We start from the raw sequence: 50,101 nt of genomic DNA on the forward strand, positions 1-50,101 counted from the left end.
TTAGGATGAGGGATAAGAGCCGGCTCTGGAAATTCTTCAACGTTGTTCCAGATGGCCTGGGCCATCTGGAAATTCAACGAAAAAGAACTTCTATGACCATGATACGAGGAGGATATATGATGTCCAAAGAGAACCATTGCGTCATGTGTGGACGACCAATTGAGGATAAGAATAATCTCATCGTATCCATGAAACCCTTGCATAATGACTTTTATGCAGCGGCTGCACGAGGAAAAGAAGTTTTTTTGATGGGCAGGATGTGGTCAACAGCCTCGGATTCAATGTGCTCTGCATAGTGATCATAATGATCTGGCTTTTGTTTGAGTCTTTCTACATTTTATCGTCAATTATGTTAATCCCGATTATTTTACGCATAGTCTCATGGTTTCTGTATGAGAAACAATACCGCGTATGAATTCTTGAGACACCTTCTGATGGTGATGATAATACCGCCAAGGAAGGCGTAAATGTTGTTTTCACATGTACTGTCATCAAAGCGTTCGAGTAATTAACCGACTCCGCCAACAACATACATGATACTCGAACAAAACTAGTTAACATAATATATATTATCGGACGTTTTGGCGCTGATTGACACCACCGTGAAGCTTAAACTGGCCTTTACCTAAACCCGGGCGGTCAGGTCAACTAGACGTAATTAACAAAATTTACGCATCCGGTGCCTCTGCTAAAGCGATACTCAGCCTACGCCGGCCCGGAAGTCGCCGAGTTGTGGTCCCCCAGATCCGAGCAGAAATTCAACTCCGTTAACCCGGGCACGGTACCGATCTGGCATGTTAGTCTGTACCGGGGCTACACATTAGGATTGCCCAATCCTCACGTGAAATGTGTCTGAGCGGTCCGGATAGAATTCACCCAATTAGGCCTCCAACTGCTGGAGCCCCCATGAGCAAACCTAGTGCCTGCGGGTTCCCCCCGAGGGTGCATCGTGTTGGAACGGGTGCCGTGGGTGTCCCGAGGACAGTGACACTAAAGTCGGCAGGGAATGCCCCTGTAGCAAACCTGTTGCCGAAAATAAAACGTACTGAATCTCATGAAGGCCATGTTGATCGTTGCGCCGGCTCGCATCTGTTCCCTGGGTAGCAGTCTGGGCATAAAGGTCCGACGTGCTGAAACGTTAAGCGAGCTGAGCAGGGACTGCACGATGAGGAGGCTGTATAACAGCCAGACCTACCCCAGACCACAGAATGCCTGTGCTACGAACGTCCCGGACATTACGGTCTGACCATTAGTGGCCAGCAGAATAATTTTGCGCCGATCAACAGAGTCTCCTATAGTAGTCCCGCCGATAAGTACAAATCCAATCGACGGTAACAATTGAGAATAAACTTTGATTTTAGATGGTTTTTCTGACTGAATCAGATTTAGGGCTTTTGTGTCGTCCGACACCTCATTCAAGATGGACGTATGCATCGATACACCTCTGGCCCCGGACCTGGCTGCTCCGATCTCATCCAATCATATTATCATATCACATCATATCATCATATCACAAATATATCACAATCGATTGCGAAGCTTGTGCCGACAAAGCGGCAAATGGCTTGGTTACTTTGTCCCGTTCACATACAAGCCCAACCCAATACCGTGTACCGAATGGCGGAGGCGCGTTGGGGATTGCTGTCTGGGTGTCACTAGAACGGGATCATGGTGACATGCCCACCGCATGCACGCCCACCCTCTGCAGTCAAAAACACGATGAAGGGACGGTGGAAACCATGGGGTGGATGCATGCGTTTATCGTAGCGAATCTCATTGGTATCGGGGCCAACTTGGATAATTGTGGTGTCGGGATTGCTTACGGAAGCAAGAAGATCAGGTTCCCACACTGGGTCAATGCCATCGTCAATGCGATTGGATTTGTCACGGCCCTTCTTGGCGCTTACGTCGGAGAAGTGATTTCTTGGTATATCTCTCCGGACGTCGCTGCTTGGGCTGCATGCATCGCTTTGTGTATAATTGGTCTATTCTTCTGGTATTCAGCCTATGTACACCCACGTATTTCCACAAACAAGTGGCAAATGAAGATCGAGAGGCCCGGATGGAAACAAGGAGTCATGCTGGGTTGGACTTTGTCCCTCACAAACGTTGCCAGTGGATTTGGTGTAACGATATCCAATACAAATAGCACTATGCTGTGGATAGCGGCCCTGACCATTGCTCTCTGGGGATACATTGCGATTTGGATTGGAAATATTGTTGGGATTGGCGTTCTGTCCAAAATTCTAGGCAAATACTCTTCCCTGATAGCGGGGCTCTTGCTCATCGTGGTCGGCATTCATCAAGTCTTGTCCTCATGGTGATTCATGTTGAAAGACCCACTTCCCCATTGGATTGGATTCATCGTTGGACTCACATTTATTGGTTGGGGCTTAGTCCTGATTTTTCACTCAATTTTTAACTAGTTGGGGAAAAGACTTGCGAATGCGGAAACAATACCGTTATTCAGGAAGGCAACTTGCGCATGTTATAATCAATTCCCTTTATCGCTTCTCGGAGGCTGTTCAGGTCATACATGTCCCATCTATCACATAGACATACATTGTCGAAACCAAGATTATAGGCGATGGGGCTCGCCGGCACTGTTCGATTGGGACTGATGGCTCCTACCGAGCTGACGAAGCCAGCGCGGTAGGAGCCCTCTGATGTTTGGAGGGGAACCGATGTCAAATCAACTTGCATTAGGGCTCATCAGTCTTATCGTTGCCATCGACAATGCATTGTTTGCAGGCATGGTTCTATCCTGGACCTCTGGGAAGCATAAGAAAGAAACCATGATCGTGGTCGGCAGTGCCCTCAGTATTTATCAGATTTTGGCAACCATTGGAGTGGGCCAACTTCTCTCGAACGTGACCTTTCGCATCCTTGTCATCTTGGTGCTGATATGGATGTCCATCCGTGCACTGATGATACCGTCGACAAGTCGTTCCAACAGCAACATCAGCGTGATATGGAAGGTGTTCATGTATACAGCACTTGGAAACTTAGACAATGTGATCTGGCTAGGTTCGGAACTAAAAGGACAATACTTTTGGTTTATTTCTTTTTCACTGATAACCATTCCCCTCTTCATCATTACCTCTCTCTTCCTGTCGGACCAATTTGAAAGACATCATTGGATACGCATACTTGGTTCGGGAATGATGGCATGGGCGGCCGGCGGATTGATTCTTGAGACACCTGGATGGAAAATCACGAGTAACAATACCATCTTTCCATTTCCGCAGCTCATAATCACCCTATTCATAGTCATGATGGCATTCTTTGTAAACCTGCTCGTGATCCGACGCCAGTCTCATCAACGACACCTGTAAATGTCTGCCTCAGACAAAATTCATGAGATAGAATTCATGAAATGTCCTCATACAATCATGCCATATTCCATCATACGTGCTCATACGTGCTCACGGGGTCTCATCCCTTGCCCGCTGGGGACGCAACGAGGTTGCCACTCAACAAGATCGCCGGACCGGACGCTGCCTGGATGAAAGGCTTTAGTGTCTCCAATGTCTGGTGAACCTTGGATGCGGAAAGAACTGCCTCTAGAACGACCGGTGAATGGTTCGCAAACTGAAACATTTTGGTCTTACGAATCACGTGATCTTGGCCAAACCCTTCTAGAGCACGAATCACATTCACCCACTGGATATCAAGCTTCTGTAATTCCCGCACAAATGCGTGGTACAACGGAGTGCCGTTGTATTCGTCCTCCTCTTTCATAAAAACCTTGAGAAGGGAATCATTCTGCATTTCGGGGTTCTCTCCTCTCCAGTCCTCTTGTTTGACATTCCACGCTTCCGGCACCATGAAGGCTTGTCCACGAGCGTCCTGAATTTCTTTATGAAGGTGTTCCATGATATCTTGAAGCTCCTCTTGGTTAGCAAAGACTTCGACCTTAATGGGGAGTTGCTCCGACATGTATTCGGAATGCATATTCTGAATGTGACCCTGCTTGTCCAGGCCTTCTTCACTACGGTAAACGGTAACGCCTGGAGCTCCAGACCGCCAGAGGTATCGAACTACATCTTCAAATATCAGTCGGCCAAATAATCCCTTTCTGTCACTCTCATGAAGTAGAATCTGCAACAATCCCTCTCGCTTCAACGCATTCACCTCACATGTTGAATCTGTTGAATCGACCAAACGAGCAACAATCCACCCAAGAAAAAGCTGCCTAATTCGATTTACTGCGCTCTTTGTGCACCTGACAGTGTTGGACAATCGCCGTGTCATCAGGAACATCTCGTACCGCTGCCCGCAGTGCCTTGTTCCCGTCAATCACGACCAGGATTCCGTCGTTGGTCTTCAGGCCACGTTCCACGAGGTCGGACAGGAATACCTTGCACACCGCGGCGTTCTCGGTGGCTCCGCGCCACACGCCTCGTACCTGCTTCTTGCCCTAACCCGTTATACCAAACAGGGTCAGGAGACCGCCACTTTCAAATTTCCACGAAATTCGGGATCACGCCCGGAAATGTTGCCATGATACCACTCCAAAATATCTTTGCCATCTGTACGTGAAGTGAATGCAGCCGCTACAGACATGGCCCTTCATTGCTCCGCTCTGGATTCGGTTCAGCGCCGTCTCTCCCCCACCATTGTTCGCAGGTATCCGCCGGCATCGTCCAGCAGGGCGTTTTCGGCTATTCTGGCCAGAACCGTATACACACAGGGCTGTGCACTGTCAGGATGTCCCCGGTGGGCCGTGGAATCCCTCGCTCATCAAGCGCAAACACCCTCAGGTCATCACTGTCCTGGTTCGCGACCATCAAATAATCGCCTCTCGGTGAGATCGCAAAGTGGCGTGGCGTACGACCGTGCGTGGGGACGTGGCAGAGGTATTGGAGATGACCGGCCGCATCAACCCCGTAACATGCCAACGTGTCGTGCCCGCGATTGGAGGCGTAAAGAAACCGCCCGTCGGGCGTAATGTGCACGTCGGCAGCCGTGCTGGGGGCTGAGAAGTTCCGCGGCAGCAGCGGGTATGTCGCGTGGGTCGACAAGCGACCGCTGCTTGGGTCCCAATCGTAGGCCACCAGCGTCGAGTCAAGTTCACAACACACATAGACCATCGGCAAGAACGGGTGAAACACGAGGTGCCGCGGACCTGTGCCAGCGGGTGTGGAGGCTGTGCTGTGCGCACACAGTTGGCCAGTCGATGCATCCAGATGGTACACCACAACCGTATCCAACCCCAAATCCGGCACCAACACCCAGTTTGAGGCCGCATCCGGCACCGCGCTGTGCGGATGCGGGCCTGCCTGTCGATCCGACCGCGTCCCGTGTCCTTGATGGCGCACGAACGCGCTTCGCTCACCGATGGCTCTTCTGTCTTGCAACGGAAATATGCAGATGCTGCCTCCTTCGTAATTGGCTACCGTCATAAAGCGAGCGTCTGCGGTCAACTGGATGTAACAAGGGGCCGCCCCACCGGTGGACACGCGCCCCAGCTGGCACAGCCGGCGATGGGAGCGGTCCACCTGCACGACGACAGCTTGGCCGTGTTGGGTTTCGCTCACGCAGTACAGCGTACCTCCGCTCGGGTGCACAGCCAAGAAGGACGGATTCTCAATGCCCGCGAGCGAATCCACGATGGTGAGTTCTCCTGTCGCAAGATTCCACTCGATCCAGTGCACGCCCGGATCGTCAGCGGCCGAATAGGACCCAACGAACACGTCCAGTCGCTGAGCCGAATGCTTGGAACCCATCACGCGCAAAATCTAACCCCTCTCTCTTTTGGAATTTCCCAATCCGAGTATGTATCCATTCCATAGCGGGCCATGATGTAGATGGGCGCGCATCCAGATGTGAAATCCTATCAGACCGCGCGTCCATGGGAGGACCGGCATGGACATGGAGAAAGCCGTGCTGCTGACCACTATCATGCCTGCGACGGATCGGATTTGCGACCACGGTTGTCGCGATGTGGTGGAAGTGACCAACGTATGCGACGGAACGACATGGCGCTGTTGCCTGCTCTCGTTCGAACGGTTTCTGGAGCGCAGCTTGGCCACTATTGACGACTATTCGCGCGGGCACTCACCAGACTCAACAGCAGATACAGGATGAAGGCGTAGGCGCCCGAGGCCGCCAAAATGCCACCCAAAGCAGACAAGAGCGTTGAGGCCGCAGGAGACGACAGGGCCGATGCCACGTTTGGAGACAGGGAGAAAACCAGCAACAAGGTGCCGACGAGGGAGGCCATGACCTGCGCGTACGCCCATCCTCGGTTGGCCTGGCAAATCCCCAACAGCAGCGGAAACAGGGTATATCCCACCGCGTACACCAAGGTCGTCGCCCAGCCGAGAAACAACAGATGCATGGCGGCCGCCGAGTCCACGTCTTGCCCGAAGAGCAGCCACAATCCCAAGGCGAGCGCGTACAGTGCCGCCCCCCACCACGCCCAGCGCGCCGCACCGGTGAGGCGATTGCCAGCGTCCGCCGCCCGCCACAGCCCTCCGACCTGCAGTAGGGACTGAATCGCCACCGCCGCGCCAAAGAACGCGCTGGCCGCCCGGAGCGCCTGCGTGCCCCACACGACCCCGGCCACAGCCGCCAGCAGCGACAGGCCCCAGAGCACCTGCACGGTTTTTGCAACCGCGACCGGAGCCGCCCTTGCGGTCAGGCGCGGGAATAAATGCAAAGACACCGCCATGAGTGTTCCTCCCACCCATCCCTGCACCAACAAATGAGCCGGGATTGGCCACTCGAGCCACACGCGATGCCCATGGCGCAGGCTTTGCGCAGCTATCCATACGGTGGCCGCGATGAGCGCCATCAGCGCGAGATCTGTACCTCGCTGGGCGACGCCATCAGACTGGCGCCAACGCGGGGAGCGGCCGAGAAACTGTACGGTTGTGGGCAGAACGTCCGCACCGGGCCTGTTCGCCGGACCGCGGCGGGCGGCCATCACCGCGCTGAGGATGTTCAGCAGAAAAACCACTGGAGCGGCTGCTTGCAACACATCACCGAAGACGGAAAGCGCATTTTGATGGCCAAGACTGCCGAACAGTATTGCGAGAACGCCGGCTTCGGCGACAACCAGGTGTATCCACCCCAGCACCCGCCACGGTGGCTGCAGGCCGGCGGACACGCGGAGCACCGCGTAGGTCATGCCATACATCATCATGGTCAACCAGCCAAAAGGGTTGATCTCCGCATGCACCGCCAGAACATCCGCCGCCTCGGCATGGGCGGCCATCACCGCCCCCAGAACTGAACCCACCAAAAAATGCACCCCGGCCAAGGCGATGAACGCCTTCGCCACGGGTGGAACCACCACCGTCTTCACCTGCATCCGCTCCCATCATGCCGCCATGCCGCCCGGTCCGCCACGTCCACCGTGCCAGCTCGTTGTGTGTCACAGGCAGCCGAATAGGCACGCCACCTTCCGCTGCTTGGCCGTGTTCTTCGGCAAAGTGACGAATCCACATGAAACGCCGCGATCTCGTGGGGACCCGCGTTGACAAACGTGATGGTCAAAGGCTCCCCGACCTTGCCGTATAAAGGATGGCTGACGCTGGAACGCCCGCCCATGGAACGTAACGCAAGACGGTTATCCATTTTTCATCTTATCGTAACGGCGAAACTCGCGCAGAGGCCAGTACGGATGCGCGCAATCGAGCGTAGTTCTTTTAGACCATATCGACCCGTCCACAAGGGCTGGTTGTCCGTGGTCGATGGCGCGCATGCAAACCTACCCGTTTTCGTCTCCACTTGTCTCTGCGTTCGGGTAGACTGTAGACAGATGCAGAACCGGACTGGGGGCAGTATCTGTGCAAACATCGACAAAAAAGCACCTTTCCGCCACCGTCACCTACCTTCTCGCCGGGCTGTTTATCGCCGTTACCTGCCTGGCCGCGACCGGGTGGGCCATGCCGGAGTGGGTCGGCGGCCAGTGGTGGGGATGGGCAACGGTAAGTGTGCTGCACGGCGTCTTGCTCGGATTCATGCTCACGGTGGCTTATGGGGTGTTGTATCAGGTCGTTCCCATCGCGTTTCAGGCACCGCCGATGCCGCGCCATATTCTCTACTGGCACCTCCCCCTGCACCTTGCCTCCACGGCCGGATTGTTGCTGGGCTTTGTCGCGCACTGGAGGTGGCTGACCACCTTGGGTGGCCTTGGGGTGTTGGCTGGTTTGCTCGCGTTTCTCCATTTTCTGTATCACAGAAGCTACAAACACGCACGCAACCGTACGCCGGTTCACCGTATGTTGGGCATTCCCATTCTCGGGCTTGTCTTCACCATCCTTTTTGGACTGGACCAGGCGGCCCGGCCTACGGGCGTCGACAGCCACCTCCTGCTCACCCATGCGGTTCTGGGCGGGCTTGTGTTTTGGGGCGGACTGGTCATGGTCATCTCCTACAAGTTTGTCCCGATGTTCGTACTCAGTCACGGCTACCGCGCATCGCTGACCCGGGCCGGGGTGTTCTATTTCGTAGGCTGTGGCCTTCTGGCCGGATGCCATTTTTTCCAGCACCTGCAGCCTACCTTGTCCGCATCCGGCGCCTTCTGGATGCGAGCCGTGGAGTTCCTTTGCGCGCTGGCCGTTGTCGTCGGCTTGGGCCTGTTCAGCCTGGATATGGGACGCATCGTGACGGCCCGCAAACGAAAGCGCATAGTGTTTCCGTTGCGGGTAGCGTTGGCAGCCCTTTGTGTGACGCTTGTCAGCGAAGCCCTGCTGGCGGTCTGTGCGGCTGCCCCCAACCTGCGCTTGCTGGTGCTGGCGGCGTACCTATTTTTGTTTGCCGGTCTGGTCCCACTGGTCTTCGCCTATGCGCAAAAAATCGTACCCTTTCTTTGGTTTGAGTACCGCTTCAGCAAGCGGCCCGAGCGCAAGTCCGCTCCGCTCATCGACGACATGGTGCCGCCGGGCCGCGCACGCGCCGCTCTGACTCTGTACGCCCTGGGTACACTATGCGGTGGCATGCTAGTCTGCGGATTTGTGCCCCTTCCATGGCTGCAGGCCGGAGCCTGCGTCAGCGCGACACTGACCACCGCGGGCGCACTCATCCTGTTCACGGCGCTGTGCCACGTACTGACCATCGGCGGCCCAAGACCGGTTGAAGACCCGACCGCTGATCGATGAAAACGGGCGCTATGGTCCGTTCGGACTAGGCAATGACTAGTTCCCATGGAACTGGAGTGAAAGTTTTGAAAGCTGTACAATACTGTAGAATGAGGTGGGTTTCCGCCCAACACGCTTGGTCCACCATCTGGTGGCGCCGCAACAACCTCATGGAAAGCCCGGTGATTTCCGTCGTGAAATGGTCCGATAGGTGGCATCGACCCCGCCACGCGTTCGCACGCATGGACGCCTGGCTGATTGATTTCCTGCAGAGACGCTTCAACCTGTTGATGGCTCTCGTCCTCGTCGGTCTGTGCGTGTGGGGATTGGTGTCCGGGTTCGCGTGGTTTGTCCTGGGCATGGCGGCCGTCGGTGCTCTGAGTTATTTCATGGGTCTGACCGTTTCTCTGCTCTGCGGCATCGCGTGTACCGGCGCGGACATCGGACTCGGCGTGGGATTGGGGACGAATTGGAGTGTGTCGCCGGTTTTGCTGCAATGCGTGGGGTACGGCTGCAGCGCATGGCTCGGCTTTCGCCACAAGCAACAGCAGGAACAGGCGAAACAACGGTTGTTAACCAGCTACGACGGCCATGAACCCCAGATTCTGCCCTGGGCCGTTGTCAACGAAATCCGCACATCTCTGGCCGCTGTGCGCTTCCTGCTCTTTCCACTGCACGAGGAACACACCAGTCAGGAACTCAAGAAAGCCACGGACGAACTGTCCCGCTTGGAGGCGCTCTTTACAGAAATTGAACAAGAAGAGATGCAGAGAAAGCGGCGCTAGCTCTGCGATGCGTCATCCCCTTGACCGGGAATCGTATATCCCTCCCGAACCGCATAGGCGGCCGCCTGTGCCCGGTTGTTCAAGTGCAGCTTGTCCAGGATATTGCGTACATGGTTGCGCACCGTGTTTTCGCTGATGAACAGAGCGCGAGCGATGTCGCGGTTGCTGGCCCCGACGCTCAAGTGCCGCAACACTTCGACCTCACGGTCGGTCAGCTTTTCGACTCCTTCGGCTTGACTGGCGGGCTGTGGGTTGTTGAGCTCGGTAATGATGCGCATGGCCAAGTTACCAGGGATGACAGGTTCCCCGGCGTGCACCCGACGGACGGCTTCCATCACTTCGGTGGGCCCCGCGTTTTTCAAAATGTATCCGGCAGCACCGTTCTTCACGGCTTCGAACAGCGTCTCTTCGGCATCCGACACGGTAAGAATAAGTATGGAAACATCCGGGAACTGCCGCTTGATCAGCAGTGTGGCTTCCAACCCGTTGCACACCGGCATGTTGATGTCCATCAAGACGACATCCGGACGGAGTTCAGCACATTGTCGCAGAGCTTCCTGGCCGTTTGCCGCCTCCCCCACCACCGCGATGTCCTCCGCGCGTTCCAGAATCGCCCGCACGCCTTGCCGAAACAGCTCGTGGTCATCGACCACCAACACGCCAATGGCGGCTTTTGATTCGCCAAGATCCATACCTACCGCCTCCACTTCAAACCTCTCGGCAAGATCCATGATAGCGCTTCGGCGCTTCCGGTGCACGCCCGCCGCGCGTGTCGGACTGTGTCGGAACCGTGACAACGTATGGGAGCCCCTGGCTACCGCCGTGCACGATTCATTACAATGGAATTACGGGAATTACGAGAAGGGAATTCGCTGGTGTGTCTTGCACACCCATCGGGGAACGGAGTGGATATGGGGTGGAAGAGGTCGTCCGAGCCGGAAAGTCACAAACGGCCCGTCGAAACAAGCTGAGTGAATCGGCCCGGCGGAGGCTGGAGCTTCATTATACACTACAGGAACGTCATCGCTTGGCGCGTGATTTGCACGATGGTATCTCACAGGATCTCGCCTACGCTAGTTCGTTGGCCAAGCGCTTGGTGGCGGACAGCGAGTCGGGCCGTCCCATCCCAGTGGAGGATGTGAGAGCCATCAGCCGTATTCTGGATCAAAGCCTGGTGGAACTGCGTCAGGCCATCTACGACCTCGCGGTCGATCCGGACGAAGACCTGCTGCGTCACATTCGGCGCTATGCAGCCGACTTTCAGTCGCGCTACGGCATTACGATAGAAGTTGACGTTGAGGGTTCCATCCCAATGTTGGACGCGTACATCACCAGCCAAATTCTGCGTGTCGTGCAAGAAGCCCTGGCCAACGTATGCAAACACGCTCATGCCCAACGCGTGCAGATCCGGGTCCGGCGAACGGGTACCTCGACCACTTCGGACTTGGCCGGACATGAAGGAGTCGATTGGGATGGGATTGCAGTCAGCATAAGCGACGATGGACGGGGGTTCACCCCGTCCATCCCCGCCTCCCCCGGACACTATGGGCTTCAGACCATGCGTGAACGCTGTCAACTGATTGGCGGCAAGTGCCAGGTCAACTCCGAGATCGGCCGGGGAACAGTGGTAACACTTGAGGTTCCCCTCCGTGGGCCGGAACCATAATCCGATAGTTTGCGCCCAGAGCGGTCAGGGCGCACAGGTCCGCGAACAACAGCGAAGAGAAGGAGACGTGCGTGAGAAAAGCGGGTAAGCTCAGATGGGAAAAAATCAGCCAAGCCCCGCTGAATGCCTGTAGACAAATCAGAGCGACCGAAAGAACGGTGAAGCAGCAAATCCCCCGACTGACCGTGCGGAATCGATACCCCAGGATGGCCAGTCGGATGGTGACCAGGAGCAGACCCAGGGCGAGACCGCGATGCATCACGTCGATGACAAATACATGGGGCATCGTGTGGTACGACTCCATAGGCAACGGCCAGCCCCGAAAACTCGCTCCGTCGCCCGTGCTGGCGACATAGGATCCGACGTAAATCGCGACGTAGGAGAACGCAAGCGCAAACCATGACCAAAGATACAGCGTTCTCCCCAAGCTCGCGTCGTCACGGCCATGTGCAACCTTGTGCGCTAGCTCAGGGCGCCACCCCTGTCCCCGCTCGGTTCGCCAGCTTCCCACTGTCATAACCGTTACACCACCCAGCGCCAAAAGGGCGATTCCCATATGCGTAGCCATCAGCGCAGGTGGATTGATGGCGAACACGGCCAGCGCCCCGAGTATGGACTCCAAAACCACGCCCAGCACCATCCAGGCAATCGAGATGCGCACCCAACGATGTCTGCCGTACCAGCGCCAGGCGCAGATGATGGTCACCAGCAGCAAGATCTCCATCGTGAACACACTAACGCGATGGGCATACTCGATGGCAGTGTGTTCCGACCAAACGGACGGGATGAGTTGTCCCTTGCAGAGTGGCCAATCGTGTCCACACCCATAGACCGATCCGGTCGCTGTATCGGTAAACCCAATCACATTAGCGACAAACAGGACAATCAGGGTGGTCAGCGACAACCCGAACAGCCGACCCTGCCGCGGCTTAGCTGCCCCGTCCGACGTGGGTTTAATGGCCTGCATACTCATCTGCGGCAACCTCCTGTATTTCGAGCGCTCGTGTCCCCGTGGGCCTTGCGCCGACTGGGCTCCTCATTGCGGACAAGGTCAGCCGCGTTTCCATCATACCAGGCTCGCCACCACAAGCAGCGTGAACAATGCTGGCAAATCCAGCAGCGACCATAAAAACGTCCGCTTGGCCCAGACGGTGGTCTCGTCGGCCTCGCGCCACATGCGCAGGTTGGCCAGCAAAAAGACCACGCCCACGGCCGCTGCGGCAACGACGTACCAGGCATGGACAGTACCGGTGAGCCAGGGTACGAGTGAAACCAGCAACAGGAGCACGGCGTACCCCACGCATTGGCGCTTGGTGGTCCGTGCGCCGCGGACCGCTGGCATCATCGGAATTCCGGCCCGTACGTAATCGGCATTCTTATACAGCGCCAACGCCCAAAAATGTGGCGGCGTCCAAAAGAACACAATGGCAAACAGCGCCCAAGCAGTCACGCTCAGGTGCCCGGTGACGGCGGCCCAACCTACCAGTGGCGGAAACGCGCCCGCGCCACCACCAATGACGATGTTTTGCGGTGTGGTACGCTTGAGCCACATGGTATAAATCACGGCGTAGTAGACAAATCCGGCTGCGGACAACAGCGCCGACAGCGGATTCGCAAACACCCAGAGGACGACCACCGACAACACGCCCAACGTGATTCCGTACGCGAGGGTCGCCCGTGAAGACACCCGGCCCATTGGCAAGGGACGCCTTGCCGTCCGCGACATGACCGCATCGATGTCCCGGTCATACCACATGTTCACGGCCGCCGCCCCGCCTGTCGACAGAGCCAGACCCAGCAGCAACGCGAGGCTTTGTCCAAGGCTGGGTATGCCCCCTCGCGCGACGATGGCCGCGGCGTAGGCGGTGAATAACAGCAGCACCATGATTCGCGGCTTTGTCAGCTCAATGAACACCTTGACGGTGTCCAGCCAACCGCGCGGCACTTGCACAACGTCCGCATCCGATTTCGCCCGTCCGACTGACATCGTCGCCATGGACGATTCTCCTTTCTCATCAAGGGGCTTGGTCAGAGACTGGGTGAGTTACCCAGCCTCTTCCCAGTGTGCGACCCTTGGGACGGTAAAATGCACCAGACCCGTCAATACGACTGATAATGGAAGGTCATAATCCAGATGGACATCAGACAGATGGCAAACGTGAAGATCAGACCTATCAACAACGTCACCGAGTGGTACGGAGGACCGTCACCTTCCGTAACGTGCATGAAGAAGAACAGCTGTACCAAGATCTGCAATCCGGCCAGAATCATCAAGATCCACATCGTCGGCCCGAGGGACATGGCGTGCGTCAGCGCCAACACGAAAGAGATGGCGGTCAGCACCAAGGACAACACGTAACCCACAATGTATAGGGTCGGCGAATGGTGGCCGTGCTGAGTTGTTTGCGCTCCCCGCTCCATTTTACATCACCACCCCGGACAAGTAGACAACCGTGAAGATGAACACCCACACGACATCGAGGAAGTGCCAGTACAGGTTGACGATAAACACCTTGCGCGCGGTGACCGCGGTGATGCCGCGCCGCGCCACCTGCAGCAACGTGATGAACATCCAGCCAATGCCGAGCGACACGTGACTGCCGTGCGTGCCCACCAGAGTGAAAAACGCCGACAGGAACGCGCTCCTCTGCATCGTCGCCCCTTCCGCCACGTCTGCCACGAACTCTTGGATTTCCAGGCCCACGAATCCGAGTCCGAGCAGCATGGTGACGATAAGCCACGCCATCAGCTGCTTCTTATGCCCGTTGCGCATGGCCAAGGTCGCCAATCCGCCGGTAAAACTGCTGGTCAACAGCAAGAACGTCTCGATGGTGAAGCCAGGCACGTCAAAAATTTCGTGCGGCGTCGGACCGCCATCCGTATGCGTCCGCACCACCAGATAGGTGGCAAACAGACACGCGAACAGCAGCATGTCCGTCGAGAGAAATAACCAGAACCCCATAATGCGGACGGACTGGTGCGGGTCTCGGTACTCTATGGACGAGGCCCGCGCAGATCCGCCGGGTGTGACGTGTTTTTCTGCGAGCGCCATGCTTACAACCTCCCCAGCGCCGACTCGGTCTCAACGACCTCGTGGGGCGGAATGTGATACTCGTCGTCGTACTCAAACGCACGCAGGATGAGACAGATGACCACACCGAGCAATCCCAGCGCCGCCAACCAGAACCATTCGAACACGAAACCAAATCCAGCCACGAAGAAGCAGGCACTGAGAATGAAGGGACGCCCCGAATTCTTCGGCATGTGAATCGGCGCAATCTCATCGGCGGACGGTCGCAACGCCTGGATTTGACCCGTTTGCTTCATCTCCCACCAAGCGTCACGCGAGGTGACCGTGGGAATGACCGCAAAGTTATAATGCGGGACCGGCGACGGCAACGACCATTCCAGCGTGCGTCCATCCCAGATGTCGCCCGTCACGTCGCGCTCACCGTACTTGATGCTGTACAGGACCTGCGCCACGATGAACAAGAAGCCGATGCCCATCAGATACGCGCCGATGGTCGAGACCAGGTTCAGCGTGTTCCAACCCATGTCGGCCGGGTAGACGTACATACGCCGCTGCATGCCCATAAAGCCCAGTGCATACTGCGGCATGAAGCACACATAGAAACCGATGTTAAAGAACCAGAAGGCGTAGCGGCCCAGCCTATCGTCCAGCTTGAAGCCGAACATTTTCGGCCACCAATAGTACATCCCAGCCAGCATGCCAAAGACCACGCCGCCAATCAGCACCTGGTGGAAGTGAGCAATCAAGAAGTAGCTGTTGTGGTACTGATAATCAGCCGGCGCAGCCGCCAGCATGACGCCGGTGGCGCCACCGATGGCGAAGCACGGTACAAACGCGATGGTCCACAACATCGGCAGCTCCAGACGGATGCGGCCGCGAAACATCGTGAACAACCAGTTGAAGATCTTCACACCGGTCGGGATGGCCACAGCCATTGACGCCACGGCAAAGAAGGTGTTGACATCGGCGCCCGCGCCCATCGTGAAGAAGTGGTGCGCCCACACAAAGTAGCTGATGACGCTGATGAGCAGCAAGGACGCAACCATCGAAGTGTATCCGAAGACGCGCTTGCGCGAGAACGTCGCCACAACCTCGGAGAACACCCCGAAAGCCGGCATGATGACGATGTACACCTCCGGGTGACCCCAGATCCAGAACAGGTTGATGTACATCATCGGATCGCCGCCGTGCGCCATGGTGAAAAAGTGCGTACCGACTATCCGATCCAGCAGCAACAGCGCCAGCGCCACCGTCAATGCTGGAAAGGCGAAGATGATGACCAACGACGTCGCCACAACTGACCATGTGAACAACGGCATCCGCATCAGAGTCATCCCAGGCGCCCGCATTTTCAGGATGGTTGCCAGGAAGTTGATGCCTGTACCGATGCTGCCGATACCCGAAATCTGCAGCGCGAGCAAATAGAAGTTCTCACCGGGCCCCTTGTCAAACTCCGGTCCGGCCAATGGCGGATAGCTGACCCAGCCCGCGTCCGGGGAACCGCCAAATACGAAGGAGATGTTAAACAACAGCGCCCCGAAGAAAAACAGCCAAAAACTGATGGCATTCAAGTACGGGAACGCCACGTCGCGAGCGCCAATCTGCAGCGGCACCGCGATGTTGAACAAGGCGAAGATGAACGGCATGGCCATGAACAGAATCATGATAGTGCCGTGCGTCGTGAAGATCTGATCATAGTGTTCGGCGTCCAGAAAGTGATTGTTGGGCACCGCCAGCTGCGTGCGCAAGAGCAGCGCGTCCACGCCGCCGCGAAACATCATCAGCAGTGACGCTATCAGGTACATGATGCCAATCTTCTTGTGGTCAACGGTGGTCAACCACTCGCGCCACAACCATCCCCACTTTTTAAAATAGGTGAGGACGAACACAATCCCAAAACCTGTAAGCAAAATCAGGACGTCCGAAATCCAAATCAGCGGACCCTCGTTCCACATCAGGTACTGGTCCCCAAACGTATGGAGCCATTGTGGCATCGACCGTTCACTCCTTTCGCCAGTACGCCATCAGGAATGCGTGTTCGAGTCCTTGGAAGTCTGCGAACCCATACCGCTCATGCCGGGCATGTTCGCATCCAAACCTTGGTCCATCATCATGTCGGGCATGTAGCGGCCGCCGTTCTTCCACACAATCTTGTCAAAGAGGTTCTTTGGATACGACGAGTAGCTCGCCGTGCCCATGGTCCCCGGCTGTTTCAGCTTGTTGTACCCAGCCATGGTCAGGGCTGGCGAGGACGACTTCACTTGTTGCACCCACTGATTGAATTCGCTGTCCGACTTCGCCACCACTTGGAAGTGCATGTGGGCAAATCCCTTGCCGGTGAAGTTGGCGCCCGTGCCGAAGTAGCTGCCCGGCTTATCCGCCTGCAACCACAGCCGCATCGCCATACCGGGCATGGTGTATTCCTGCCCGCCCAGCTGTGGAACCCAGAACGAGTTCATGGGAGCGTCAGAAGTGAGTACAAACTGCACCGGTACCCCCGTGGGAATCTCGCAGTAATTGACCGTGGCCACTTTCTGATCGGGATACTGGAATAACCACTTCCAGTCGAGGGACGTGACCTGAATCGTGATGGGTTTCACGTCCTTTTCCGGGGGCTGAACCAGAGAGAATGTACTCTTGCCGGTGTAGTACCCGAGCAGCCCCACGATGACAATCGGGATGCCCCACCACACCACCTCCAGCCACTTGCTCTCCGACCACTCCGGTGTATACCCAGCCTTGTTTCCGGGACGATCCCGGTAGCGTATGACAATAAATGCCAACAACGCCAATACGGGTACGATGACAATGAGCACAAGAATCGTGGATAACTCAATGAGGTGCAACTCCTCGCGACCGACAGGTCCTGCCGGGTTGAGCACTATGTATTCAGGTCCACATCCGGTGGCCAGAAACAGCAGAGCCAACGCCGTCAGACCCATCGCTCCCATACGTCTTGGTGTCCGACTCCTCAAGGCCCCATCTCTCCTTTCTGTCTTCGATGTTCTGACACTCATGCCAAGGGTAGCCCGGCGCCCTTCTGCTGCCTGTGCGCCCGATCACACCGGTACGGCGCCTGACAGGTTCGGTCACATTTCGTTCGATCCGACCGTGGATCGCACGGAACCCATGTCAACCATACTTCCTTCAAAACACCAGAGTAAGACGCACTCGGCCTGTTTATGAAATAGTCCTTTCGTGCTACAGGCATAGTCCGTATTAGTGCCTGGACAGCAGAAAGGGGGCGCCCACTCAAGTAGGGCTCCCCCATCAGGCTTGCGCCTCATGCAAGGCGGCGGTCTGGCCGAAAACGGTCTTCTTTTAGAGAACTTTGCTTAAAAAGACACGGGTTCGCTCCTCCTGGGGATGCGCAAACAATGCGTCGGGTTGGCCCTCCTCGACGATGCAGCCGTCATCCATGAACAACACCCTATCCGCGACCTCGCGAGCAAATCCCATCTCATGGGTCACGATGACCATCGTCATCCCTTCCCGCGCCAGGTCCTTCATCACCTGCAAGACTTCACCGACCATTTCCGGATCCAGCGCGGACGTGGGCTCGTCAAACAGCATGACCTGCGGCCGCATCGCCAACGCCCGCGCAATCGCAACGCGCTGTTGCTGACCGCCCGACAACTGGTCTGGGTAGCTGTTCTCTTTGCCGCTCAGCCCGACCTTGGCCAGCAGAGAACGCGCCAAGGATTCCGCCTCATCGGCCGGCATGCGGAGTACCTGGCGTGGGCCAATCGTGATATTGTCGAGCGCGGTGAGGTGATGAAACAGGTTGAACCGCTGAAATACCATGCCCACCTGCTTGCGCACGTTGACGATGTTGGTCTTGGGGTTTGTAATCTCCTGCCCGACGACCACAATTCGACCGGAGGTCGGACGTTCCAATCCGTTCAGGCAGCGCAGAAAGGTGCTTTTGCCACCTCCTGAGGGTCCAATGACCACCACCACTTCCTGCGGCTGCACCCGTGTCGTTATGCCCCGCAACACCTGATGGTCGCCAAACTGTTTGTGCAGGTCCTCAACGCTGATCAATCTGCAGCCTCCTCTCCAAATAGTTGGCCAGACGGCTGACCGCGAAGATGACGATAAAATAGAGGGCCGCCACGACCGTATAGATGGAAAATGCTGCATAGGTTTGGGCAACCGTAATCTGTCCCTGATACATCAGGTCCACGACTCCAACGGGAGCCACCAGAGAGGTATCCTTGATGGTTTGCGCAAACTGATTCACCAACGGCGGAATCATGCGCTTGAACGCCTGCGGCAGGATAATATGGCGCATGGTCTGGTAGCCGGTCATACCGAGGCTTTCCGCGGCCTCCCGCTGACCGCGGTCCACGCCAAGGATTCCGGCCCGGACAATCTCCGTCACATAGGCCCCCTCGTTCAATGCCAGGGCGGCCGAGACCCCGATGATGGGATACAAGTCTTGGCCGAACCACGCGTTCAGCGGCATGATAGAAGGCAGCGCAAACACCATATAAAAGATCTGGACCAAGAGCGGTGTTCCGCGAAATATTTCCACATATACCGTGCTAATGCCGCGCAGCACACCGAATCGGGACAGTTTGCACAGGGCGGCGATGAGCCCCAGAATAACGGAGACAACAGCGGCCACCAAAGAAAACTCAATCGTTCTGAGCAGCCCGTGCAGCAGCAGTGGCAGCTGGACAAAGGCTGTGTGCCACGCGTTCATGCGTTACAATCCCCTTCCTTCGTACAAAGGCGCAGCCACCGTCCCGGCTGCGCCTTTCCATCCCAACCTGCGTCCTCAGTTTCGATACGCACACGCCCGACTGCCAAAAGGAAACCGAGCCTTGGGGCTGATTCATTGGACGGCGACAGAAGCGGGACTCACCACGCCTTTCACCATGCCCCGCTCGTCGCCGTTGAAGTACTTGTCAAACAGCTTCTTGTACTCCCCGTTCTCTTGGATCTTCTTCAGGCCGTCGTTGATCTCCTTCAACAACTCCGGCTTCTTCTTGCTCACGGCGATGCCATAGTATTCGCCCGTCAACAACCCACCCACGATATGGACGTCCGGGTGCGACTTGGCGAACAACACGTTCGAAGGGTTGTCGAATACGACCGCATCGGCGCCGCCGCTCTCCAGGGCATTGTAGGCGTCCTGAGTGATCGAAAACTGTTTGATATTCGTGATGCCCGCCTTCTTCAACACGTCGACGGACGAGGTTGCTGTTTCCGTCGCCACCACGTGGCCTTTTAAATCCGCCAGATTGTGTATCGAGGAGCCCTTCTTCGTCAGCACCGAGACCCCCGAACGATAATAGGCATTGGAAAAGTTGACATTCTGCATTCGGTCCTTTTTAATCGTCATGCCGGCCACTGCCGCATCCACCGATCCCGCTTGCAATGCGGGAATGATGCCGTCAAAGGAGACCGACTTGATCTGCACGTTCAGGTGCTCGGCTTTGCCGATCTCCTTGATCATGTCGATGTCAAACCCGACAATCTTCCCATTCTGCGCATACTCAAACGGAGGAAACGTCGCGTTGCTCGCCACCACGATGGTGTCTTGCTTCTGTCCACTGCCGGAACTGGTGTTGGAACCACTGTTGGTCTGCGCTCCGCAGCCGGCCAGCGCCACAGCGACAGCCATAGCCGCGGCGAGTGCACCCGTCTTTTTCACATTTGATCCCCTCTCTTGTTGACTTGTCTGACTATTGGTCAAGGCAACGTTCCTCATTTTCGACACGTCCCTTTGTTTCCCTGCCGAGACGGGCGCGAACCCATGAAGTCGCGGCCTGCCCTGTGTGGATTATAGTGAACCTATTCATTTTGATCAATAGTTATGCATGAGTTCTTGTTTCCTGCGGGTCCCATCCGTGGTATCTTGTCAAAGACAGCCTGAACCGTTTCAGATCTGATTGTGGGATGGGATGGGATGACATGACATATTGGCAAGACCAGCAGGCGTGGCAAAAGCTGCTTGGCGATCTGGTGGCAATCCCCAGCGTCACCGGATCGACGGGCGAACGCGAAATGATTCTGTATATTCATTTGTTATTGAGCCAGCTTCCCTATTTTCAAGCGCATCCAGAACACCTGCGAACCTGGCCGACTGGAGACGGCCGATACGCCTTGACCGCGTTGGCTCGGAGTGTCCCTGAATCTCCACAGACCGTGATTCTGTTGAGCCATTTTGACGTCGTACCGGTGGATGAGTTTGGCCCCTGGCAAACGTGCGCCTTCGACATTCAGCGGATGACACAGGTCCTGATGCAGGAGGACTGCGCCCCAGCGGACGTGCAGGGCGAGGTCCAGGGCGAGGTCCAGGGCGGGGGCTGGGTCGCTGGCCGCGGCAGCATGGACATGAAAGGCGGTTTAGCCCTCCACCTGACACTCCTCGAGCGAGCGACCCTCGGCGCATTTCCGGGCAACGTGCTGCTCGTCACCGTGCCGGATGAGGAAGCCAATTCCCTTGGCATGCGGACGATGGTTCCCGCGTTGCGAAAATTGGCCGACAGCTGCGGGTTAATCTACCGCTGCGTGCTCAACTCGGAACCGGTCTTCTCGTCGCCCGTCGGCAGCCATGACCACGTGGTGTATTCGGGATCCGTCGGCAAGGTCCTGCCGGGCATTCTCTGTTGCGGAAAGGAGGCGCACGTCGGCGAGCCCTGTTCCGGAATCAACGCCACCTTGCTGGCCTCCACCGTGGCCACAAAACTGGAGGTGAATCCCGAACTGTGCGACCAGCATGGGATGGAAGCTTCGCCTCCGCCCACCGTGCTGTGGCAGGCGGATCTAAAGCAGCAATACTCAGTCAAAATCCCTCACCGCGCCATCGTTTTTGCCAACCTGTTCATCCTGCGCCGTTCGGGCTTGGAAGTGGAAAGACAGCTCTTGGCCCTGCTGCGGCAGGCGGCCAGGAACGCGGAATCTATCTATCGGGATCGTCTGGCCTCTTCACCTGCGGCCCCAGCGCGACGTGCAGAGGTTCACATCCGCACCCTGAGCTATCGAGAGTTGTGCCAGTACGCGTTGGCGAAGCATGGGCGGACCGCGCTCACAGACGCGACAGAACAAGCCTTGGCCTCGCAGCCGGCATCGCTCGATGCACGCACCCAGAGCGTCCTGTGCGCAGAGGCCGTCGCCAATCTCTGTCCGGAACTGGCGCCGATGTTGGTACTGTTTTTTGCGCCTCCGTTCTATCCGGCTGTGTCTTCATCCGGACATCCGCGGGTGGAGCGAGTACTGGAAGCCCTCACCCAATACGCCCAGTCCCGCCACGGGGTGAGTCTCCAACGAAAGCATTACTTTCCGGGCATTTCCGACCTCAGCTATATCGGACTGCAGCAGTCTGAACAGGAGATGGAGGCTATTGTCGCCAACATGCCTATCTGGAACCGGGGCTACGACCTGCCGTTATCGGACATGTCGCGGGTGGTGGCGCCCGTTCTCAACCTGGGGCCACTCGGGCGGGACGCCCACCAGGTCGGGGAGCGGCTGCATGCGGACAGCGCCTGGCACATCACGCTGGATCTCCTGCACTGCACAATCACAGAGCTGCTGAGTTCCCCTGATTGAACCATGTTGAAAGCGCCGCATAGGTCCTGCTCAGACCATGCGGCGCGAGTTCCTTTTCGCCGCAAATCCCAGAACAACGGCGACAAGCATAGATTCCCACCACGGAATTGCATTACTCTTTCTCATCGTTGTTCTCACCTCCAAAGTGCTTCATAAGCCATGCAAGCCAGTCTTGCAGAACTGTAGTGTTGAGCCTGTAAATAATAAAAGTGCCTTCCCGTTGATCAACAACTACATGCGCATTCTTGAGCACATTCAAATGACGACTAATCGTTGGCTGAGCATGTGAAAAGTGGCTTGCTATCTCGCCGGCCGTTTTTGGTCCATCCTTCAACAATTCGATGATCTTCCTGCGTGTCGGATCGGACATCGCCTTAAAAATCCCCTCATTCATCGGACTTCATCGTCCATCACAGACCTTCCTTCCCCCGATGTGCGGGCACCTTCAATTTCCATACTTGATTATATAGCTAAATGGCTAAACATTGAATGGGCGAATGTCGCGGAATCCACGCATCCATACCGTCAAAGCGCATATGCGAGTTACAAACGCACACGATAAAACTCCGAAATCCATTGACACTGCCATGAACGTGCGGTAAAATACACACCACAAAATTTATATATCAATTTTTTATTGTATCACAATTTATATCCGATGTCAATGGATATTTGAACGCTTGTGTGCCAAGAATTTGATCTTCACGGGAGTGAAGCCACATGTTACTGTCCCGCTTCCTCAACTCCATGAGCATTGCAACTCAAATGCCGTATGTAACAGAACTGCTCTCCCTAAACGAAAGGACCATGGCGTACAACCTGCAGCTAACCCCTCGTGACATTCAGGACTTGATGACGGCCAGAACTCAAGTTCTGTACAGTTACGGGCGAGTGGAATTGGGAATTGAAGCCACGAAAGAACTCATTGAAGTTTTTTCCACGTCCCCGTATATCTGTCAAGAGAACTACCTCTCGACACTGAATGAACTTCACGAGATTTTCTATTACTTAAAAAACGAGACTGAAGACAAGATCGGCGATTTCAAGTTGATCGCGATGATGAAAGAATACTTTGACGACGAATGCGCGGGTTCCCTGAAACTGTTACGAAACAACCTTGAAGAGTTCGCTGAGAATTTCAGAATCCAGACCATGCGTCAAGAGTATCTGAAGGAAGGAGACGATGAATCGTGATACCTGGCGACGCGGGCTATGCCGCAAGTGATAACCAGTCACTAACGTCCTCGAACGATATCAATCCATCACGGCTGAACAAGCATCAGTATACGCTCTCCCTCTTGAACGAAGCACAGCGCATTGGCCTGTTAAGCCATCAGGAAGTTTATAGCATCCAATATAAGTTGATGGTTATCTTGCAGGACCTGATTCGGCGGTACACACAGGGAAAAAGCTCGTCCGTTGCGACTGACACAGCGGAAAGCATCCTAACGTCCATCCTGTATGCCGTGGACGCTGATTTATTGAATTTTGAGCATCCCAATCAAGCAATCACCTACTTGAAAACAAGCGACGTTGTGAAACTCTATGAAAGAGGGGTGGAGCGAGTCAGTCAATGCCTCGAAGAGGTAAAGTCACTTTATAAAGAAGTCAAGCAACATAAGCTAGACGTTCCGGTCGCTGCCTACAACACGACGATTGATGAATCGTTACCCCTATTTATAAAGAAATACAACATCCTATTCGAAGCCCATAACACAATGGCGAGCATTGATTATCCCTTGGCGATGGATAACATGCGCTTGCAGGGTGTCTTCTACATGAAGCACTATTTGGAGCGTCTGCAACTTGAGAATGAATTTTGCTCGAGATTTAACCCAAAAGCTCTGATTCATATCATGGAGAGTTTCGGACGGTTGCATAGATTTGATTACCGGATCGAGTTATTCAACATTTTTGAACTGTGTCTTCACAACTCCTTGTTCTCCATCCTATCAGGGGGTGACGCCGACCAAGTTCAAATTTCAGCGCATCAATTCGAACGGTTGGAACGGATGCTCAGCCAATCGGATGCGCGCGGGATCGAAAAAATGATTCATACGTCTCTGAAGCGTCTCCAATACGCATTGCAAATCCATGACCCTCAGACGGTCGATTATATGAATCAATGTAGCAGGGAACTGATAGGACGTATTCTCAACGCAGCTAAACACGACAACCTACAATCCGTGATCATTACGGATAGACCAGAGAAAATCAAACCCGTTGTCATGTCCATCCATACAAGCAACAGAATGAGCGATGTCCGGTTGAGACAACTGCTCGACGAAGTGATTCGCAGCGAAACGAAGGAGGAGAAAATCCGACTTATCAAATCGAATTTCTCCTCCCTACACGATTACTTAGATCTGTTGGAAAGTGACTGCCTTTATGGAGATGAGTACGAAGCGCTATATGCCTCTTTTGGCGACGTGGAGCTTGCAATCCTGTCGAAAATCGTCTTTTACGAAGAGTTGCGGGGTGGAGACACCGAACTGCGAACCATCGTGTTCCAGAAGAAACGGGCCGAATTCGATTGGCAAGTACATCTCATTGAGTTCATGAAGCGTTTGAGTCCTTCCCGGGTCCATACGATTGAGCAACTGATCGATTCCATCTGCTATGAAGACATCAAGTTCAATTGATACGGGACGGGAAAGCATGAAACAACCGCATCCGAAGCTGGAATGGGCACCCATTTTACTCCAATCACTCCATTGCCTCTTTGCACGTTACAGTCTTAGGTGATGGTGTAAATTCAGTGGTTTCTTCTTGACGAGAAAGCCACCGAGTGCAATGAACAAGCAGTGTACGAAAGGCGAGTAACCCTATTCAAGACGCCCATCGAAATCGGACTCGCAAGTTTAGCTCACAATCTGATGAAGAAGGCGGCCTTATTAGGGTAGGAAGGACTGCCTTTTCGCACAAAATGCTGAAAAACAAATCACCAAACACAACTGGGGCTGTCCCCTCCCCCATCTTACGATGGGTTTAGGGACAGCCCCCCTCTGTCATGCCAAGTTTTACGGCTTAAACATAGGCCAGCCCGTCGTACAATGGGAAACGCGCGCACAACGCCCCCACCTTCTGCCGCGCGGCGGCGAATGCCGATTCGCTCCCGTCCTTCAGTGTGAGGGCCAGAATGTCGGCTATCTCCGCCATGGCCTGCTGGTCCATGCCGCGCGTGGTGACGGCGGGAGTGCCCAGGCGAATGCCACTGGTCGTGTTCGGCTTTTCCGGGTCAAACGGTATGGCGTTCTTGTTTACGGTCACGCCCACCTCGTCGAGCCGTCGTTCTGCTTCCTTGCCCGTCAAGCCCACGTTGCGCAAATCAATCAACATCAAGTGATTGTCCGTTCCCCCGGATACCAACGTAAATCCCCGCGTGGACAGCGCGTCAGCGAGAGCCTGGGCGTTATCCACCACCGCTTGTGAATACTGGCGAAACTCGGGGCGCAGCGCCTCGCCAAACGCCACCGCCTTGGCGGCAATGATGTGCATCAGCGGCCCACCTTGAATGCCTGGGAACACCGCCTTGTCAATGGCTTTCGCGTGCTCTGCCTTGCACAAGATCATTCCGCCTCGCGGCCCGCGCAGCGTTTTGTGCGTGGTGGTAGTCACAAAGTCTGCGTACGGCACCGGCGACGGATGATGGCCCGTGGCCACCAGACCGGCGATGTGGGCCATATCCACCATCAACAACGCCCCCACCTTGTCGGCGATGGCCCGCAGCCGCGCAAAGTCGATGACCCGCGGATAGGCGCTGGCGCCCGCGACCAACAACCGCGGCCGGTGCTCCTCGGCCAGCCGCTCCACCTCATCATAATCAATCCGCTGGCTGGCGGCATCGACTCCATACGGCACAAACCGGTAGGTCTTGCCCGAAAAATTGACTGGGCTCCCATGCGTTAGATGGCCGCCGTGCGCCAAGTTCATCCCCAACACGGTGTCCCCCGGGTTGAGAACCGCAAAGTAAACGGCCGCATTGGCCTGGGCTCCCGAATGCGGCTGCACGTTGGCATGGTCGGCGCCGAACAATTCCTTCGCCCGCTCGATGGCAATCCGCTCGATCACGTCCACATGTTCGCAGCCGCCGTAGTAACGACGCCCGGGATATCCTTCAGCGTATTTGTTGGTCAGAACGGTTCCCATGGCCGCCAACACGGCCCGACTGACGAAGTTCTCCGAAGCGATGAGTTCGATCTTTTGCCGCTGCCGTTCCAACTCGGCCTGCATAGCCGCGGCCACGTCCGCATCCATCTGGTTCAAAAACGTCACATGCCTTCCCCCTCGTGATCGGGCCATCGCCGCACACGCACGCATTAGAGCACCGAGACGACGCGGATATCGCGCACCCCCCTGATGCCGGCCCGCAAGTCCGCCAGCACCGAAGCTGGGACAGGCTGATCCACCTCACACACTGTGACCGCGTCGCCACCTTTTGTCCACCGCTCCAAACTCAGGCGCGCAATGTTGGAGCCACGCTCGTCCAACAGGCGCGATACGCGAGCGAGAAACCCCTGTTCATCCACATGATACAAGATTAGCGTGAAACGTTCACCTGTGAACCTGACGTGCAGGCCGTCCAGTTCTATCACCTCGACCTTTCCCCCGCCGATGGAACTGGCCACCAGAGCGGTCGCTCTGGTGGCGCCCGCCAGCACCACGCGCACGGTGTTCGGGTGATGGTGCTCCGCTCGGCCCGCGGCGAACTCGTAAGCAAGCCCCGCCTCATGGGCGAGATCCCGGGCCCTTCTGACATCCGCATCCGCCGTGTCCAGCCCGAGCACCCCGGCCAGCAGCGCGACATCGGTCCCGTGACCGCGATAGGTGGCCAGAAAGGAGCCCATCAATTCAAACCGGACCTGGGTCGGGCGCTCTCCCAGCACCTCCCGCGCCAAACGGCCAATGCGCACCGCACCCGCCGTATGCGAACTGGAAGGACCCACCATCACCGGACCGATGATTTCAAAGGCGCTGTTGTATTTCACCGGTCACCCTCCCGTCGCGGGCCGAGCTTTGTTCCTCCGAGGCGGCGTCACAGGGACGCGCCAGACCCGACTGTGGTCGCCCCGACGAAGCCCCGCTATCAAGCAGTTCGTCCTCGCCAAACACCTTGACCCGATACGCTCGCCCCGTCGGCGTCCCCGCCAGGCCGCCCAGTCCAGTCTCACGCAATGACACGGGCATCTCCTGGCCAATCTGACGCATGGCGTCCACCACTTCATCGGGCGGGATGACACTGCGGACGCCCGCCAACGCCATGTCGGCCGCTGCCAGCGCGGTGATGGCGTGTAAACCGTTGCGCGTGACGCAAGGGACCTCGACCAGTCCCGCCATCGGATCGCACACAAGCCCGAGTGAGTTTTGCAACGCCAAAGCCGCCGCATGCACCGCCGCTTGCGGCGATCCGCCCGCCAGTTCGACCAACGCCCCGGCGGCCATGGCGGTGGCAGACCCCACCTCCGCCTGGCAGCCGCCGGCCGCGCCGGAAATGCAGGCCGCGTTGGCGATGGCGAGCCCCAGCGCTGCGGCCGTAAACAGACTCCACACCAGCTGGTCTCGCGTATACCGACCGGAGTCCAGGAGGCTTACCAGAACCCCCGGCAAGATTCCCGCAGCGCCCGCTGTCGGCGTAGCCACGATGCGCCCCATCGCCGCATTGACTTCCGACACCGCCAACGCGTACGCCATCGCCCGCAGGGGCTCCGGGGGCACAAAACTGGCGCCGCGTTCAAGGTAGGTGTGCACGCGCGCCGCATCCTGTCCAGTCAGCCCCGTGCGCGAGCGCTCCGGTTCCAGGATACCTTTGCGCACCGCCTGTTCCATCACCGCAAACTGGCTCGCCATCTTGGCCATCAGCTGGTCTTCGTCGAGCCCCGATTGTTGCTCTTCGACGGACATCATCAGACGAGCAATCGACAGGCCCCTGTCTTCCGCCTGCCGCGCCAGTTGAGAAAGGCTGGTAAAGGACACTCTCCAACACCTCGATTTCACTCAAATCGATGGCGGAGCACCGGCTGCCTGGCCGCCTGCACCTCGTCCAACCGACCCACAACCGTCGTGTGCGGCGCCGATCTGACGACCTCCGGGTGTTCCTGAGCCTCGTCGGCAATCTGCAGCATGACCGCGATAAACTCCTCCAGTGTCTCCAGGCTCTCCGTGTCCGTCGGCTCAATCATCATGCATTCGTCCACGATGAGCGGAAAGTAGACGGTTGGTGGGTGCATACCGAAATCCAGTACGCGTTTGGCGATATCCAGCGTCTTCACCCCGTTTTTCTTTTGGCGTACGGCAGAGAGGACAAACTCGTGCTTGCACACCCGATCAAACGGTAGGTGGTAGGCATTCTCCAGTCGCCGCATCACGTAATTGGCCGCCAACACCGCGGATTCGGACGCCTGTTTGAGTCCTTCAGCCCCCATCGTGCGGATATACGCGTAGGCGCGCACCAAGACGCCGAAGTTGCCGTAGAAGCCCTTGACCTTGCCAATCGAGCGGGGTACATCCCAATTCCATCGATACCGCCCATCGGCGTCCTGTTCTACGGTGGGTATTGGCAGATACGGCGCCAGGAACTGCTTCACACCCACCGGACCGGCCCCTGGGCCACCGCCCCCGTGGGGCGTCGAGAAGGTTTTGTGCAGGTTCAGGTGCACGACGTCGAATCCCATGTCGCCGGGGCGGGTGTAACCCAAGATGGCGTTGGCGTTGGCCCCATCGTAGTACAGTAGGCCACCCGCCTCGTGGACAATGCGGGCAATCTCTTCAATCTGGGTCTCAAACAAGCCGAGTGTGCTCGGGTTGGTCAACATCAGCGCCGCCGTGTCCGGACCGACCGCAGTGCGCAGGGCTGCCAGATCCACATTTCCATCTGCGTCCGAGGGAATCGTCACAGCCTTCAACCCCGCCATCGTCACACTGGCCGGATTGGTTCCGTGGGAGGAGTCGGGAACGATGACCTTGTCCCGTTTTTCCCCGCGATCCCGATGGTACGCGGCAATCATCAACAGGCCGGTCCATTCCCCCTGGGCGCCAGCCGCCGGCTGCAGGCTGACCGCATCCATACCGGTGATCTCCATCAGGTCCCGCTGCAAGCGGTGCATCAATGCCAACGCCCCTTGCACCGTCTCCTCAGGCTGATAGGGATGGATGTGGGCAAATCCAGGCAAACCGGCCGCCTTTTCGTTACGCTTTGGGTTGTACTTCATCGTACACGAGCCGAGCGGATAAAAGCCCGAATCGACGCCGTGGTTGCGCGTGGACAGGGCCGTAAAGTGGCGAACCACATCCAATTCGCTCAACTCGGGTAGACGAGGCGCATCCTGGCGGTAGTAGCTGCCCAATTCGCTCGCCGCGTCAAACTCCGGTACGTCCAAGGCCGGCAGCGTGTAAGCGGTGCGTCCCGGCCGGCTGCGCTCAAACACGAGGGGAACCGTCTGCTTGGTCACGTCGGTCATACAAGCGCCTCCTTCACCCGCTGCACCAAGCTATCGATTTCGGCGCGCGTGCGCACTTCGGTTACCGTCAGCAGCACACAGTCTTGCAACTCCGGATAGAACCGGCCCAGGTCCAGCCCGAACAAGAAACCTTCGGCCAGCAGGCGCTTCTGTACGGGTGCGACCGGGCGCGGCAGCCGCACGACGAACTCGTTGAAAAAGGGACCGGAAAAGACGCCCTGCACACCATCAACCTGTTCCAGACAGTGCCTCAGGTAGTGCGCCTTATGGTAGTTCTGGAGCGCCAACTCACGCATGCCCTGTGGTCCCATGTACGTCAGATAGACCGTTGCCGCCAGGGCGTTCAAGGCCTGGTTTGAGCAGATGTTGGAAGACGCCTTTTCGCGGCGGATGTGCTGTTCCCGCGCTTGCAGCGTGAGGACGTATCCCCGCCGCCCGTCTGCGTCCACCGTCTCGCCCACGATGCGTCCCGGCAGGCGCCGCATCAGGTCGCGGTGCGCGGCCATCATGCCCAAGTATGGCCCGCCAAAGCTCAACCGGTTGCCGAGCGATTGCCCTTCCGCAACCACCACGTCCGCGCCCAGCCGCCCCGGCGGCTCCAGCAATCCCAAGGCAACAGGGTACGCGCTGACGACCAACAGCGCCCCTGCTCTATGTGCGATGTCCGCGATGCGGGCCAGGTCTTCCAACTGGCCGAAGAAATTCGGGTATTGCACCAACACACCCGCTGTCGTCTCATCGCACAGCGATTGCAGCTGCTCAAGGTCGATACGCCCATCCTGATGCGGAATCTCCACCAGCTCCACCGACTGGCCGCCGGCGTAGGTCGCCACCACCTGGCGATACTCGGGATGAAGCGTGCCGGCCAGCAGCAACCGGTTGCGACGCGTGTGGGTACAAGCCACCATGCCGGCTTCGCCCAGCGCCGTCGGCCCGTCGTACATCGACGCATTGGCCAAATCCATGCCCGTGAGTTCCGCCACCAGGGTCTGATACTCAAAGATGGCCTGCAGCATCCCTTGGCTGACCTCTGGCTGGTATTGCGTGTAGGACGTGTAAAATTCGGATCGGCCGAGTATCGCCTCCACAACGCTCGGCTGATAATGCTCGTAGGCGCCGGCTCCCAGAAAGCTCACCAGCTGATCAAGGTCCTGATTTTGTTGGGCCAGTCCCTGCATGTGACGAAACAGTTCCAACTCGGACATGGCATCGGGCAGTTGAAGCGGCCGCTTCAGACGCACCGACTCGGGGATGTCGGCGAACAACTCCCCGATATCCGAAATACCGAGAAAGTCCATCATCGTTTGCCTGTCTTCATCGGTGTGCGGAAGATAGCTGAAGTTTGCCAAGCGTCCTTCACCCCTCATACTCGTTCTATCCACGCCTAGCGCGCTCGCCGATAGAAGGGGATTTTCACCACCTCGGCGACGGTCGCGCGCCCCCGGATGTCGATGCCGACTTGGCTGCCAATCTTTACGCATCCGGCATCCACGAGCGCCAAGGCAATCCCCTGGTGCAGGGTCGGCGAATGCGTTCCCGAGGTCACCCTGCCGATACACGTGCCCTCGCGTGCGGTGCAACCGTGGGACAGCGCCACAATCGCCTGACCCGCCCGCGGCACGCCTCGGTGCAGCAGTCTCAGCCCCACCAGTTCCCGAGCCGGTCCCGTCTCCTGCTGGGTGATCAGGGACGCGCGCCCGATGAAATCACCCTTGTCGAACTTGACGAAGCGGTGGAGACCGGCTTCGAGTGGTGTGATATCCGTGTCCAACTCATGCCCATACAACGGCAGAGCGGCTTCCAGCCGCAGCGTGTCACGCGCCCCCAATCCACAGGGAAGCAGCCCGTCCGCCTCACCCACGGCCAGCAGCCTCCGCCACAAAGTAGGCGCCGATTCCGGTGGGACGTAGATTTCAAAACCGTCCTCGCCCGTGTACCCGGTGCGGGAGACAAGAGCCTGCACCCCGTCCACTTCGCCCATGACAAAGCGGTACGGCCGTACGGCGGCCAAGGACACGGAGGTCAGTCGCTGCAGAATCGATGCAGCTCGCGGACCTTGCAACGCCAACAATGCACACTCATCCGACCGATTCCTGACAGACACCGCATACCCGGTTGCATGTTCTGACAACCAGGCATAGTCCTTGTCGATATTGGCTGCGTTCACGACAAGCAGGTACCGCTCGTCCGTCAGACAGTAGACCAACAGGTCGTCCACGGTACCCCCGTGTTCATACAGCATCGGCGAATAGACCGCACGCCCGGGAACGAGTCTGGACAGGTCGTTGGTCACCATCGACTGCAAGAATGACCGCGCCTCGCGCCCGACGACCTCGAATTCCCCCATGTGTGACACATCAAACAAACCGGCCGCGCCACGCACGGCCTCATGTTCCTTGAGGATGCTGTCAAACTGAACGGGCATCTCCCATCCGCCAAAATCCACCAGTTTTGCGCCGTATTCCACATATAATGGATGCAGAACGGTCCGTTTCAGGCTAGACACGCCACTCCCTCCTGTTCGCATGGCGGCCTTCCCCGCCTTTCGCGCATCATTAGGTACACAAACAAGAAAGGCACATAAAAAAACAGAGACACACGAAGACCACGTCCTCGTCGTCTCTGTCTCACAACCTGAGAGTTCCCCACAACCAAGTGGTTACCCCATCGGTAGCCGTCCCCAAGCGGCTTCTCCAGAGCTGCATCCTGTGGCGTTATTACGACCTGAGAGATTTTGTGCGGGCCGAGGCTGCAGCCGCACATTGCCCCATCGGTGGTATCACTACACTCTCACGCCAGCAGTCATCTGCGCACTATGTATTTTTCGGATTCCCACCTCACTATAATAGGGAACGAGACGCGTTGCAATACCTTTTTCACCGAATAAGTTGGCCCTGTGCAGAACTGACCGCACAGGGCTACGCATCCTGAATACCGCCTCAGCATACAGGAGTGGTCGTGCAAGTTGTCACGTTGTACGGAATCAGGAGAATGAACAAGACGAAGATGATCAGGAACACGATTGCCCAGCGGGTATATGCGCCAAGAGCGCCGTCGTACATCCCGCAGCCCTCCTTCGTGCACCAAATGTCTCCCAGAAGACCGCCGGGGCTGCCTCGTAGCCATCACGGGGACTCAATATCCAGCCGCCGCGCCATAACCCGGGACCAACAGGAAGAACAGGACGAAGATGATTAGGAACACGACAGCCCACCGGGTATATCCGCCAAAAACTCCGTACACTTTCCACACCTCCTCGCCCGGTCTTGGTTCACCATATGAGGCTGCCAGGTGCTTTCGTCGCGGTATTCGCCCGGTCCTACCCATGGATTTACAGATTCTCCCATCTCTTGCATGGCAACAACATCCGTGCAAGACCGGCGGCAGAATGCACAAGCTAAGACCGCCAAAGCAATGGCGCTGAGCAGGCTGTCGTACCGGAGGGGAGAGCAACATGGATAGCTGTTACTACTGCCAACACCCAATCGAGGGAAAGCCGCATTATGTGACCTTCTACGAGGTGGACGATGAACACGACGAGCCGCTCTGCGACTCGTGTTATGCAGAGTGGTTGGAGTCGATGAAGGGGTAGACCACCTGATGTAGTTGGAACCATGCCCCGGGGAAAATGAGTGCTCTGCGGTGCCCCGGGGCGCCAGGTCACACTTAGCCCTCCAGGCCTCGGTATTGGTCCTGCAGGGATCTGACCACGGACGGATCGGCTAAAGTGGAGGTGTCGCCAATCACCCGGCCTTCCGCGATGTCGCGCAACAAGCGGCGCATAATCTTGCCGCTGCGAGTCTTGGGCAAGTCAGCCGTAAAGAGGATCTCCTCGGGACGGGCCATGGCACCGATGGTCGACGCCACATGACGCTTCAGTTCCTGGGCCAGCTGGTCGTCTGGGTCAACGCCTTCCTTCACCGTCACAAAGGCGGTGATAGCCTGACCTTTTACATCATGGGCGCGTCCAATCACTGCCGCCTCGGCAACAGCCGCGTGCGCCACCAGGGCACTTTCGACCTCCATCGTGCCGATGCGATGTCCAGACACGTTAATCACGTCGTCGATTCGACCCAAAATCCACAGGTACCCATCTTCGTCCATGTAGGCCCCGTCTCCCGACAAATAAAGACCATCGAATTTGCCAAAATACGTGTTGCGGAAACGTTCATCATCGCCCCACACCGTGCGCAGCATGGAGGGCCACGGACGTTTCACGACCAGGTAGCCACCCTGGCCGCGAGGAACCGGTTGACCCTGCTCGTCCACAATATCGATCTCAATTCCGGGCACAGGACGTGTGGCCGAGCCGGGTTTCGTGGCAACAAGACCTGGAAGCGGTGCCACCATGGCGCATCCGGTCTCTGTCTGCCACCACGTGTCCACAATAGGGCAACGCCCCTGCCCAACGTGTTCGTGAAACCACATCCACGCCTCAGGGTTGATGGGTTCACCGACCGTCCCCAACAAGCGCAGGCTGCCCAGGTTATATGCCTTCAGATACTCCTCGCCCCACTTCATGAACATGCGAATGGACGTAGGAGCTGTGTAGAAAATTGTCACTCCATACCGCTCAATGAGCTGCCAAAACCTGTCGCGCCCTGGATAGTCCGGAGCCCCTTCATACAGGACAACGGTCGCCCCAGCTGACAAAGGACCATAAACCACATAGGTGTGTCCCGTTACCCAGCCGATGTCCGCCGAACAGAAATAGACGTCGCTGTCCTTGATGTCGAAGACGCTGCGCATGGACGTGTTCACGCCCACCATGTATCCGCCTGTGCTATGCACAATCCCCTTGGGTTTGCCTGTGGTACCCGAGGTATACAGAAGATATAAAATGTCTTCGGCATCCATCGGCTCGGGTGGGAAAGGGGCCGTCGGCGACTTCGCCATTTCTTCCTGCCAGTCCAGGTCCCGACCGGCTACCATGGTAGCTCCTGATGCGCCGCCGACGCGCCGAACGACCAATACCTGCTCGACCGATGTCCCGAGAACCGCTTCATCCGCGTTCTGTTTGAGGGGAATGACCTGGCCTCGCCGCCAGCCTCCGTCCGCTGTGATCAGCAACTTGGAACCCGCATCGACCAGGCGATCCCTGAGACTGGCCGCTGAAAAGCCACCAAAGACCACCGAATGAATGGCACCGATCTTAGCGCAAGCGAGCATGGCTATGGGCAACTCCGGGATCATCGGCAGATAGATGGTGACCCGGTCCCCTTTCTGTACCCCTAACCGTCGCAGCATGTGGGCAGCACGGTCCACCTCGCGCCCCAGCAGGTCGTACGTGAAGACCCTTTGATCACCGGGCTCGCCTTCCCAAATGATGGCGGCTTTGTTCTTCCGAGGACCCTCTCGATGCCGATCCACCGTGTTCTGGGCGGCGTTCAGCTTACCATCCGCAAACCAACGAGCGTGCGGGGGATTCCACTCCAAGACGCGAGTGAACGGCTTCATCCAGGTGATATACGACGCCTGTTCTGCCCAATACCCCTCTGGGTCTTGCTGTGCCCGCTCGTAGACGGCAGGATCCGCGAAATTGGCTTGCTGCCGGAAAGACTCGGAAGGAGAAAACGTCCGATTTTCATGCATCCAGGTGTCCAACGCTTGGCTCGGGGTCCCCATGTGTCAACTCCCCCTCGATGTCCTGATGTATCCGGTTTGCTACGACAATGATGGCGATCACAATCGGCTGTCTCAATCTGCACGCCTATGCGAGCGCTTACTTCCTGAAATAGAACAAGCACCCATATGAAACAAAATAATTATACAAGTTGAAGGGCGAACTTTCAAACCCTTCTCTTTCCTGTCGATCCGGTGTTTATAGACTGCGCACCATACCTCCGTCTACCAAAACAGCCTGTCCCGTCACGTAGCCGTTGGCCGCGGAGCCAAGAAAAAGTGCCATCTGGGCAAACTCGTCCGGCTGCCCGTAGCGTCCCATCGGGATTTTTTCATACCACCGCCGCTGCACTTCAGCCACTGAGATCCCTTGTTTGTCCGCATCTATGCGATCGAGCGAGGCCACTCGGTCGGTCGCGATGCGCCCGGGGCCCAGTGTGTTGATCAAAATATTGTACGGAGCCAATTCCGTCGCAAGACTCTTCGCCAGTCCCAGCACACCCGCGCGAAAGGTATTGGACAGAATCAATCGGTCGACAGGCTGTCGAATGGAAGACGATGCGATGTTGACAATGCGCCCCCAACGCTGCTCCTGCATGTGCGGGAGCACACGACGAGTAGAGCGGATGAAGCTCATCAGGCATAAATCGAAGGCTTCCTGCCACTGGGCGTCATCAACCTCCACAAAAGCCCCCACGGGCGGTCCGCCGGTGTTGTTGATGAGCACGTCCACTCCACCCCACCGCCGTTCAATCACTTGAAAGACATGGTCGAGCTGATCCACTCGCGACAGGTCACAGATCACCCCCATGACGTTCTGGTTAGTCGCGGAGGATTGAATGTCCGCCACGGCTTCCTCAAGACGGTTCTCATCTCGCCCCGTAATGGCCACCAGGGCTCCCTCGGACGCGAACGCTTTTGCCACGGCAAAACCCAGGCCGCGGGTCGCCGCTTGAACCAGCACCGTCTTTCCGGCTACTCCGACGTCCATATTGCCAGCCCCCTGTCCTTATGGTGCTTTAAAAAGGAAAACCCAGCCGATACATCACTCTGCGCAAGCCTCCCTGTCCAATGACGGCATGAGGGAGCCAAAGCTCCCCCGCCGTGTGGGAATGTGGTGGACTTACTTCAAATCAATTCGAACGCCTCGCCAGATGCGGCACGTTGGCGCGGTGAATTTGTTTCCAAGGAATCGGCGTCAGAGCCGCTTCGTCCATCACCCGAGCACGCCTGTCCACAATGCCTTCGGCGAAGTCATTGCGCCTCAGTGCACCGTGAAACGTGAACGCATCATTGTGATTGTCCGTATGTTGATTTGTCATGCCACACACCCCCTGCCCATAGGACTGCCCGATTGGACCGAGCGCATGCGTTCAAACCATATGTTCATATCACAGCCGGGTGTGCTCACGCAGCCAATGGGGAAGCTCGGCCATCGGCACCCGCGTCTGCTGCATGGAATCACGATCGCGGATGGTGACACATTGATCTTCTTCAGACTGAAAATCGTACGTGATACAATAAGGGGTGCCGATCTCATCGTGGCGTCGATAGCGTTTGCCAATCGATCCGGATTCGTCGTAGTCCACGCGAAATTCGCGGCATAAATCCTGAAACAGCGCGCGCGCCGGGTCGCCGAGTTTCTTGGACAAAGGAAACACAGCCGCCTTGAAGGGCGCCACCGCCGGATGAAAGTGCAAAACCGTGCGCACATCCCCGTCCTCCAGGATTTGCTCTTCGTACGCATCCGCAAACACGGCCAATAGCAGCCTCTCCACACCAATGGAAGGTTCAATGCAGTAGGGCAAAAACGGCTCTTTTCCTGGCTCGCTCACCATGAAGTCTTCCTGGGAGTGCTTCTGGTGTTGCCCTAAATCGTAGTTTGTACGGTTTGCCACGCCCAGCAATTCTCCCCAGCCGAAAGGAAACCGATACTCTATATCCGTCGTCGCGGCACTGTAATGGGACAACTGCTCCGGAGCGTGATCCCGCAGACGCAGATTATCATCGGAAAGACCGAGGGACCGCAGCCAGTCGTGACAAAACTTGCGCCAATACTGAAACCACTCCATGTCGGTGCCGGGTTCGCAGAAGAATTCCAACTCCATCTGTTCAAACTCCCGGGTGCGGAAGATGAAATTGCCTGGTGTGATTTCGTTACGGAAGCTCTTTCCGATTTGTCCGATGCCAAACGGCAGCTTCTTGCGCATGGTTCTTTGTACATGGCGGAAATTCACAAAGATACCCTGGGCTGTCTCCGGGCGCAAAAAAATCTCGCTGCTAGTGTCCTCGGTCACTCCCTGGTGCGTACGGAACATCATGTTGAATTGGCGAATCGAGGTGAAATCCGTAGAGCCACACTCGGGGCAGTGAACATCGTATTCGCGGAGCAATGATTCCATCTCGGAAAACGGCATGCCGTCCACGGATATATCCACGCCTTGGGCAGACAATGCCTCCTCGAGCAGCTTGTCCGCCCGATATCGAGCCTTGCATTGACGGCAGTCAACCATTGGATCATGAAAGTTGGTCACATGCCCAGATGCCACCCACACGTCCCGATTCATCAAAATGGCAGCGTCCAGGCCCACGTTGTAGGGAGATTCTTGAATAAACTTCTGCCACCACAAACGCTTCAGATTAAGTTTCAACTCGACGCCGAGAGGCCCGTAATCCCAAGCGTTGGCCAAACCGCCATAGATATCGGAGCCTGGAAAAATGAAACCCCGGTGTTTCGCCAGAGCCACTAGTTGTTCCATGGTAACTGACATGTCTCGTCCTCCCGAACCCTGTCAACCTCGCAAGTGCACATGGCTATCATACTGTAAGGGCTTTGCTCGGTGCAATGAAGAAATGGTTTCCCAGATCCGGAGATACGAAGGACCCGCCTGCCAAAACTCTCTCCTCCTGTGCATGCGGTCGAGCCCGTGTATAATGAGACACGGTACACCACTCTTTCGAGCGAGGGGAAGCCATTGGAGATTCGCATGGTACTGTTGGACATCGATGGAACTCTTGTGCATCAGCGCCGTTTGGTTCCAAGCGCCCACCGCGTGATTGCGGGACTTCGGCAGAATGGCCTTGAAGTGGCTTTATGCACAGGACGCTCTGTCCTTCATGCGCGGCAGGTGCAAGAAGTGCTGGGTGTCGAGCACTGTGTTTATTTCAACGGAGCCCTCGCCAGTTCACGCGGCCGCATTATCCAGGCAATGCCGCTGCCGAACAATGTGGTGCAACGAATGATTGGATTTACGAGGCAACACAACTTGCCGCTGATTCTGCACACCACGGACAGGGCTATCTCGCTGTCCCCGATTCCCAAACCGCTGCAACCACTTCTCAATTCCTACGACTTCTCCCCCATCGAAGTGGTTGACGAATATCCGCTGTCCGACAGACCAACCGTGTTCCAGAGCAATGTCCTGGTGACACCAGATTGGGATGAGGAAATCCAACGGCAACTTCCTGAGTGTCTGCTCTATCGCTGGGACTGGAACGCCATCGACTTGCAACAGGGAGCGTGTGACAAGTCCGTAGGCGCCCACGCACTGCTCACCTACCTCGGAATCAAACCGGAACAAGCAGTCCACATCGGCGATGGCGGCAATGACATCCCGCTCTTTCGACAAGTAGGGATCTCGGTCGCCATGGGCAACGCTGCAGCGCCCGTGCGGCAACAAGCCTCGTTTGTCACCAAGTCGGTGGAAGAAGACGGGGTCCTGCATGCTTGTCTAACCTTGGGACTCCTGTAATCCTTGAACTATAGAATGTGGCATAGGGATGAGCAGCGTCTGCCCGGGCTGGATGTCCTCGGAACTGCGCAGGTGATTCATTTGTACTACCACCTGCACCCAATGCCGCACATCACCCTGCAGTCGCTGCCGCTCGACGATGGACCACACGGTGTCCCCCGGCCGAACCTGGTATTTGGCCGTCCTTTCCGTCTGACCATGGCCTGGAAGAAGCATTCCAATCCCCACGAAGCCTCCAAGCAAACACAAGACAACCGCCAATAGCAGAACACGACGCGGCGCCCGCGGCAGGAATGCCGCCTGCTCGCCCCCAAGGGACCGCCGGATACGCTGTAACTCAGAATAACTGTACACTTCAATTCCCCTTCCCAGGAAGACGTCATCCGCATAAGAACACTTGTTCTCCATGAACATACCCAAACATACGTTCGCTGTCAAGACGAAAAACGAACACCTGTTTGCGTGCCACCTGCCATTGTGGTATGCTGTGGAAAAGCTGAAGGTGGATTCGGAAAGCGAGGATTTCCTGTGACAGGCCTGAGCCCGCGGCAACAAGCGATTCTCGATTTTATCCGCAAAAACATTCGTGAAAAAGGATACCCACCGTCCGTGCGCGAAATCGGCGAAGCTGTGGGATTAGCATCCAGTTCCACAGTCCACGGGCACCTGGCCCGCTTGCAGGCCAAAGGGTTTCTGCGTAGAGACCCAACCAAGCCCCGTGCCATCGAACTCCTCGAAGATGAGAGGCAGACAGATAACTCCTTGCCGATGGTCGAGACGGTACTGGCCCCCATTGTGGGCAAGGTGACTGCGGGCATCCCCATCACCGCAGTGGAAAACATCGAAGACTACTTTCCGTTGCCAAAAGACATGGTGCGCGATGAGGATGTGTACCTCCTCAGCGTGGAGGGCGATAGCATGGTGGAAGCCGGCATTCTGGACGGAGACTATGTTATCGTACGCAAGCAAGACACTGCGCGCAATGGGGAAATTGTCGTGGCGCTGACCGAAGACAACGAGGCGACGGTAAAACGGTTCTACCGCGAACGGGATTGCATTCGCCTGCAGCCCGAGAACTCGACCATGGCACCTCTATTCTACAAGGACGTGCGCATTCTCGGGCGCGTCATCGGTGTGTTTCGACAACTGACTTAGCATTCCACTCGTCCGGGAGGATCTGCGTCAAGGCTTGGCTCCTTTTTAGCTGAATTGATAAAAACGGACGTCACTCCAAAACCAACAACATCAAGCGGCTGATGAAAAAGTGGACGCGAGGAGGTTGTCCCCCACGTCCACTTCGACCTGCTTTATTGCTTCCCAGCCCCCATCAGTACAGGTTCAGGTATTGATCCGTCTCCCATTCCGTAACCTGTGTGCGGTACATGTTCCACTCAATCTTCTTTGCCTCTACGAAATGGGTGAGAACATGGTCACCGAGAGCCGCACACACAACATCATCGTGTGTCAGAGCCTCCAGCGACATGAGCAGATTTTCCGGCAGGTTGCGGATGCCAACCTCCTCTTTCTCCTCGTCGCTCATGATGTAGATATTGCGGTCTACAGGATCCGGCAACGGCAGTTGCCTGCGGATGCCGTCCAAACCGGCGGCCAACATGGAAGCAATGGCGAGGTACGGGTTGCAGGATGGATCTGGGCTGCGCACCTCGATGCGCGTGCTCATGCCCCGAGCGGCCGGAATGCGAACCAGCGGCGATCGATTCTTCGGCGACCACGCCACGTAGCAGGGAGCCTCATAGCCTGGCACCAACCGCTTGTACGAGTTGACCGTCGGGTTGCAAATCGCTGTGAACGCCGGCGCGTGCTCCAAAACGCCAGCCAGAAAATAGCGGGCCGTCTGACTCAATCCCAACTCGTCCGTTTCATCATAAAACGCATTCTGCCCGTCCTTGAACAGGGACAAGTGGCAGTGCATACCAGAGCCGTTGATGCCGAACACCGGCTTGGGCATAAAGGTAGCGTGCAGCCCATGCTGGCGGGCAATCGTCTTAACCACCATGCGGAAAGTCGCGATGTTGTCCGCGGCGGCCACGGCGTCCGCATACTTGAAATCAATTTCATGCTGTCCAGGGGCCACCTCGTGGTGAGAGGCCTCGATCTCAAAGCCCATGGCCTCCAGGGTCAAGACGATTTCACGCCGGCAGTTTTCCCCCAAGTCCAGCGGCGCCCAATCGAAGTATCCGCCGTCGTCATTGACTTCCAGCGTGGAACGGCCGTGATCATCCAGCTTGAACAAAAAGAACTCCGGTTCCGGACCAACGTTGAAAGCACTGAAACCCATGTCCCGGGCCTCGCTCAGGACTCGCTTCAAGACAGACCGCGGATCGCCGGCGAACGGCTCTCCCTCCGGGGTATAAATGTCACAAATCAATCGCGCCACAGAGCCCTGCTCTGAATTCCAAGGAAGCACAAGCCAAGTGCTCCTGTCCGGCACGAGGTACATATCCGATTCTTCGATGCGGACGAATCCCTCAATGGAAGACCCGTCAAACATGATTTTGTTGTCAAGGGCTTTCGGCAGTTGGTCCACCGGAATTTCAACATTTTTCACGACACCTAATAAGTCAGTGAATTGCAGGCGTACATACTTGACATTGTGCTCATTGGCAAGTTGAAGAATTTGCTCTTTGCTGTACTCTTGTTTCAAATGAACACCCTCCACTCACAACGATCTCCGCCCATCAACTCTCCTGTCGAGGCCATGAGACTCCGACTGCCTCCTTCATGGACGACGGCGGTAAAAACGAGACAAGTCCCCTTGCAGCACTGATTGCGACGGACCTTTGCCTTCTCCGAGCAGTTCCCGCTCGACCCACCGGTACACCTGCTGGTCAGTCGCCTCCTCTCGGACCGATTGACCCCTCCGCTTTTGTTTGGCTTCTGCAGCCAGAAAGTTCCGAACGTCAGACAACGTCATGCCCTCGTCCAGCAAGCTGCGGATGTGCACGAGGCGCTCGACGTCGACAAAGGAGAACAGGCGTCGATTCCCTTCCGTTCGGCCAGGCGAAACCAATCCCTGCTGTTCATAGTAGCGAATCTGCCGAGCGGTCAACCCGGTCAATTGGTGCACAACCCCTATCGAGAAAAGCGGCTGCCGCATCCGGTCCTTGAGGTCCATCGCCACCCCTCCGTGCCCAGCGGTTAAGGTCATGTTATCATCCCCCCCGATTCGACACAACCTTTTTTGTTAGGTTTTTTAACAGTCAACGTGGCAAAAGATGCTCAAATTTCGGCGATTAACTCTGGTACATCGCATCCACAATGCGCTCTAATGCGATATACACGTGCTCCACAGTCAGTCCGCCTTGCATGTAGGCCACATACGGCGAACGAAACGGTGCATCGGCTGTCAACTCCAGAGAAGCGCCCTGAACAAAGGTCCCGGCCGCCATGACGACCGGGGAGTCATATCCCGGCATCGGAGCGGCCTCCGGCTGTACAAAGGAGTCCACAGGGGCGCTGCTTTGTACAGCACGGCAAAACGCCATCAATGTGTCGGGACGTTCAAACCGAATCGACAGGATGAGATCTGTGCGTGGATCCTCCCAGCGGGGAGACACCTCGAGCCCCAAGGATTCGAACACAGCCGCGGCCAGGACCGAGCCCTTCACGGCCTGCGAGACCGCATGCGGCGCCAAAAACAGTCCCTGGTAGAAGGGGCGCAAGAATTCATGGGTCGGCCCCGATTCCCGCCCCAAGCCCGGAGCGTAGAGCTGGTCGGCGGCAGCCTCGACCAAGTCTCTCCTGCCAACCACGTATCCCCCCGTGGTGGCCAGTCCTCCCCCTGGGTTTTTAATCAGGGATCCCATCACAAGGTCCGCTCCCACCTCGGTTGGCTCCTGTGTCTCGACAAACTCTCCGTAGCAGTTATCCACGAGCAGGAAAGCCTGCTGGGCGTGTGCCCGTATGGCCTGGATGGCGCTCGCCAGCTCTCCGACCGACAGCGAGTTGCGCAGGCTGTAACCGCGTGAGCGCTGGAACATCACTGCCTTTGTCGTCGGTCCGACAGCCCGCCTCACCGCCTCCACGTCGACACTCCCATCATCCCGCAAAGGCACGATGGTGTGCGAAACCCCCCACGCGCCCAAGCTCCCCGGATGCGGGCGGATGCCGACCACTGTCTCCAGGGTGTCGTACGGCGCACCAGTCGCAAATACGAGGTGATCCCCTGGTCGAAGCGTGGCAAACAACCCCAGACGCAGGGCGTGTGTGCCGGAAACCACTTGCGGCCGCACCAGAGCCGCTTCGCTGGCGAAAACGCGCGCCCAGATGGCTTCCAGCTTGTCCCTTCCGGCGTCGTCCAGACCGTAGCCGGTGGAGCCCAGCAGGTCCTGGGCGGTGACGTGCTCTGCTTGAAAGGCCGCGAGCACCTTTTTCTGGTTGACGATGGACTGGCGATCAATGCGGGCAAATACAGGCTGTACCTTCTGCCAGGCCGCCTCAAGTATCGACGATGGGGAAGCCTTCATGAGCACATCCTTTCCTAATCAAGCACCGAAGCCCATTCCCGTGTAGGACGGCCTTTCTTCTATTCTTCTTTCATTGTATCACAGCGATGGTCACAGACTGGACAGCGCCCACGTGCAAGAGCTGTGTGGCGCAGTACCAACGGAAGCGTCGTCTCAGCTTCGCGGCGGCCCTCGCGACGGCCGGATCGTCTGGCCGCGGCGAACACCAGCAGGGTCCACAGCACAAGGACAACAAGGCACCAGCCCCACAGATTCATCGCAGATGCACCCCATTCCCCTCTGGTGCCTGCCACAGCCGATGGGTCGTCAGTTCGGCCAACACGCTGACCACCGGCATAGCGAGAAACGCCAGCACGGTCAACCCTGCGTTGGTCAAAACAGAGACACCCAGCGCGGCCAGGACCAGTAGCAAGGTCTCGATGGTGCCGATACGCACAGCCACGTTCCCCTGTCCGCTGCGCCTGTCGACCCCTCGATCCATGAGGTCATCCAGCCAGTCTATCGCTGCCATCACCGCCAAGCCCCATAAGGCCGTCTGCCATCCCGTAAGCAGACACGCCAATGCCATCGCGGCGGCAATCTCCACGTACGCAGGGAGACGAGTCGGCATTTTGGCTTTCCAATTGGAAAACATGCCTACCGAATAGCTCCCGAAGAAAACAGCGATTGCAACGTTTAGATTCAAAAACGCAGCCACGAGGGCAATGACGAGCCCGTACGGCAAGGCCGCCCGTTCCAACCGGGCTGCCAGTGTTCGTTTCCCACAAGCTAGGTCATAATCGCGATCCAGATAGTCGTCCATCAGCTTCACCGCGGCGGCCATCAGCAACAGACAGGCGAGTGTGCGCACAACGTCAAGCCATTCGCCAGACACACTGTTTCACCTCGCGAAAGCCGTTTCCGTTCAGAGCGGATACGGGCAGGATGAGCGCTGGTGAGACCCGACGCGCCAACTGACGGTAGCCCCGTTTTGCGGCCGGCAAGTCAATCTTGTTGGCCAACAGCAGGTAGCCTTTCGACTTTCGGCCGAACGCGTAAATCTGTTCGTCCAGAGGTGCCCACATGATCTCCGCTGCATCCACCATGTGCAAGATCACATCCGCGTGCAACAGCTGCTCCAGCGTCTGCGCCATCGCGCTGCGAAGGCCGACATCCGAGTGGATGCCGTCGGTCAGCCCTGTGGAATCGGTAAGCATCAATTGGTACCCGAGTTTTCCGCGTGGGACATCGATATCCACCGACTGGAGCGCGCGCGTGAAGTGCGGAGCAGCGTTGGTCAATTCGGCTTTGGACTGTTGCACGCCCAATCGCAGACTCTCCCGCCGGCCCTCAGGATGTTCCACGCGCCAGCGCAGCTTAGAGAGCCCCAGATACTCCGCAAAATGAATGCAAAACAAGGTCTTGCCCACATTGCTGCGCCCGACAATTAGGGCCCGTTTCACAGCACTTCCCCCTCCCAGACAAAATCGCTCGCCTCCAGGGTCATGGCCGCTTCACGGCTGATACGCGCTTCCCCGAACAGGCGCATCGCATGTCGACGAATGGAGCGTTCCAAGGCATTGCGGACATAGCGTGCATTGCTGAAGTGACCGCGGCGCGCGCGTGTATACAGAATTTCCTGGAGATGAGCGCGGAGTTTGTGTTCTGCCTCTCGGCTTAGTCGGTACTGCCGTTCGCTGGCCATTTTCCGCGCGATGGCCATCAGCGCAGAGGCGTCGTAATCGGGAAAGGTGAGGTGAATGGGAAAGCGGCTTGGCAGGCCCGGATTGGTTGCCAGAAACCAATCCATTTCCTGTTCGTATCCGGCGATGATCACAATCAGTTGGTCGCGATAGTCCTCCATGCTTTTGACGAGACAATCAATGGCTTCGCGCCCAAAGTCCTTTTCCCCGCCACGCGCCAGTGAATACGCCTCATCAATAAACAGGACGCCTCCAAGTGCCTTTTTCACTTGCTCACGTGTCTTTTGGGCGGTATGCCCAATATACTCGCCGACCAAATCGGCTCGTTCAACCTCCACTAGGTGCCCTTTGCTGAGCCATCCACACTGGTGAAGCATCTGCGACAGCAGCCGGGCCACCGTGGTTTTCCCGGTACCAGGATTGCCTTTGAACACCATGTGCAAGACGACCGGTTCATCCTGCAGCTGAAACTGCCGGCGACGCTGCTGCATGTACAACAGGGCAAAGATCTCGCGCACGGTCGTCTTCACTTGTTCCAACCCAACCATCGTGTCCAGCTCTGCCAGAAGGTTCAGTAGAGCCGACCGACTCAGGGGCTCCTGTTCAGCCTCCGGCGGATTGTCTCCGGGCCCGGCCAACCACTGCAGGGCTTCAGCCAGCGCGATTTGACCGTCCCGGTAACGCTGCAAGATTTCACGGGAATGTTCATGGACTTCGGAAGCGGGAGGTGTTCGGCGCACGCACATCACCTCGACGGTCAGTTTCCGCGGCCGCTGCCCGTTTGGGCTAACAACCATGGTAGCCTATGCGTCGAGGCCCGCCTGGGTGATCACCCAGATGAACACACGTTCAGCCCTTGCGCTTGGCCGTGCGCGGCCGCAGGATTTCAGGCCGCCCGGAAATGGTAGACATCGGTTTGCGAAGCAGGATGTCTTGCAGGCCATTTTTCCATCGAAAGGGGATCAAGGGCCACAGATAGGGCACTCCCAAGGAGCGCGTGGTAGCAAGCAGTAGCACCCACGCGGCGATTCCCACGAGAAACCCCCAAGCGCGAATACCTATGGCAAATCCGGCCTGGGTGACGAGGATGAGAAAGAGTCGCGTGAGCGCATTGGCGTTCGCCAGCTCGAACGAGGAAATCGCGAATTGAGCAATCAACACGAATGCCATGTAGACCAAGACCTCCGGTTGAAATAACTGGATCTTGCTCGCGAATTCCCCGAAGATGACAGCCGCGACAATACTGACCGACGAGGCGAGCACGCTCGGGATGTTGACCATCGCCATCCGCAACACGTCCAATCCTAGCTCCACGATCAACAGTTCTACCCATATGGGCAGCGGATACGTGGTGTCGGCGCGAAAAAATGAGAATTCCTTCGGAACCGCCTCTGGATGCAGATTGACGACTAAAAAGATGCCCGGCAGCAGGGTGCTGAGCAATACGGACAACAGGACCACCCAGCGCATGTACGTACCCACCAGCGGATAGGAATGGTACTCGCCTGGGTTTTGCAACAACTGGAAAAATGTGACCGGCGCGATGATCACCTCTGGGGTGGTGTCCGGAATAATCAACACATGCCCGTCAACCAACGCTGTCGCCGCCACGTCGGCTCGTTCCGTATAGCGCACAATCGGATACGGATTCCACTTGACACGCATCATCTGGTCCGTGATCGCTTGTTCCGCCATCGGGATGGCATCCACGTCAATTGAATTGAGGGCGATCCGGACGTGATCCACCAGCTCTGGATTGGTCACGTCCTGCAGGTACATGATGGTGACGTCCGTCTTCGAACGGTTGCCCACCTGCAGCAGTTCGGTGCGAATGCGCGGGTCCTTCAGGCGTCTGCGAATGAGGGCGACGTTGAACAGCATGGTTTCCACAAAACCGTCCCGCGGGCCGCGCACGGTCCGTTCAATCTCGCTCTCGCCGATGCTGCGCATCGGATAAATGCGGGTATCGATAAGCAGCGCCACATCAAACCCGTCAATAAAGATGACCATGGGACCAGACAGGATTTGCCGAATCAGTTCGCCCATGTCGGCAAACGGCTGAACCTGCACAAACCCTATGTGCGTGTTCAGGTATTGAGCCAACTCCTGGATGCTGAAGCCTTCGCCTTCTCGGCGCGTCACAAACTCACTGATCTGCCGCTCAAAATTATCCAGAATCAGCACGAGGTTGGTCGTCGTGAAATACCCGTTCAGAACATACACCATCATGTTCAGATCGCCGTAGCGGAAAGGCTTGGCTATCAGGTCCCAGGCGTTACCCGGACCGTACCCGATTCCAAGCAGTCGATTGAGATAGTCCACGTTGTCCTGCAGATTACGGGAGATTGGGGGCACGTGTTGCTTATCCACGTCCCATTGCCGCGACTGGCGACCAACCTCTTTTTCTTGATTGGTCTCGAACATGGTCACGTACCTCCTCGTCTGGGCTGTCTGCTTAGTCTTCCTCCCAGCATGCGCGACATACCTGCGCCACCTGAAACCGTCTGTTCAGCACCTGCATAACGGGAATTGAAGAAGCGAGAATGTAAATACAGACCTGTATGAGCAAATCACAGCAGGGAGGAAAAACCTGTGGGTAAATCCCTCGACGTTCGGCGGGAGATGGAACGAATTCGACAAGAGCATGAATCGGCGGTATCCACATACACGCAACAACAAGCCCGAGTGCAGGCTATCCAGCGCGACACCCGGGCACAACTGGAGAACACGCTGTCCTGGTGTGCACGACAGTGGGCCGCTGCGGACCCACATTTGCAGGTTGGGCCCTCGCCGGACGCCAATCCTGGCTTCATAATCCGTTTTCGGGACTCTGTTCAGCCGCCAGAGTTCATCGTCTCCACCAATTGCCAAGGAGAGCATGTGCAAGTCATAGTCAAGGATGGCCATTGGCGGCAAACACCCAATGTTTTTGATAAATTTGCTGACTGGATGGATCAACGAGAGGTGTTTAATGGAAAGTTCGACGCGCAGCAGGTGGAAGCGGCCTTGGCCGAAACGTACTTATCCTGGTACCAAGAGGCGTTACGGCTCCGGGACGGCATGAAGCCCTAAAACCATCACCTTGAAGCATCCACTGGCCCGATGCCCAGTGGTTCAAGTGGCCAGTGAACGAAAAAAGCGAGCCCTGTTGGCTCGCTTAAACTGGCGGAGTGAGAGGGATTCGAACCCTCGATACGCCTCTACAGCGTATACTCGCTTAGCAGGCGAGCGCCTTCGACCTACTCGGCCATCACTCCACGCAAACCGTCTCGTAGAAACGGGACGCACTTTATTGTATGAAGTCCGGAACGTATTGTCAAGTTGATTCTCCCGCCTGGAGGCCTCAGCCCCCACTGCGCAAACGACTAAGGTCTCCCCGACTGGGTTTTTCCCTGACTTGCCGCATCACACACCCGAGCTGCGGGAAACCTACGAGTAGTGGTTGCTCGGTGTGCCCAACAACAGGAGGTGACAGCCTATGGAACTCACGCGTGCGCGGCAGATCCTCGAATCGCCTCGCATCATCGCAGTGACGTATCGAGGACGCCCGGTTCATATCGACGAGATTTACGAATCCAACGGCTATGCCAAGATTCGATATGAGAATGGGGAAACTCTCACGGCGCCAGTCGCCGACCTGCGCGAAGAGTGAACACAATCGGCCGGCAGAATCCAATCGCCATGGGTCCTGCCGACCCTGAACTCCCGCTGCGTCCATCGGCGCACAGGCCGCACCCAGTCCTACATCACACGCCGGCCGTATAAATACTTGTCCGACCAGTAGGCATCGCTGAGACTCACAACCCGCAGGCCATGGGTGGTCATGGCGGCAAACTGGTTCTGCCCTATATAAACGCCGTCGAACGTTGCAGAACTCCCGGTGCCCTCCAAGTCAAAAAACACCAAGTCTCCAATCCGCAAATCAGCCGGGTTGTCCACCACACTTCCTGTTTGTGCCTGCTCCTCTACCGTCCTCGGCACAGAGATGCCGGCCTCTGCCATTACTGATTGGACAAAACCAGAGGCGTCCAGATTGTTCGGCGGTGCTTGCAGCATCTGTTGCACGGCGTCATATACTTTGCGTTCCGCTTGGGAATCTTCTCCACTGGGATTGACGGAATTAACCGGTGTGGCAGGTCCTACGTGAATCGTCACCTGCGGTTCTGGGGTCCCTTCGTCGGTCGTCGATGCTTTCATGCGGTGCGATGCATACCAGACTCCCACCAGCACGATGGCCGCTCCCACAGCTCCACTCAACACCATTTTCAGCCAAGCCCAAGTTTTCATCCTCGCTCCCTCTTCCGAGTATGCGTACGCTCACCCGAGCGCAACCGGTGAACCCAGCCGTAAGCTAAGGGATACCTGTGCTTGCTTACAGGCTCCTCCTCGCTTCTTAATAGTAACATGGAATCGGAGCACAGACACCTTGACAAGGGAGAACGCGCGCAAGCTTCTCGTTCAAATATTATGGACATGCCCACGATGTTGTTTTATTATTGTCACAAGTCACACGTTGATTGTGAGGGATGTTATGTTGAGAAATGACTTCGTGGCAACAGGTCTCATCATAAACGACAGTGGAAACAAAATACTGCTTGTATTCCATAAAAAACTGAAGAAGTGGTTGCCTCCAGGTGGACATCTTGAATCTAACGAACTGCCGCACGAAGCAGCAATCAGGGAAATATATGAAGAAACTAAACTTATGCCAACGTTAATTGAACAGCCCCCAAGGATATTTAACACCAATGAAAGAGAGCTGCCTCTGCCTTATATGATATTACACGAGTATATACCCATTCACGGAACAGAGGAAGCACATACGCACGTTGATTTCATCTATATTTTCCGCTCATCGGAGGGGAGTGTTAGTCTTCAAACCTCGGAAATTGTCGATGCAAAGTGGTTTGAGCTTGATGAAGTGATGGCATGTGATACTCATGTGATACTCATGTGATACTCATGGGCCT

Annotated in this window: 49 protein-coding genes, 1 tRNA gene, 1 pseudogene and 2 riboswitches; of the genes and pseudogenes, 16 read left to right on the top strand and 35 right to left on the bottom strand. The window is 56.8% G+C overall.

Annotated features, from left to right (window positions below):
* The 3 genes from ASH01S_RS19040 to ASH01S_RS13195 form a co-directional block, all read left to right on the top strand.
* A partial coding sequence (locus ASH01S_RS19040) for a hypothetical protein (protein ID WP_217996331.1) occupies positions 1-296 on the top strand: 296 nt, incomplete at its 5' end.
* 1,335 nt (positions 297-1,631) lie between these two features.
* Positions 1,632-2,324, top strand: coding sequence for a manganese efflux pump MntP (locus ASH01S_RS13190; protein ID WP_245629071.1), 693 nt, complete (start codon positions 1,632-1,634; stop codon positions 2,322-2,324).
* 250 nt (positions 2,325-2,574) lie between these two features.
* Positions 2,575-2,637: riboswitch (Fluoride riboswitch) on the top strand.
* 47 nt (positions 2,638-2,684) lie between these two features.
* Positions 2,685-3,335 carry a TerC family protein gene (locus ASH01S_RS13195; RefSeq protein WP_067928925.1) on the top strand — a complete coding sequence of 217 codons (651 nt, stop codon included), beginning with the start codon at positions 2,685-2,687 and terminating at the stop codon, positions 3,333-3,335.
* Positions 3,336-3,435: 100 nt separating this feature from the next.
* On the opposite strand, the gene ASH01S_RS13200 is transcribed toward ASH01S_RS13195, so the two are convergent.
* The 4 genes and pseudogenes from ASH01S_RS13200 to ASH01S_RS13215 all read right to left on the bottom strand — a co-directional run bounded on the left by ASH01S_RS13200 (position 3,436) and on the right by ASH01S_RS13215 (position 7,312).
* The gene (locus ASH01S_RS13200) at positions 3,436-4,125 is read right to left on the bottom strand and encodes a DUF190 domain-containing protein (protein WP_067928926.1); all 690 of its coding nucleotides are present in this window, start codon (positions 4,123-4,125) and stop codon (positions 3,436-3,438) included.
* An 82-nt stretch (positions 4,126-4,207) separates the two neighbouring features.
* Positions 4,208-4,420, bottom strand: a pseudogene (locus ASH01S_RS18560) (transposase); the annotation flags it as partial.
* 244 nt (positions 4,421-4,664) lie between these two features.
* A complete protein-coding gene (locus ASH01S_RS13210; protein WP_245629076.1) occupies positions 4,665-5,729 on the bottom strand; it encodes a lactonase family protein in 1,065 nt (354 codons plus the stop codon).
* 305 nt (positions 5,730-6,034) lie between these two features.
* Positions 6,035-7,312 (bottom strand): hypothetical protein, encoded by a 1,278-nt coding sequence (locus tag ASH01S_RS13215; RefSeq protein ID WP_157067137.1) that lies wholly within the window; start codon positions 7,310-7,312, stop codon positions 6,035-6,037.
* 484 nt (positions 7,313-7,796) lie between these two features.
* On the opposite strand from ASH01S_RS13215, the gene ASH01S_RS13220 reads away from it, so the two are divergent.
* Positions 7,797-9,110 (top strand): hypothetical protein, encoded by a 1,314-nt coding sequence (locus tag ASH01S_RS13220; protein WP_067928930.1) that lies wholly within the window; start codon positions 7,797-7,799, stop codon positions 9,108-9,110.
* Between the two features lie 65 nt (positions 9,111-9,175).
* Positions 9,176-9,874, top strand: a complete 699-nt coding sequence (locus ASH01S_RS13225; protein ID WP_157067138.1) for a hypothetical protein — start codon at positions 9,176-9,178, stop codon at positions 9,872-9,874.
* Here ASH01S_RS13225 and ASH01S_RS13230 read toward each other — a convergent pair.
* Positions 9,871-10,566, bottom strand: coding sequence for a response regulator (locus ASH01S_RS13230; protein ID WP_083517151.1), 696 nt, complete (start codon positions 10,564-10,566; stop codon positions 9,871-9,873). The two genes, ASH01S_RS13225 and ASH01S_RS13230, sit on opposite strands and share 4 nt — an antisense overlap.
* A 224-nt stretch (positions 10,567-10,790) precedes the next feature.
* On the opposite strand from ASH01S_RS13230, the gene ASH01S_RS13235 reads away from it, so the two are divergent.
* Positions 10,791-11,540, top strand: coding sequence for a sensor histidine kinase (locus ASH01S_RS13235; RefSeq protein ID WP_067928933.1), 750 nt, complete (start codon positions 10,791-10,793; stop codon positions 11,538-11,540).
* Here ASH01S_RS13235 and ASH01S_RS13240 read toward each other — a convergent pair.
* The 9 genes from ASH01S_RS13240 to ASH01S_RS13280 form a co-directional block, all read right to left on the bottom strand.
* Positions 11,473-12,513, bottom strand: a complete 1,041-nt coding sequence (locus tag ASH01S_RS13240; RefSeq protein WP_067928934.1) for a COX15/CtaA family protein — start codon at positions 12,511-12,513, stop codon at positions 11,473-11,475. The two genes, ASH01S_RS13235 and ASH01S_RS13240, sit on opposite strands and share 68 nt — an antisense overlap.
* A gap of 93 nt (positions 12,514-12,606) precedes the next feature.
* Positions 12,607-13,536, bottom strand: coding sequence for a heme o synthase (locus ASH01S_RS13245; protein WP_245629072.1), 930 nt, complete (start codon positions 13,534-13,536; stop codon positions 12,607-12,609).
* Positions 13,537-13,640: 104 nt separating this feature from the next.
* Positions 13,641-13,961, bottom strand: coding sequence for a cytochrome o ubiquinol oxidase subunit IV (locus tag ASH01S_RS13250; RefSeq protein WP_067928935.1), 321 nt, complete (start codon positions 13,959-13,961; stop codon positions 13,641-13,643).
* Position 13,962: 1 nt separating this feature from the next.
* Positions 13,963-14,592, bottom strand: coding sequence for a cytochrome aa3 quinol oxidase subunit III (qoxC, locus tag ASH01S_RS13255; protein WP_067928936.1), 630 nt, complete (start codon positions 14,590-14,592; stop codon positions 13,963-13,965).
* A gap of 2 nt (positions 14,593-14,594) precedes the next feature.
* A complete protein-coding gene (gene qoxB, locus ASH01S_RS13260) occupies positions 14,595-16,565 on the bottom strand; it encodes a cytochrome aa3 quinol oxidase subunit I (protein WP_067928937.1) in 1,971 nt (656 codons plus the stop codon).
* Between the two features lie 30 nt (positions 16,566-16,595).
* Entirely contained in the window at positions 16,596-17,546 is a 951-nt protein-coding gene (locus ASH01S_RS13265) for a ubiquinol oxidase subunit II (protein WP_306302866.1), read from the bottom strand.
* A 346-nt stretch (positions 17,547-17,892) separates the two neighbouring features.
* Positions 17,893-18,615: an amino acid ABC transporter ATP-binding protein gene (locus ASH01S_RS13270; RefSeq protein WP_067928938.1), complete on the bottom strand. Its 723-nt coding sequence runs from the start codon at positions 18,613-18,615 to the stop codon at positions 17,893-17,895.
* Positions 18,602-19,279, bottom strand: a complete 678-nt coding sequence (locus ASH01S_RS13275) for an amino acid ABC transporter permease (RefSeq protein ID WP_067928939.1) — start codon at positions 19,277-19,279, stop codon at positions 18,602-18,604. The genes ASH01S_RS13270 and ASH01S_RS13275 overlap by 14 nt, the downstream gene beginning before the upstream one ends.
* Positions 19,280-19,411: 132 nt before the next feature.
* Positions 19,412-20,233, bottom strand: coding sequence for a basic amino acid ABC transporter substrate-binding protein (locus tag ASH01S_RS13280; protein WP_067928940.1), 822 nt, complete (start codon positions 20,231-20,233; stop codon positions 19,412-19,414).
* Between the two features lie 260 nt (positions 20,234-20,493).
* On the opposite strand from ASH01S_RS13280, the gene ASH01S_RS13285 reads away from it, so the two are divergent.
* Complete coding sequence (locus tag ASH01S_RS13285; protein ID WP_067928941.1) at positions 20,494-22,131, top strand: M20/M25/M40 family metallo-hydrolase; 1,638 nt, start codon at positions 20,494-20,496, stop codon at positions 22,129-22,131.
* 112 nt (positions 22,132-22,243) lie between these two features.
* Here the strand turns inward: ASH01S_RS13285 and ASH01S_RS13290 are convergent, their stop codons facing one another.
* Complete coding sequence (locus ASH01S_RS13290) at positions 22,244-22,525, bottom strand: autorepressor SdpR family transcription factor (protein ID WP_067928942.1); 282 nt, start codon at positions 22,523-22,525, stop codon at positions 22,244-22,246.
* A 326-nt stretch (positions 22,526-22,851) separates the two neighbouring features.
* On the opposite strand from ASH01S_RS13290, the gene ASH01S_RS13295 reads away from it, so the two are divergent.
* The gene (locus ASH01S_RS13295) at positions 22,852-23,325 is read left to right on the top strand and encodes a DUF6323 family protein (protein WP_067928943.1); all 474 of its coding nucleotides are present in this window, start codon (positions 22,852-22,854) and stop codon (positions 23,323-23,325) included.
* Positions 23,322-24,773, top strand: coding sequence for a DUF6179 domain-containing protein (locus ASH01S_RS13300; protein ID WP_067928944.1), 1,452 nt, complete (start codon positions 23,322-23,324; stop codon positions 24,771-24,773). Before ASH01S_RS13295 ends, ASH01S_RS13300 begins: the two co-directional genes overlap by 4 nt.
* A gap of 385 nt (positions 24,774-25,158) precedes the next feature.
* On the opposite strand, the gene glyA is transcribed toward ASH01S_RS13300, so the two are convergent.
* The 7 genes from glyA to ASH01S_RS19525 form a co-directional block, all read right to left on the bottom strand.
* On the bottom strand, positions 25,159-26,388 hold the full coding sequence (glyA, locus tag ASH01S_RS13305) for a serine hydroxymethyltransferase (RefSeq protein ID WP_245629077.1): 1,230 nt from the start codon (positions 26,386-26,388) through the stop codon (positions 25,159-25,161).
* 62 nt (positions 26,389-26,450) lie between these two features.
* Positions 26,451-27,119, bottom strand: a complete 669-nt coding sequence (sdaAB, locus tag ASH01S_RS13310) for an L-serine ammonia-lyase, iron-sulfur-dependent subunit beta (protein WP_067928945.1) — start codon at positions 27,117-27,119, stop codon at positions 26,451-26,453.
* Positions 27,097-28,104, bottom strand: a complete 1,008-nt coding sequence (sdaAA, locus tag ASH01S_RS13315; protein ID WP_083517155.1) for an L-serine ammonia-lyase, iron-sulfur-dependent, subunit alpha — start codon at positions 28,102-28,104, stop codon at positions 27,097-27,099. Before sdaAA ends, sdaAB begins: the two co-directional genes overlap by 23 nt.
* 17 nt (positions 28,105-28,121) lie before the next feature.
* Positions 28,122-29,588, bottom strand: a complete 1,467-nt coding sequence (gene gcvPB, locus ASH01S_RS13320) for an aminomethyl-transferring glycine dehydrogenase subunit GcvPB (protein WP_067928946.1) — start codon at positions 29,586-29,588, stop codon at positions 28,122-28,124.
* Positions 29,585-30,937 carry an aminomethyl-transferring glycine dehydrogenase subunit GcvPA gene (gcvPA, locus tag ASH01S_RS13325; RefSeq protein ID WP_067928947.1) on the bottom strand — a complete coding sequence of 451 codons (1,353 nt, stop codon included), beginning with the start codon at positions 30,935-30,937 and terminating at the stop codon, positions 29,585-29,587. Before gcvPA ends, gcvPB begins: the two co-directional genes overlap by 4 nt.
* Positions 30,938-30,972: 35 nt before the next feature.
* Entirely contained in the window at positions 30,973-32,115 is a 1,143-nt protein-coding gene (gcvT, locus tag ASH01S_RS13330; protein WP_083517156.1) for a glycine cleavage system aminomethyltransferase GcvT, read from the bottom strand.
* Positions 32,116-32,200: 85 nt separating this feature from the next.
* Positions 32,201-32,295: riboswitch (glycine riboswitch) on the bottom strand.
* 232 nt (positions 32,296-32,527) lie between these two features.
* Complete coding sequence (locus ASH01S_RS19525) at positions 32,528-32,650, bottom strand: hypothetical protein (RefSeq protein WP_281178224.1); 123 nt, start codon at positions 32,648-32,650, stop codon at positions 32,528-32,530.
* A gap of 392 nt (positions 32,651-33,042) precedes the next feature.
* Here ASH01S_RS19525 and ASH01S_RS18890 point away from each other — a divergent pair, with 392 nt between their 5' ends.
* The gene (locus tag ASH01S_RS18890; protein ID WP_169794236.1) at positions 33,043-33,180 is read left to right on the top strand and encodes a hypothetical protein; all 138 of its coding nucleotides are present in this window, start codon (positions 33,043-33,045) and stop codon (positions 33,178-33,180) included.
* A gap of 74 nt (positions 33,181-33,254) precedes the next feature.
* Here ASH01S_RS18890 and acs read toward each other — a convergent pair whose 3' ends face one another.
* The 4 genes from acs to ASH01S_RS13350 all read right to left on the bottom strand — a co-directional run bounded on the left by acs (position 33,255) and on the right by ASH01S_RS13350 (position 37,981).
* Positions 33,255-35,213, bottom strand: coding sequence for an acetate--CoA ligase (gene acs / locus ASH01S_RS13335; protein ID WP_067928949.1), 1,959 nt, complete (start codon positions 35,211-35,213; stop codon positions 33,255-33,257).
* 196 nt (positions 35,214-35,409) lie between these two features.
* Positions 35,410-36,201, bottom strand: a complete 792-nt coding sequence (locus tag ASH01S_RS13340) for an SDR family oxidoreductase (RefSeq protein ID WP_067928950.1) — start codon at positions 36,199-36,201, stop codon at positions 35,410-35,412.
* A 142-nt stretch (positions 36,202-36,343) separates the two neighbouring features.
* Entirely contained in the window at positions 36,344-36,532 is a 189-nt protein-coding gene (locus ASH01S_RS13345) for a hypothetical protein (RefSeq protein ID WP_067928951.1), read from the bottom strand.
* Positions 36,533-36,601: 69 nt separating this feature from the next.
* Positions 36,602-37,981 carry a glycine--tRNA ligase gene (locus tag ASH01S_RS13350; protein ID WP_067928952.1) on the bottom strand — a complete coding sequence of 460 codons (1,380 nt, stop codon included), beginning with the start codon at positions 37,979-37,981 and terminating at the stop codon, positions 36,602-36,604.
* Positions 37,982-38,185: 204 nt separating this feature from the next.
* On the opposite strand from ASH01S_RS13350, the gene ASH01S_RS13355 reads away from it, so the two are divergent.
* From ASH01S_RS13355 to lexA, 3 genes are all read left to right on the top strand, one after another.
* Positions 38,186-38,962: a Cof-type HAD-IIB family hydrolase gene (locus tag ASH01S_RS13355; protein ID WP_067928953.1), complete on the top strand. Its 777-nt coding sequence runs from the start codon at positions 38,186-38,188 to the stop codon at positions 38,960-38,962.
* 3 nt (positions 38,963-38,965) lie between these two features.
* Entirely contained in the window at positions 38,966-39,226 is a 261-nt protein-coding gene (locus ASH01S_RS19855; protein WP_245629073.1) for a carbohydrate porin, read from the top strand.
* Between the two features lie 264 nt (positions 39,227-39,490).
* A complete protein-coding gene (gene lexA / locus ASH01S_RS13365; RefSeq protein ID WP_067928955.1) occupies positions 39,491-40,117 on the top strand; it encodes a transcriptional repressor LexA in 627 nt (208 codons plus the stop codon).
* Between the two features lie 172 nt (positions 40,118-40,289).
* Here the strand turns inward: lexA and glnA are convergent, their stop codons facing one another.
* The 7 genes from glnA to ASH01S_RS13400 all read right to left on the bottom strand — a co-directional run bounded on the left by glnA (position 40,290) and on the right by ASH01S_RS13400 (position 47,555).
* Positions 40,290-41,627, bottom strand: a complete 1,338-nt coding sequence (glnA, locus tag ASH01S_RS13370) for a type I glutamate--ammonia ligase (protein ID WP_067928956.1) — start codon at positions 41,625-41,627, stop codon at positions 40,290-40,292.
* A gap of 75 nt (positions 41,628-41,702) precedes the next feature.
* A complete protein-coding gene (locus ASH01S_RS13375; RefSeq protein WP_245629074.1) occupies positions 41,703-42,131 on the bottom strand; it encodes a MerR family transcriptional regulator in 429 nt (142 codons plus the stop codon).
* 85 nt (positions 42,132-42,216) lie between these two features.
* Positions 42,217-43,449, bottom strand: coding sequence for a methionine gamma-lyase family protein (locus ASH01S_RS13380; RefSeq protein ID WP_067928958.1), 1,233 nt, complete (start codon positions 43,447-43,449; stop codon positions 42,217-42,219).
* Between the two features lie 253 nt (positions 43,450-43,702).
* The gene (locus tag ASH01S_RS13385) at positions 43,703-44,323 is read right to left on the bottom strand and encodes a hypothetical protein (protein ID WP_067928959.1); all 621 of its coding nucleotides are present in this window, start codon (positions 44,321-44,323) and stop codon (positions 43,703-43,705) included.
* Entirely contained in the window at positions 44,304-44,891 is a 588-nt protein-coding gene (locus tag ASH01S_RS13390; RefSeq protein WP_067928960.1) for a GTPase domain-containing protein, read from the bottom strand. The genes ASH01S_RS13385 and ASH01S_RS13390 overlap by 20 nt, the downstream gene beginning before the upstream one ends.
* Positions 44,888-45,871, bottom strand: a complete 984-nt coding sequence (locus ASH01S_RS13395) for an AAA family ATPase (protein WP_245629075.1) — start codon at positions 45,869-45,871, stop codon at positions 44,888-44,890. Before ASH01S_RS13395 ends, ASH01S_RS13390 begins: the two co-directional genes overlap by 4 nt.
* 109 nt (positions 45,872-45,980) lie before the next feature.
* The gene (locus ASH01S_RS13400) at positions 45,981-47,555 is read right to left on the bottom strand and encodes a spore germination protein (protein WP_067928961.1); all 1,575 of its coding nucleotides are present in this window, start codon (positions 47,553-47,555) and stop codon (positions 45,981-45,983) included.
* A 168-nt stretch (positions 47,556-47,723) separates the two neighbouring features.
* Here ASH01S_RS13400 and ASH01S_RS13405 point away from each other — a divergent pair, with 168 nt between their 5' ends.
* A complete protein-coding gene (locus tag ASH01S_RS13405) occupies positions 47,724-48,203 on the top strand; it encodes a hypothetical protein (protein WP_067928962.1) in 480 nt (159 codons plus the stop codon).
* 91 nt (positions 48,204-48,294) lie between these two features.
* Here ASH01S_RS13405 and ASH01S_RS13410 read toward each other — a convergent pair.
* Positions 48,295-48,388 (bottom strand) — tRNA-Ser (locus ASH01S_RS13410).
* A 221-nt stretch (positions 48,389-48,609) separates the two neighbouring features.
* Here ASH01S_RS13410 and ASH01S_RS18020 point away from each other — a divergent pair.
* Positions 48,610-48,783 carry an H-type small acid-soluble spore protein gene (locus ASH01S_RS18020; protein WP_083517159.1) on the top strand — a complete coding sequence of 58 codons (174 nt, stop codon included), beginning with the start codon at positions 48,610-48,612 and terminating at the stop codon, positions 48,781-48,783.
* Positions 48,784-48,872: 89 nt separating this feature from the next.
* Here ASH01S_RS18020 and ASH01S_RS13415 read toward each other — a convergent pair whose 3' ends face one another.
* Entirely contained in the window at positions 48,873-49,418 is a 546-nt protein-coding gene (locus ASH01S_RS13415; RefSeq protein ID WP_067928963.1) for a C40 family peptidase, read from the bottom strand.
* A 244-nt stretch (positions 49,419-49,662) separates the two neighbouring features.
* Between ASH01S_RS13415 and ASH01S_RS18895 the strand changes: the two genes are divergently transcribed.
* Positions 49,663-50,088 carry an NUDIX hydrolase gene (locus ASH01S_RS18895; RefSeq protein WP_067928964.1) on the top strand — a complete coding sequence of 142 codons (426 nt, stop codon included), beginning with the start codon at positions 49,663-49,665 and terminating at the stop codon, positions 50,086-50,088.
* Positions 50,089-50,101 lie beyond the last annotated feature (13 nt).

It is taken from the genome of Alicyclobacillus shizuokensis NBRC 103103 (assembly GCF_001552255.1).
Lineage (GTDB): Bacteria > Bacillota > Bacilli > Alicyclobacillales > Alicyclobacillaceae > Alicyclobacillus_G > Alicyclobacillus_G shizuokensis.

What these genes read in the sequence shown, in the direction of transcription:
- ASH01S_RS13195 (WP_067928925.1), top strand. Translation starts at nt 2,685, where the DNA reads ATGTCAAATCAACTTGCATTAGGGCTCATCAGTCTTATCGTTGCCATC.
- ASH01S_RS13210 (WP_245629076.1), bottom strand. Translation starts at nt 5,729, where the DNA reads ATGGGTTCCAAGCATTCGGCTCAGCGACTGGACGTGTTCGTTGGGTCC.
- ASH01S_RS13230 (WP_083517151.1), bottom strand. Translation starts at nt 10,566, where the DNA reads ATGGATCTTGGCGAATCAAAAGCCGCCATTGGCGTGTTGGTGGTCGAT.
- ASH01S_RS13240 (WP_067928934.1), bottom strand. Translation starts at nt 12,513, where the DNA reads ATGAGTATGCAGGCCATTAAACCCACGTCGGACGGGGCAGCTAAGCCG.
- ASH01S_RS13245 (WP_245629072.1), bottom strand. Translation starts at nt 13,536, where the DNA reads ATGGCGACGATGTCAGTCGGACGGGCGAAATCGGATGCGGACGTTGTG.
- ASH01S_RS13250 (WP_067928935.1), bottom strand. Translation starts at nt 13,961, where the DNA reads ATGGAGCGGGGAGCGCAAACAACTCAGCACGGCCACCATTCGCCGACC.
- qoxC (WP_067928936.1), bottom strand. Translation starts at nt 14,592, where the DNA reads ATGGCGCTCGCAGAAAAACACGTCACACCCGGCGGATCTGCGCGGGCC.
- qoxB (WP_067928937.1), bottom strand. Translation starts at nt 16,565, where the DNA reads ATGCCACAATGGCTCCATACGTTTGGGGACCAGTACCTGATGTGGAAC.
- ASH01S_RS13275 (WP_067928939.1), bottom strand. Translation starts at nt 19,279, where the DNA reads ATGAACGCGTGGCACACAGCCTTTGTCCAGCTGCCACTGCTGCTGCAC.
- ASH01S_RS13285 (WP_067928941.1), top strand. Translation starts at nt 20,494, where the DNA reads ATGACATATTGGCAAGACCAGCAGGCGTGGCAAAAGCTGCTTGGCGAT.
- ASH01S_RS13290 (WP_067928942.1), bottom strand. Translation starts at nt 22,525, where the DNA reads ATGAATGAGGGGATTTTTAAGGCGATGTCCGATCCGACACGCAGGAAG.
- ASH01S_RS13295 (WP_067928943.1), top strand. Translation starts at nt 22,852, where the DNA reads ATGTTACTGTCCCGCTTCCTCAACTCCATGAGCATTGCAACTCAAATG.
- glyA (WP_245629077.1), bottom strand. Translation starts at nt 26,388, where the DNA reads ATGGATGCGGACGTGGCCGCGGCTATGCAGGCCGAGTTGGAACGGCAG.
- gcvPB (WP_067928946.1), bottom strand. Translation starts at nt 29,588, where the DNA reads ATGACCGACGTGACCAAGCAGACGGTTCCCCTCGTGTTTGAGCGCAGC.
- gcvT (WP_083517156.1), bottom strand. Translation starts at nt 32,115, where the DNA reads ATGCGAACAGGAGGGAGTGGCGTGTCTAGCCTGAAACGGACCGTTCTG.
- ASH01S_RS19525 (WP_281178224.1), bottom strand. Translation starts at nt 32,650, where the DNA reads ATGTACGACGGCGCTCTTGGCGCATATACCCGCTGGGCAATCGTGTTC.
- ASH01S_RS18890 (WP_169794236.1), top strand. Translation starts at nt 33,043, where the DNA reads ATGGATAGCTGTTACTACTGCCAACACCCAATCGAGGGAAAGCCGCAT.
- acs (WP_067928949.1), bottom strand. Translation starts at nt 35,213, where the DNA reads ATGGGGACCCCGAGCCAAGCGTTGGACACCTGGATGCATGAAAATCGG.
- ASH01S_RS13340 (WP_067928950.1), bottom strand. Translation starts at nt 36,201, where the DNA reads ATGGACGTCGGAGTAGCCGGAAAGACGGTGCTGGTTCAAGCGGCGACC.
- ASH01S_RS13345 (WP_067928951.1), bottom strand. Translation starts at nt 36,532, where the DNA reads ATGACAAATCAACATACGGACAATCACAATGATGCGTTCACGTTTCAC.
- ASH01S_RS13350 (WP_067928952.1), bottom strand. Translation starts at nt 37,981, where the DNA reads ATGTCAGTTACCATGGAACAACTAGTGGCTCTGGCGAAACACCGGGGT.
- ASH01S_RS13375 (WP_245629074.1), bottom strand. Translation starts at nt 42,131, where the DNA reads ATGACCTTAACCGCTGGGCACGGAGGGGTGGCGATGGACCTCAAGGAC.
- ASH01S_RS13380 (WP_067928958.1), bottom strand. Translation starts at nt 43,449, where the DNA reads ATGAAGGCTTCCCCATCGTCGATACTTGAGGCGGCCTGGCAGAAGGTA.
- ASH01S_RS13400 (WP_067928961.1), bottom strand. Translation starts at nt 47,555, where the DNA reads ATGTTCGAGACCAATCAAGAAAAAGAGGTTGGTCGCCAGTCGCGGCAA.
- ASH01S_RS18020 (WP_083517159.1), top strand. Translation starts at nt 48,610, where the DNA reads ATGGAACTCACGCGTGCGCGGCAGATCCTCGAATCGCCTCGCATCATC.
- ASH01S_RS13415 (WP_067928963.1), bottom strand. Translation starts at nt 49,418, where the DNA reads ATGAAAACTTGGGCTTGGCTGAAAATGGTGTTGAGTGGAGCTGTGGGA.
- ASH01S_RS18895 (WP_067928964.1), top strand. Translation starts at nt 49,663, where the DNA reads ATGTTGAGAAATGACTTCGTGGCAACAGGTCTCATCATAAACGACAGT.